The 55,642-nt window shown below is 73.2% G+C and carries 55 protein-coding genes and 1 pseudogene (2 of these 56 cut by a window edge); 22 read left to right on the forward strand and 34 right to left on the reverse strand.

Features of this window, described 5'->3' with window-relative positions; translation table 11 throughout:
- Positions 1-114, reverse strand: the 5' portion of a protein-coding gene (locus ACYQ0U_RS12950) for a hypothetical protein (RefSeq protein WP_459973467.1). Its footprint begins 69 nt before the window's first position; 114 of the gene's 183 nt are visible here — the first part of the coding sequence; the start codon lies at positions 112-114; its stop codon lies off the left edge, out of view.
- A gap of 108 nt (positions 115-222) precedes the next feature.
- Between ACYQ0U_RS12950 and ACYQ0U_RS12955 the strand changes: the two genes are divergently transcribed.
- A complete protein-coding gene (locus tag ACYQ0U_RS12955; RefSeq protein ID WP_459973469.1) occupies positions 223-1,149 on the forward strand; it encodes a LysR family transcriptional regulator in 927 nt (308 codons plus the stop codon).
- A gap of 6 nt (positions 1,150-1,155) precedes the next feature.
- Here the strand turns inward: ACYQ0U_RS12955 and ACYQ0U_RS12960 are convergent, their stop codons facing one another.
- From ACYQ0U_RS12960 to topA, 5 genes are read right to left on the reverse strand one after another with little or no spacing between them, the layout of a single operon-like run.
- Positions 1,156-2,703, reverse strand: a complete 1,548-nt coding sequence (locus ACYQ0U_RS12960; protein WP_459973471.1) for an alpha/beta hydrolase — start codon at positions 2,701-2,703, stop codon at positions 1,156-1,158.
- Positions 2,700-3,863, reverse strand: coding sequence for a DNA polymerase III subunit delta' (locus ACYQ0U_RS12965; protein ID WP_459973473.1), 1,164 nt, complete (start codon positions 3,861-3,863; stop codon positions 2,700-2,702). Before ACYQ0U_RS12965 ends, ACYQ0U_RS12960 begins: the two co-directional genes overlap by 4 nt.
- Entirely contained in the window at positions 3,860-4,495 is a 636-nt protein-coding gene (gene tmk / locus ACYQ0U_RS12970) for a dTMP kinase (RefSeq protein WP_459973475.1), read from the reverse strand. The genes ACYQ0U_RS12965 and tmk overlap by 4 nt, the downstream gene beginning before the upstream one ends.
- 23 nt (positions 4,496-4,518) lie before the next feature.
- On the reverse strand, positions 4,519-4,683 hold the full coding sequence (locus ACYQ0U_RS12975) for a hypothetical protein (RefSeq protein ID WP_459973477.1): 165 nt from the start codon (positions 4,681-4,683) through the stop codon (positions 4,519-4,521).
- Between the two features lie 36 nt (positions 4,684-4,719).
- The gene (gene topA / locus ACYQ0U_RS12980) at positions 4,720-7,410 is read right to left on the reverse strand and encodes a type I DNA topoisomerase (protein ID WP_459973479.1); all 2,691 of its coding nucleotides are present in this window, start codon (positions 7,408-7,410) and stop codon (positions 4,720-4,722) included.
- 165 nt (positions 7,411-7,575) lie between these two features.
- Between topA and ACYQ0U_RS12985 the strand changes: the two genes are divergently transcribed.
- The 3 genes from ACYQ0U_RS12985 to ACYQ0U_RS12995 all read left to right on the forward strand — a co-directional run bounded on the left by ACYQ0U_RS12985 (position 7,576) and on the right by ACYQ0U_RS12995 (position 9,555).
- Positions 7,576-8,088 (forward strand): SigE family RNA polymerase sigma factor, encoded by a 513-nt coding sequence (locus ACYQ0U_RS12985; RefSeq protein WP_459973481.1) that lies wholly within the window; start codon positions 7,576-7,578, stop codon positions 8,086-8,088.
- Entirely contained in the window at positions 8,085-8,756 is a 672-nt protein-coding gene (locus ACYQ0U_RS12990; RefSeq protein ID WP_459973483.1) for a hypothetical protein, read from the forward strand. The genes ACYQ0U_RS12985 and ACYQ0U_RS12990 overlap by 4 nt, the downstream gene beginning before the upstream one ends.
- 67 nt (positions 8,757-8,823) lie before the next feature.
- Positions 8,824-9,555: a hypothetical protein gene (locus ACYQ0U_RS12995; protein WP_459973485.1), complete on the forward strand. Its 732-nt coding sequence runs from the start codon at positions 8,824-8,826 to the stop codon at positions 9,553-9,555.
- 3 nt (positions 9,556-9,558) lie between these two features.
- Here ACYQ0U_RS12995 and ACYQ0U_RS13000 read toward each other — a convergent pair whose 3' ends face one another.
- Positions 9,559-11,025: a DUF7059 domain-containing protein gene (locus ACYQ0U_RS13000; RefSeq protein WP_459973487.1), complete on the reverse strand. Its 1,467-nt coding sequence runs from the start codon at positions 11,023-11,025 to the stop codon at positions 9,559-9,561.
- 719 nt (positions 11,026-11,744) lie between these two features.
- Here ACYQ0U_RS13000 and ACYQ0U_RS13005 point away from each other — a divergent pair.
- Positions 11,745-12,410 (forward strand): hypothetical protein, encoded by a 666-nt coding sequence (locus ACYQ0U_RS13005; protein ID WP_459973490.1) that lies wholly within the window; start codon positions 11,745-11,747, stop codon positions 12,408-12,410.
- Between the two features lie 81 nt (positions 12,411-12,491).
- On the opposite strand, the gene ACYQ0U_RS13010 is transcribed toward ACYQ0U_RS13005, so the two are convergent.
- Positions 12,492-14,873, reverse strand: a complete 2,382-nt coding sequence (locus ACYQ0U_RS13010) for a sodium-translocating pyrophosphatase (RefSeq protein WP_459973492.1) — start codon at positions 14,871-14,873, stop codon at positions 12,492-12,494.
- A 175-nt stretch (positions 14,874-15,048) separates the two neighbouring features.
- Entirely contained in the window at positions 15,049-15,387 is a 339-nt protein-coding gene (locus ACYQ0U_RS13015) for an STAS domain-containing protein (RefSeq protein WP_459973494.1), read from the reverse strand.
- Between the two features lie 236 nt (positions 15,388-15,623).
- Here ACYQ0U_RS13015 and ACYQ0U_RS13020 point away from each other — a divergent pair, with 236 nt between their 5' ends.
- Both ACYQ0U_RS13020 and ACYQ0U_RS13025 read left to right on the forward strand, forming a co-directional pair.
- Positions 15,624-17,918, forward strand: a complete 2,295-nt coding sequence (locus tag ACYQ0U_RS13020; RefSeq protein WP_459973599.1) for a DEAD/DEAH box helicase — start codon at positions 15,624-15,626, stop codon at positions 17,916-17,918.
- Positions 17,919-17,927: 9 nt separating this feature from the next.
- Positions 17,928-18,233, forward strand: a complete 306-nt coding sequence (locus tag ACYQ0U_RS13025) for a hypothetical protein (RefSeq protein ID WP_459973496.1) — start codon at positions 17,928-17,930, stop codon at positions 18,231-18,233.
- 4 nt (positions 18,234-18,237) lie between these two features.
- Here the strand turns inward: ACYQ0U_RS13025 and ACYQ0U_RS13030 are convergent, their stop codons facing one another.
- From ACYQ0U_RS13030 to ssd, 7 genes are all read right to left on the reverse strand, one after another.
- Complete coding sequence (locus ACYQ0U_RS13030; protein WP_459973498.1) at positions 18,238-18,579, reverse strand: Rv3654c family TadE-like protein; 342 nt, start codon at positions 18,577-18,579, stop codon at positions 18,238-18,240.
- Entirely contained in the window at positions 18,576-18,935 is a 360-nt protein-coding gene (locus ACYQ0U_RS13035; RefSeq protein WP_459973500.1) for a TadE family type IV pilus minor pilin, read from the reverse strand. Before ACYQ0U_RS13035 ends, ACYQ0U_RS13030 begins: the two co-directional genes overlap by 4 nt.
- Positions 18,932-19,135 (reverse strand): DUF4244 domain-containing protein, encoded by a 204-nt coding sequence (locus ACYQ0U_RS13040; RefSeq protein WP_459973502.1) that lies wholly within the window; start codon positions 19,133-19,135, stop codon positions 18,932-18,934. The genes ACYQ0U_RS13035 and ACYQ0U_RS13040 overlap by 4 nt, the downstream gene beginning before the upstream one ends.
- A 135-nt stretch (positions 19,136-19,270) precedes the next feature.
- Positions 19,271-19,984: a type II secretion system F family protein gene (locus ACYQ0U_RS13045; RefSeq protein WP_459973504.1), complete on the reverse strand. Its 714-nt coding sequence runs from the start codon at positions 19,982-19,984 to the stop codon at positions 19,271-19,273.
- Positions 19,981-20,730 carry a type II secretion system F family protein gene (locus tag ACYQ0U_RS13050; protein WP_459973506.1) on the reverse strand — a complete coding sequence of 250 codons (750 nt, stop codon included), beginning with the start codon at positions 20,728-20,730 and terminating at the stop codon, positions 19,981-19,983. Before ACYQ0U_RS13050 ends, ACYQ0U_RS13045 begins: the two co-directional genes overlap by 4 nt.
- Positions 20,727-21,869, reverse strand: coding sequence for a TadA family conjugal transfer-associated ATPase (locus tag ACYQ0U_RS13055; RefSeq protein ID WP_459973508.1), 1,143 nt, complete (start codon positions 21,867-21,869; stop codon positions 20,727-20,729). The genes ACYQ0U_RS13050 and ACYQ0U_RS13055 overlap by 4 nt, the downstream gene beginning before the upstream one ends.
- Entirely contained in the window at positions 21,866-22,930 is a 1,065-nt protein-coding gene (gene ssd, locus ACYQ0U_RS13060; RefSeq protein WP_459973510.1) for a septum site-determining protein Ssd, read from the reverse strand. The genes ACYQ0U_RS13055 and ssd overlap by 4 nt, the downstream gene beginning before the upstream one ends.
- A gap of 131 nt (positions 22,931-23,061) precedes the next feature.
- Between ssd and ACYQ0U_RS13065 the strand changes: the two genes are divergently transcribed.
- From ACYQ0U_RS13065 to ACYQ0U_RS13080, 4 genes are all read left to right on the forward strand, one after another.
- Complete coding sequence (locus ACYQ0U_RS13065) at positions 23,062-23,862, forward strand: HAD family hydrolase (protein ID WP_459973512.1); 801 nt, start codon at positions 23,062-23,064, stop codon at positions 23,860-23,862.
- A 79-nt stretch (positions 23,863-23,941) separates the two neighbouring features.
- Complete coding sequence (locus ACYQ0U_RS13070; protein ID WP_459973515.1) at positions 23,942-24,406, forward strand: hypothetical protein; 465 nt, start codon at positions 23,942-23,944, stop codon at positions 24,404-24,406.
- Between the two features lie 738 nt (positions 24,407-25,144).
- Complete coding sequence (locus ACYQ0U_RS13075) at positions 25,145-25,627, forward strand: PGAP1-like alpha/beta domain-containing protein (RefSeq protein WP_459973517.1); 483 nt, start codon at positions 25,145-25,147, stop codon at positions 25,625-25,627.
- Complete coding sequence (locus tag ACYQ0U_RS13080) at positions 25,624-25,956, forward strand: hypothetical protein (RefSeq protein WP_459973520.1); 333 nt, start codon at positions 25,624-25,626, stop codon at positions 25,954-25,956. Before ACYQ0U_RS13075 ends, ACYQ0U_RS13080 begins: the two co-directional genes overlap by 4 nt.
- Before the next feature lie 247 nt (positions 25,957-26,203).
- On the opposite strand, the gene ACYQ0U_RS13085 is transcribed toward ACYQ0U_RS13080, so the two are convergent.
- Positions 26,204-26,887: a Fic family protein gene (locus ACYQ0U_RS13085; RefSeq protein WP_459973522.1), complete on the reverse strand. Its 684-nt coding sequence runs from the start codon at positions 26,885-26,887 to the stop codon at positions 26,204-26,206.
- 77 nt (positions 26,888-26,964) lie between these two features.
- Between ACYQ0U_RS13085 and ACYQ0U_RS13090 the strand changes: the two genes are divergently transcribed.
- Positions 26,965-27,777: a class I SAM-dependent methyltransferase gene (locus ACYQ0U_RS13090; RefSeq protein WP_459973524.1), complete on the forward strand. Its 813-nt coding sequence runs from the start codon at positions 26,965-26,967 to the stop codon at positions 27,775-27,777.
- On the opposite strand, the pseudogene ACYQ0U_RS13095 reads toward ACYQ0U_RS13090, so the two are convergent.
- Positions 27,774-28,226, reverse strand: a pseudogene (locus ACYQ0U_RS13095) (SGNH/GDSL hydrolase family protein); the annotation flags it as partial. The gene ACYQ0U_RS13090 and the pseudogene ACYQ0U_RS13095 overlap by 4 nt on opposite strands.
- A 179-nt stretch (positions 28,227-28,405) precedes the next feature.
- Here ACYQ0U_RS13095 and ACYQ0U_RS13100 point away from each other — a divergent pair.
- Genes ACYQ0U_RS13100 through ACYQ0U_RS13115 form a run of 4 tightly spaced genes read left to right on the forward strand, consistent with a single transcriptional unit; the run spans position 28,406 to position 32,122 of the window.
- A complete protein-coding gene (locus ACYQ0U_RS13100; protein WP_459973526.1) occupies positions 28,406-29,521 on the forward strand; it encodes a sensor histidine kinase in 1,116 nt (371 codons plus the stop codon).
- A complete protein-coding gene (locus ACYQ0U_RS13105; RefSeq protein ID WP_459973528.1) occupies positions 29,518-30,240 on the forward strand; it encodes a LytR/AlgR family response regulator transcription factor in 723 nt (240 codons plus the stop codon). The genes ACYQ0U_RS13100 and ACYQ0U_RS13105 overlap by 4 nt, the downstream gene beginning before the upstream one ends.
- A complete protein-coding gene (locus tag ACYQ0U_RS13110; RefSeq protein ID WP_459973530.1) occupies positions 30,237-30,608 on the forward strand; it encodes a DUF485 domain-containing protein in 372 nt (123 codons plus the stop codon). The genes ACYQ0U_RS13105 and ACYQ0U_RS13110 overlap by 4 nt, the downstream gene beginning before the upstream one ends.
- Positions 30,605-32,122, forward strand: coding sequence for a sodium/solute symporter (locus ACYQ0U_RS13115; protein WP_459973532.1), 1,518 nt, complete (start codon positions 30,605-30,607; stop codon positions 32,120-32,122). Before ACYQ0U_RS13110 ends, ACYQ0U_RS13115 begins: the two co-directional genes overlap by 4 nt.
- Here ACYQ0U_RS13115 and ACYQ0U_RS13120 read toward each other — a convergent pair.
- From ACYQ0U_RS13120 to ACYQ0U_RS13145, 6 genes are all read right to left on the reverse strand, one after another.
- Positions 32,102-33,274, reverse strand: a complete 1,173-nt coding sequence (locus tag ACYQ0U_RS13120; protein ID WP_459973534.1) for a uroporphyrinogen-III synthase — start codon at positions 33,272-33,274, stop codon at positions 32,102-32,104. The genes ACYQ0U_RS13115 and ACYQ0U_RS13120 overlap by 21 nt on opposite strands.
- Positions 33,274-33,600, reverse strand: coding sequence for a nitrite reductase small subunit NirD (gene nirD, locus ACYQ0U_RS13125; protein ID WP_459973536.1), 327 nt, complete (start codon positions 33,598-33,600; stop codon positions 33,274-33,276). The genes ACYQ0U_RS13120 and nirD overlap by 1 nt, the downstream gene beginning before the upstream one ends.
- Complete coding sequence (gene nirB / locus ACYQ0U_RS13130) at positions 33,597-36,104, reverse strand: nitrite reductase large subunit NirB (RefSeq protein WP_459973538.1); 2,508 nt, start codon at positions 36,102-36,104, stop codon at positions 33,597-33,599. The genes nirD and nirB overlap by 4 nt, the downstream gene beginning before the upstream one ends.
- Entirely contained in the window at positions 36,101-37,462 is a 1,362-nt protein-coding gene (locus ACYQ0U_RS13135) for an FAD-dependent oxidoreductase (RefSeq protein WP_459973540.1), read from the reverse strand. Before ACYQ0U_RS13135 ends, nirB begins: the two co-directional genes overlap by 4 nt.
- Positions 37,463-37,619: 157 nt before the next feature.
- A complete protein-coding gene (locus ACYQ0U_RS13140; protein ID WP_459973542.1) occupies positions 37,620-39,713 on the reverse strand; it encodes a molybdopterin oxidoreductase family protein in 2,094 nt (697 codons plus the stop codon).
- Positions 39,714-41,171 carry an MFS transporter gene (locus tag ACYQ0U_RS13145; RefSeq protein ID WP_459973545.1) on the reverse strand — a complete coding sequence of 486 codons (1,458 nt, stop codon included), beginning with the start codon at positions 41,169-41,171 and terminating at the stop codon, positions 39,714-39,716.
- A gap of 358 nt (positions 41,172-41,529) precedes the next feature.
- Between ACYQ0U_RS13145 and ACYQ0U_RS13150 the strand changes: the two genes are divergently transcribed.
- From ACYQ0U_RS13150 to ACYQ0U_RS13170, 5 genes are all read left to right on the forward strand, one after another.
- Positions 41,530-41,892, forward strand: a complete 363-nt coding sequence (locus ACYQ0U_RS13150) for a DUF485 domain-containing protein (RefSeq protein ID WP_459973547.1) — start codon at positions 41,530-41,532, stop codon at positions 41,890-41,892.
- Position 41,893: 1 nt separating this feature from the next.
- Entirely contained in the window at positions 41,894-43,528 is a 1,635-nt protein-coding gene (locus ACYQ0U_RS13155; RefSeq protein ID WP_459973549.1) for a solute symporter family protein, read from the forward strand.
- Between the two features lie 78 nt (positions 43,529-43,606).
- Positions 43,607-45,601, forward strand: a complete 1,995-nt coding sequence (gene acs, locus ACYQ0U_RS13160; RefSeq protein WP_459973551.1) for an acetate--CoA ligase — start codon at positions 43,607-43,609, stop codon at positions 45,599-45,601.
- A gap of 130 nt (positions 45,602-45,731) precedes the next feature.
- Positions 45,732-47,036 carry a Na+/H+ antiporter NhaA gene (gene nhaA, locus ACYQ0U_RS13165; protein ID WP_459973553.1) on the forward strand — a complete coding sequence of 435 codons (1,305 nt, stop codon included), beginning with the start codon at positions 45,732-45,734 and terminating at the stop codon, positions 47,034-47,036.
- Between the two features lie 18 nt (positions 47,037-47,054).
- Positions 47,055-47,459, forward strand: coding sequence for a phage holin family protein (locus ACYQ0U_RS13170; protein ID WP_459973555.1), 405 nt, complete (start codon positions 47,055-47,057; stop codon positions 47,457-47,459).
- Positions 47,460-47,478: 19 nt separating this feature from the next.
- On the opposite strand, the gene ACYQ0U_RS13175 is transcribed toward ACYQ0U_RS13170, so the two are convergent.
- From ACYQ0U_RS13175 to nth, 4 genes are read right to left on the reverse strand one after another with little or no spacing between them, the layout of a single operon-like run.
- Positions 47,479-48,654 carry a MarP family serine protease gene (locus ACYQ0U_RS13175; RefSeq protein WP_459973557.1) on the reverse strand — a complete coding sequence of 392 codons (1,176 nt, stop codon included), beginning with the start codon at positions 48,652-48,654 and terminating at the stop codon, positions 47,479-47,481.
- Positions 48,651-49,367, reverse strand: a complete 717-nt coding sequence (locus ACYQ0U_RS13180) for an NUDIX hydrolase (protein ID WP_459973559.1) — start codon at positions 49,365-49,367, stop codon at positions 48,651-48,653. The genes ACYQ0U_RS13175 and ACYQ0U_RS13180 overlap by 4 nt, the downstream gene beginning before the upstream one ends.
- Positions 49,364-49,963 (reverse strand): TlpA family protein disulfide reductase, encoded by a 600-nt coding sequence (locus tag ACYQ0U_RS13185; protein ID WP_459973561.1) that lies wholly within the window; start codon positions 49,961-49,963, stop codon positions 49,364-49,366. Before ACYQ0U_RS13185 ends, ACYQ0U_RS13180 begins: the two co-directional genes overlap by 4 nt.
- Positions 49,960-50,733 (reverse strand): endonuclease III, encoded by a 774-nt coding sequence (gene nth, locus ACYQ0U_RS13190; protein ID WP_459973563.1) that lies wholly within the window; start codon positions 50,731-50,733, stop codon positions 49,960-49,962. The genes ACYQ0U_RS13185 and nth overlap by 4 nt, the downstream gene beginning before the upstream one ends.
- Positions 50,734-50,822: 89 nt before the next feature.
- On the opposite strand from nth, the gene ACYQ0U_RS13195 reads away from it, so the two are divergent.
- Positions 50,823-51,500, forward strand: coding sequence for a Crp/Fnr family transcriptional regulator (locus ACYQ0U_RS13195; protein ID WP_459973565.1), 678 nt, complete (start codon positions 50,823-50,825; stop codon positions 51,498-51,500).
- Positions 51,501-51,557: 57 nt separating this feature from the next.
- On the opposite strand, the gene ACYQ0U_RS13200 is transcribed toward ACYQ0U_RS13195, so the two are convergent.
- The 6 genes from ACYQ0U_RS13200 to ACYQ0U_RS13225 all read right to left on the reverse strand — a co-directional run.
- Positions 51,558-52,451 carry a type IV toxin-antitoxin system AbiEi family antitoxin gene (locus ACYQ0U_RS13200; RefSeq protein ID WP_459973567.1) on the reverse strand — a complete coding sequence of 298 codons (894 nt, stop codon included), beginning with the start codon at positions 52,449-52,451 and terminating at the stop codon, positions 51,558-51,560.
- Positions 52,452-52,597: 146 nt separating this feature from the next.
- Complete coding sequence (locus ACYQ0U_RS13205; RefSeq protein ID WP_459973569.1) at positions 52,598-53,407, reverse strand: MBL fold metallo-hydrolase; 810 nt, start codon at positions 53,405-53,407, stop codon at positions 52,598-52,600.
- Positions 53,404-54,273: an NUDIX hydrolase gene (locus tag ACYQ0U_RS13210; protein ID WP_459973571.1), complete on the reverse strand. Its 870-nt coding sequence runs from the start codon at positions 54,271-54,273 to the stop codon at positions 53,404-53,406. The genes ACYQ0U_RS13205 and ACYQ0U_RS13210 overlap by 4 nt, the downstream gene beginning before the upstream one ends.
- Entirely contained in the window at positions 54,270-54,749 is a 480-nt protein-coding gene (locus tag ACYQ0U_RS13215; protein ID WP_459973573.1) for a RidA family protein, read from the reverse strand. Before ACYQ0U_RS13215 ends, ACYQ0U_RS13210 begins: the two co-directional genes overlap by 4 nt.
- A complete protein-coding gene (gene sp36 / locus ACYQ0U_RS13220) occupies positions 54,746-54,901 on the reverse strand; it encodes a Sp36 family protein (protein ID WP_459973575.1) in 156 nt (51 codons plus the stop codon). Before sp36 ends, ACYQ0U_RS13215 begins: the two co-directional genes overlap by 4 nt.
- A gap of 64 nt (positions 54,902-54,965) precedes the next feature.
- Positions 54,966-55,642, reverse strand: partial view of an Nramp family divalent metal transporter gene (locus ACYQ0U_RS13225; protein WP_459973600.1) — the 3' portion only. It continues 85 nt past the right edge of the window; the window shows 677 of its 762 coding nt (coding positions 86-762); its start codon lies beyond the right edge, outside the window — the gene reads right to left on this strand; it ends in the stop codon at positions 54,966-54,968.

Raw genomic sequence — 55,642 nt, forward strand, 5'->3', positions numbered from 1 at the left:
GCACCAGCAGGTGAAGGCGACGATGATGCCGTGGTCGGTGTTGACCATCCCGGTGACCTGGCTCGGGAAGATCAACTGGCGCTTGGCACACGCGGTGCAGTGGTGGTCGAACATGTCGGATCCTCCTTCGGGGGACGGGCGTACGGGCTGGTGATTCCATGGTCGAGGATCAAGAGACATAGGGGTAGCCTTGCTTTCCTTGAGAATCCCAAGGATGTACCTATGCTCTCGCTGCACCAGCTCACCTGCTTCCTCGCTACCTACGAGCACGGCTCGCTGACGGCGGCCGCCGCCGAGCTCGGCTACGCCCAGCCGTCGGTGTCCGAGCAGATCAAGGCCCTGGAGAAGACGCTCGGCGTCCAGCTGTTCCGGCGGGTGGGCCGCGGCGTCGTTCCGACCACCGTCGCGGACTCGCTCCGCCCGCACGCCGAGCGAGTGCTCGCTGCGGTCGACGACGCGCGTGAGGCCGTTCGACGCGTGAAGTCGTTCGAGACCGGCACGATCCGCTTCGGGATGTTCGGCATCGCCCGGTTGTACGCCGGCAGCGGGCTCATCGCCGACGTGCTGGCACGCTACCCCGGCGTGCGGGTCGAGCTGATCGGCCAGAACTCGACCGAGGTGTTCGAGGACCTGCGCCGCGGCCGCCTGGAGGCCGCGATGCTGGCGGTGTCGACCGTGACGAGCGAGGGCATGACGGTCACGCCGATCGCGCGCGAGGAGCTCGTCTACGTCAGCACCGACCCCGAGCGCGTGGCCAGCCCGGTCACCGCGAACCGGCTGTCCCAGGCCTCGCTGGTGATGCCCGAGACGACGTACCGCGCCGTCGACTCGACGCGGCTCACCCTGCGCCAAATGCTGCACGAGACCGGCCGCAACCCGCAGACGCGGATCGAGGTCGAGGACATCGAGACCGCGGTCGAGCTGGTCGGGATGGGCTTCGGCGACACCGTGATCCCGAAGGGCGCGGCCGTGCAGCTCCTGCCGCGTCTCGCCCCGCAGGCCCGATGGGTGTCGCTGCGACCGCGGCAGTACGACATGTTCGCGGTCGTGCACCGGGCCGACGCACTGCTCTCCCCCGCCGCGCAGCTGATGATCGAGCTGGCGACCAGGCGGATGCAGCAGATCGCGGAGCCGATCAAGCGGCCCTAGCGGCACTCAGCAGCTGAGCCCGTCCTCGGGGACCGTGCCGTCGATCAGGTAGTCCTCGATCGCGTCGTCCACGCACGCGTTCCCGTTGTTGTAGCCGGTGTGGCCGTCGCCGTCACGGCTGACGAGCACGCCCGACTCGAGCTGATCGGCGAGGTTCACCGCCCACTGGTACGGCGTCGCCGGGTCGCGCGTGGTGCCGACGACGACGATCGGCGCGGCGCCGGCGGCGTCGACGTGGCGGTCGCGCTCGGTCGCCTCGACCTGCATGCCCCCGCACGCGGTCAGGCCCCAGGCGAAGACGCTGCCGAAGGTCGGCGAGGCCTTCTCGAAGGCGGGGAGCTGCGCCGGGACCTCGGCGGCGCTGATCGCGTAGGGGTCGTCGAGGCAGTTGATCGCGTAGAGCGCCTCGGTGGAGTTGTCGGTGTACCGGTCGCCCTCGCGGGAGTGGTAGAGGTCGGAGAGCAGGAGCAGCGCCGACCCGTCACCGTCGAAGGCGGTCTTCAGCGCCTGGTCGAGGATCGGCCAGTAGTCGCGGTTGTAGAGCGGCAGCACCACGCCGTAGAAGGCGTTGCCGACCCGGAGCTCGCGGCCGGAGCCGGCCGGGAGCGGGTCGGCGTCGACCGCGTCGAGGAAGCCCTTGATCCGGCCGAGGCCCGCGTCGACGGAGTCACCGAGGAAGCACTCGTCCTGGCCGGCGCAGTCCGCGACGTAGGCCCGCAGCGCGGTCTCGAAGCCGCCGGCCTGCTCGAGGCTCAGCCGGCGAGAGCCGATCGAGAGGTCGACGGCGCCGTCGAGGACGAGCCGGCCGACCTTGTCGGGGAACAGGTCGGCGTAGGTCGCGCCGAGCTTGGTGCCGTAGGACGCGCCGAAGTAGGTCATCGCCGACTCCCCGAGCACCGCCCGCAGCACGTCCATGTCCCGCGCGGCCTCGACCGTGGTCACGTGCGCGGCCAGGTCGCCGGAGCGCTCGGCGCAGCCGGCGCCGAAGGCGTCGACCCAGCGCAGGTACTCCGTGGTCTCGGCGGCGGTGTCGGGGTCGGGGTCCTCGGCGACGTACTCGTCGAGCTCAGCGTCGGTCAGGCAGTCGACCGGGTCGCTGGCGCCGGTGCCGCGCGGGTCGAAGCCGACGATGTCGTACGTCGCGAGGAGCGGCTCGCGGAACACCGCATCCGCCTGCGCGGCGTAGTCGGTGCCGGGCGCGCCCGGTCCGCCGGGGTTGACGACGAGCGAGCCGATCCGGCGGTCCGGGTCGGCCGCCGGGACCTTGAGCAGCGCCAGGTCGAGGGTGTCGCCGTCCGCGTCGCGGTAGTCGAGCGGGACCGTCAGCGTCGCGCAGAGGAACTCGCCGCGGCACGACTCCCAGCCGAGCTGCTGGGAGTAGTACGGCGCCAGCGCCGGTCGCGGCGCGTCCGTGGCACCAGGCTGGGGCGTGGTGGTCGGGGCCGCCGGGGCCGGGTCGTCCCTGGCCAGGCTGTCCAGGGCGGCCACCCCCACGATCGCGCCGCCGCCGAGGGCGAGCGCCACGATCAGCACCAGTGCGACGATGCGGTTCACCGGACCCGGCTCTCCTTGGCCTCCGGGGCCATCAGCGCGACCATCATCGACTCCAGCGCGAGGGCGGGCTGGACGTTGAACTCCAGCATCTGCTCGCGCGCCTCGAAGATCGCGGAGATGCGGCGCAGGTTGGTCTCCGGCGGCGAGACCCGGGCGAGCAGCTCGACGTCGGCACGGATCTCCTCGTTGACCAGCCGGCCCGGCGCACGCTGCGCGACCGCGATCGCGTCGCGGTAGACCGACACCAGGTCCATCAGCCCACGGTCGACCACGTCGAGCTGGCGGCGCTTGGCCCGGGTCTTCTGCTCCTTCTCCAGGTCGCGCAGCGCCGGGGCGTACTCGCGCGGCCGGCGACCGCGCTCGACCACGCCGTAGGCCGCGTCCAGCTCGGCCTTCTCCTTCGCGTCGAGCTCGGAGGTGATCGCGTCGGCCTCGCCCTTGGTGACGTCGACGAGGTGCTTGGCGGCGTTCATGCACCGGCCCAGCGAGGTCAGCTGCGCCGGCATCGCGACCACCTCGCGCCGGCGGTTGCGGGTCTCCTCGTCGCGCGCCAGCGCGCGGGCCCGGCCGATGTGGCCCTGGCTGGCCCGGGCGGCGTACGACGCCAGCGCCGGGTCGACGCCCTGGCTCCGCACGAGGAACGCGGCGACGTCGTCGGCGGTCGGGGTGGTCAGCGTGATCAGCCGGCAGCGCGAGCGGATCGTCGGCAGCACGTCCTCGACGGTGGGCGTGCACAGCATCCAGATGGTGCGGGGCGACGGCTCCTCGATGGCCTTGAGCAGCGCGTTGAAGGCGGGCTCGGTGACCCGGTCCGCGTCCTCGACCACGAGGACCTGCCACTTGCGCCCGACCGGCGCCATCGCCGAGCGGCGGACCAGCTCGCGCACCTGGGCGACGCCGATCGAGAGCCCCTCCGTGCGCAGCACGGTCACGTCGGCGTGGGAGCCGGCGAGCACGGTGCGGCAGGCCTCGCAGCTGCCGCAGCCGGGCGGGTCCTGCTCGCACTGGAGGGCGGCCGCGAAGGCCATCGCGGCGTTGGACCGGCCGGACCCGGGCGGGCCGGTGAAGAGGTAGGCGTGGCTGCGGCCGTGGCCGGCCGCTGCGGTGCGGAGCGCCTCGATGACGGGCTGCTGGCCGACCAGTCCGTCCCACACGGTCACCGGCGGACCGCCTGGGCCAGCAGCGGCCTGACGGCGGTCTGCACCTGCGCGCTGATCTCGTCGACGTCGGCGCGGGCGTCGAGCACGAGGTAGTGGCCGGGGTCGGCCTCGGCCATCCGCAGGAACCCCGCGCGGACGCGCTGGTGGAACTCCAGGGACTCCCCCTCGATCCGGTCCCGCTCCTCGAAACGGCCCAGGCCGTGCTCGGGCTCGAGGTCGAGCACGACGGTCAGGTGCGGGCGCAGGTCGTGGGTGGCCCAGCGCGCGACCCGCTCGACCTCGTCCAGGACGAGCGCGCGGCCGGCACCCTGGTAGGCCAGCATCGAGTCGACGTACCGGTCGGTGATCACGACCTCGCCGCGGTCGAGCGCGGGCTGGACGACGGTGTCGACGTGCTCGGACTTGTCGGCGGCGTAGAGCAGCGCCTCGGTGCGGTCGGAGATCTCGCCGGTCTCGGGGCTGAGCACGATGGTGCGGAGCTGGCGCCCGACCTCGGTGTCGCCGGGCTCGAAGGTGAGCACGGCGGCGTACCCCTGCTCCTCGAGCCAGGCCGCCAGCCGCTTCGACTGCGTCGACTTGCCGGAGCCCTCGCCGCCCTCGAAGCAGACGAAGACGCCGGTCCGGGTGTGCACGGCTACACCCTAGGGCGTGGCTCCTACAGGCCGAGGAACAGCGTGACGACCTGGCCGTTCTGGGGATCGATCTCGTCGGTGTCGTCCCCCTCGAGGAGGCCGATCAGAACGAAGATCCCGAGCACGACGACGATGATGCCGAGCACCACGAGGGCGACGGCGCGGTAACGCTTGGTCTCAACGGGCATGCTCCCGCCGTACCCACAACGGGCCGGCGGGAGACGTCAGGACTTCTTGGCGGCCTTCTTCGTCGTCTTCTTGGCGGTCTTCTTCGCGGTCTTCTTGGCCGCCGCCTTCTTCGTGGTCTTCTTCGCGGCCTTCTTGGCCGGGCCCTTCGCGCGGCGCTCGGCCAGCAGCTCGGCGGCCCGCTCGAGGGTGATCGCCTCGACGGAGTCGTCCTTGCGGAGCGTGGCGTTGTACTCACCGTCGGTGACGTACTCGCCGAAGCGGCCGGCCTTCACGACGATCGGCTGCTTGGAGACCGGGTCCTCGCCGAGCTCCTTGAGGGGGGCCGTCGCGGCAGCACGGCCGCGCTGCTTGGGCTGGGCGTAGATCCGCAGCGCCTCGTCCAGGCCGATGGTGAGCAGCTGGTCCTCGGAGGTGAGCGAGCGGGAGTCGGTGCCCTTCTTCAGGTACGGCCCATAGCGGCCGTTCTGGGCGGTGATCTCGTCGCCGGACTCCGGGTCGACGCCGACCACGCGGGGCAGCGACAGCAGCTTGAGCGCGTCGTCGAGCGTGATCGTGTCGAGCGACATCGACTTGAACAGCGAGCCGGTGCGGGCCTTCTCGCCCTTCTTCGCGTCCTCGGGCAGGACCTCGGTGACGTAGGGGCCGAAGCGACCGTTCTTCGCCACGATCTCCAGGCCGGACTCGGGGTGCCGGCCCAGCTGGATCTCCTCGCCGGCCGGGTTGGCCAGCAGCTCCTTGGCCTTCTCGAGCGTGAGCTCGTCGGGCGGGAGGTCGTCGGGGACGTTCGCGCGGACGGCGAACGGCGTGCCGTCCTCGCCCGGGCCCTCGAGGTAGGGGCCGTAACGGCCGACGCGCAGCTGGATGCCGGAGTCGGGCCCGGCGACCGGGAACGTCGCCAGCTCCCGGGCGTCGATGTCGCCGAGCCCGTCGACCAGCGGCTTGAGGCCGGTCACGCTGTCGGAGCCGAAGTAGAACTCGGCCAGCTCCGAGGCCCGGTCCTTGCGCCCGCCCGCGATCTCGTCGAGCACGTCCTCCATGCCGGCGGTGAACTCGTAGGAGATCTGCCGCGGGAAGTGCTCCTCCAGCAGCCGGGTCACCGAGAACGCCAGCCACGCCGGCACCAGCGCGGTGCCCTTCTTGTAGACGTAGCCGCGGTTGAGGATCGTGCCGATGATCGAGGCGTAGGTCGAGGGGCGGCCGATCTCGCGGTCCTCGAGCTCCTTGATCAGCGTGGCCTCGGTGTAGCGGGCCGGCGGCTTGGTCTCGTGGCCGCTCGCGCTCAGCGACGCGGCGGTGACCGCGTCGCCCTCATGGAGGTCGGGCAGCGGGACCTGGTCATCATCGCTGCGCTTGCCGGCATCGGTGCCCTCGACGTACGCCTTGAGGAAGCCGTGGAAGGTGATGACCCGGCCGGACGCGGCGAACACGACGTCGCGGCCGTCCGCGGCGGCGCCACCGATCCGCACCGAGACCGACTGGCCGACGGCGTCCTTCATCTGCGAGGCCACGGTGCGCATCCAGATCAGCTCGTAGAGCCGGAACTGGTCGCCGGTCAGGCCGGTCTGCGCCGGCGTCCGGAAGCTGTCGCCCGCGGGGCGGATGGCCTCGTGCGCCTCCTGCGCGTTCTTGACCTTGCTGGCGTAGGTGCGCGGGGCGTCGGGGATGTACTCCGGGCCGTACAGCTCCCGCACCTGCGACCGCGCGGCCTCCACCGCACCACCGGAGAGGGTGGTGGAGTCGGTACGCATGTAGGTGATGAAGCCGTTCTCGTAGAGCCGCTGCGCAACCGACATCGTCACCGAGGCGCTCATGCCGAGCTTGCGGCTGGCCTCCTGCTGGAGCGTGGTGGTGCGGAACGGCGCATACGGCGAGCGGCGGTACGGCTTCGCCTCGACCGACCGGACGTCGTACGTCGTGTCGCTCAGCGCCGCGACCAGCGCCTCGGCCGCGGTGCGGTCGAGGTGGACCCGCTCGCCCTTCTTGGACTTGATCAGGCCGTCCGGGCCGAAGTCGGAGCCACCGGCGACACGGCTCCCGTCGATCGAGTGCAGCTTGGCCGGGAACATCCGGGGCTCCTTGGACGCGCCGGCGTCGAAGGTGCCCTCCAGGTCCCAGTAGGACGCGACCCGGAAGGCCATCCGCTCACGCTCCCGGTCGACGACCAGCCGGGTCGCCACCGACTGCACGCGACCGGCGGACAGGCCGGACATGACCTTCTTCCAGAGGACCGGGCTGACCTCGTAGCCGTAGAGGCGGTCGAGGATGCGCCGGGTCTCCTGGGCCTCGACGAGGTCCATGGCCAGCTCGCGCGGGTTCTCGGCGGCGGCCAGGATCGCGGGCTTGGTGATCTCGTGGAAGACCATCCGCTTGACCGGGATGCCCTTCGGCTTGAGCTCGTCGAGCAGGTGCCAGGCGATCGCCTCGCCCTCGCGGTCCTCATCGGTGGCGAGGTAGAGCTCGTCGGCGTCCTTGAGCAGCGTCTTCAGCTTGGAGATGTGCGACTTCTTGTCGCGCGGCACCACGTAGTAGGGCTCGAAGCCGTTGTCGACGTCGACCGCCAGGCGGCCCCACGGCTTGTCCTTGATCTTGGCCGGGGTGTCCGCGGCGCTGTTCGGGAGGTCACGGATGTGGCCGATGGAGGACTCGACGACGTACCCCTGACCGAGGTACCCGCCGATCGTGCGAGCCTTCGCCGGGGACTCGACGATCACCAACTTGTGGGCCACTGCGACTTCTTTCTTCCTGCTTCCGCACCCGTCTGGGGTGCTCCGGCCGAACACGGTAGCGCGAACGCGGCGAAACACATTCCCGCCGGCCCTCAACGTTCGGGGACCTGCCGTCGTCAGGAGAGAGTAGGTGAGAGGAACGACGACCGGCTCGGAGGCCGAGGCATGGACGGATCGACGGAGGGCGAGTTCCCGGACTTCGTGGCGGCGCAGACGCGCCCGCTGCTCGGCCTGGCCCACGCCCTGACGGCCAACCCGCACGACGCGTGGGACCTGACGCAGGAGACGCTCGCCCGCCTCGGCGAGCGGTGGGGGCGGACCCGCCTCGACGAGCCGGCGGCGTACGCCCGCACCGTGATGGTGCGCCTCAACATCGACCGGGTCCGGCGCCTGCGGCGCGAGCTCCCGCTGGGCGGGACGCCCGACGAGGGGGCGCCCGTCGAGGTCGTCGGCGAGCTCGACGGCTGGCTGGTCGAGGCGCTCGCGACCCTCTCACCCCGGCAGCGCAGCGCGCTGGCGCTGCGCTACGTCGAGGACCTCGACGTGCGCGGGATCGCCGAGCGGATGGGCTGCTCGGAGGGAACGGTGAAGAGCCAGCTGTCCCGCGGGACCGAGCGGCTCCGGCAGCACGCACGCGAGCACGGGGTGCTCCGCACGACGACGGAGGGGTTGGCATGACCGAGCAGCAGATCAAGGACGGCTTCGACCAGCTCGCGGGGGCGCTCTCGCCGCCGCCGGACGCCCTGGACCGGGTCGGCCGACGGGTGCGGGTACGCCGCCGGCGCCGGCGGGCCGGGGTGGCGGCCGGCGTCGCACTGGCCGTCGTGGCGACCGCCGGGACCGCGGTCGCCCTCAGCGGCGGCGACGAGGGCGGCGACCTGATCGCGACGGACCCGGCAGGCCCGCCGCAGAGCACCCTGACGCTCACCCGGGCGGACGGCTCGACGTACGCCTTCGACGACGTGACCGTCACCTGCGAGGCGCCCGGCGGCGCGTCGACGGGGCCGGGTCAGCGGATCTACCTGTCGAGCCCGCGGCACATCGAGGGCGAGCGGGTCACGCAGCCGTGGCTGTACGTCGAGGCGATCCTCGACGACGTCGCCGCCGGCAAGGAGTTCAGATTCCCGAACAACTGGCCGGGATCCTCGGAGGAGTACCCGGTGATCGTGTTCGTCGCCGACACCGACGGCAACGAGGCGGCCTCCAGCGCCGGCGGGGAGCAGGGGACGGTGCGGGTGCTCGAGGCGTCGTGCGACCCGAGGCCCGTGCTGCGGCTCGAGATGGACATGTCGCTGGGCAGCGAGGTCGGCCAAGAGCCGCTCGGCGTCGCAGGCGAGCTGCGCTGACGCGACCCGCCTCCGGCCCTGTGGATGACGCCCGCCGACCGGGCACCGGTCGTGCGAGCCTGCCCGTATGTTCCACGACCAACTGCCACTCACCCCGCTCGTCACCCACCTGGTCTTCGTCGACGGACGCCTGGTGGACACCTGGCAGGAGCCCGCGATCGGCACCGAGTGGGCCCGCCACGCGCGTCCCTCGCCACCGCCACCCGCGCCACCTCCCCCACCTCCGCACGAGCGAGCCGCGACGTGGCTGGCGGCGGTCTGCGGCGGCCGCGAGGCCGTCGAGTCCCTCGACGGCGACCCGTTGACCGATGACGCGATCGATCTGCCGGTTGAGTACGAGCTCACCTCCTGGCGTCAGCGGATGGAGTCGACGGCGGAGATCCTCGACTCGGTCGCGGGACGGCTCTTCGACGCCGAGACCTCGTTCGCGTTCCGGCACGCCCTGCTCGCGCTCTGGGCCGACGACACCGAGAACGTCACGCGCCCCGTCTCGCCCGCGCACCTGGCCGGCGGCATCTGTTGGGCAGTCGGCCGGGCGAACGGCCTGTTCCATCCGGTGGGTCCGCGCCGCGTCGGCGCGACCCAGGTCGCCTTCGGGCTGCGCACGCCCCTGTCGGGTCCCGGCAACGCCGTCGCCGCCGCACTGCGCGGGTTCCGCCCGCAGGCCGACCCGTGGGGTCGCCCGACCGGCGCACCGGACCTCCTGGCGCTCGGGCGCCCGGACCTCCTGCTCGGCGCCACCCGCGAACGCCTGCTGCGGCTGCGCACCCGTGTCCGCGAGGCCGAGGCGGCGGCCTGACGGTCAGGAAGCCGTGAGGAAGCCCTCGGCCACCAGCTCGCGCACGACCGGGAGGTAGGTCGCGCGGGTCTGCCCCGCGTCGAGGTCGAGCAGCGTGCTGACCGCGTCGAGGATCTGGCCGACGCTGAGGCCGCCGTCGCACGCGCCGACCAGCGCCGCGGTGACGGTGTCGGCCTGGCGGGCCCGCCGGAACCCGCGCTGCTGGCGCAGCAGCACGGTGTCCGGGTCCTCGGCGCCGGGCGCGCCGAGGGTCTCCTGGCGCACATCGGGCCGCGTCACCAGGTGGGAGTCCAGGTCGACGGCGGTGTCGACGGCGGCCCCCCACTCGTGGATCGCCGGGGCGATGGGCTGCTCGACGTCGTACGGCCACTCGAGCAGCTCGCGGGCCGAGCCCCCGCTGCGGCGCAGGTTGATCCAACCGAAGCCGACCGCCTCGATGCCCTGGTCCTCGAACCACGACAGCCAGGTGTCGTAGCGGACCAGGTAGTCGCTCGACCCGTGCAGCCCGGCGTCCTTGAGCCAGAGCTCGACGTACGCCGCCGGGTCGACGACCTCGCGCTGCACGACGAGCGCGTCGCAGCCCTCCGGCACCCAGGTCTCGATCCGCTCGCCCCACGGGACGCCCTCGGCGATGACCCAGTTGGCGAGGACCTGGCACCAGCCGCCCTCGGTGAGGTGCTGGGGCGCGCGCCGCACGATGTCCTCCACGACCCGGTCGCCGGGCAGGCCCGAGTCGCGGTAGACGAGGCGCTCGTCGGTCGCCGGCGAGATCACGAACGGCGGGTTGGTCGCGATCAGGTCGAACCGCTCGCCCGCGACCGGCTCGAAGAACGAGCCCTCGCGGACGTCGATCGCGGCGGGTACGTCGTTGAGCTCGGCGTTGAACGCGGCCAGCCGCAGGGCTCGGCGGTTCACGTCGGTCGCGACCACCTCGCGGCTGTGCCGGGACAGGTGCAGCGCCTGCACGCCGCACCCGGTGCCGAGGTCGAGGGAGCGGCCGACGTCCTCGCGCAGGGTGAGCTGGGCCAGCGACGTCGACGCCGCGCTGATGCCGAGGACGTGGTCGGGTCCGACCCGGCTGCTGCCGCCGTCGAGGCCGGGCGTCAGGTCGCTGACCACCCAGAGGTGCTGGTCGTCGGCGGCGTAGGGCCGCACGTCGAGGCGGGCCGCCACCTCGCCGACGCTCTGCTCGAGGAAACCCTCGGCGGCGAGCCGGTCGACCAGTCCCGGGAGCGCGCGCTGGGCGGCCGCGGCCTCGACCGGCGCCTGGAGCAGGAACAGCCGGATCAGCGTCTCGAGCGGCCAGCCGCCCGACGTACGGCGCAGGCCCGGCGTCGTCTCGTTGCGCCCCAGCGCCGCGTGCGCGACCGGGCCGAGGACCTCGGCGACCGAGTCGTAGGTGTACCCGGCCATGACCAGGGCGGCGCGGAGCCGGTGGGCCAGGTCCGGCATGGTCGGGGGCGTTGTCACGAAGAGACCTTAGAACGGGCGGGGGCGGTCTGGTCCAGACAGCGGTGTCGGGACGTCCGCGACGGGCATGACTGACCCGGTTGTACCCAGAAACCGCACGTCGAGACCGGGCGTCGCGATCTCCACGGCCCGCTCGGGCCTCCCCATGGGAGGGCTCCTTGCCTCGCTCCTCGCGCGCCCTGGGCGCGTTTCTCGCCACCGTCGTCGCCGCCGGCGGACTCACTCTCGCGGCACCACCGGCGCACGCCGCACCGGCTCACCACTGGGTGGCCGAAGCCGATCCCCTCGACCCCCTCGACCTCCTCGACTTCCTCGCGGCGCCGCCGCAGCTCGGCGGCGACCCGCTCGGGGGCGTCCTGACCGTCACCGGACCGGTGTGGGACGCGCTTCCGGTCCCGAACGCGCTCAGGCACCGACGTCACCTGGCTGTGCGACGGGACGCCGATCCCGGGCGCCTCCGGCTGGACCTTCCTGCCGTCCGAGGCCCAGGCGGGATGCCTGGTCGTCGCCCACACCGTGACGACCGTCGCCGGTCTGGCCATCGCCCCCGTCACGCTCCTCACCAACGCACTCCAGCTGCCGCCGATCACGGGCGAGACCGCCGTGACCGCGGCCGGAGCCCCCACCGCGACCGCCGGGTCCAGCGGCCCCAAGGTCGGCACGACGCTGAGGACGAGCGCACCGGAGTGGAACCAGGAGGGCGTTGCCACGAGCTACCAGTGGCTGCGCGCGGGGCAACCGATCTCGGGCGCCACGGGGACGACCTACCTCCTCGCCACCGCCGACCTCGACCAGCCGGTCTCCGTCCGCGCGACCGGTCGCAAGGACTCACCGACGGCACCGCCACCAGCAACGCCCTCACGGCGACCGTCGGTGACGCGCCGGCCCCGACGAGGCAGCCGACCATCAGCGGGCCCGGCACCGTCGGCGAGCCGCTGACCGTCCGCCCGGGCACGTGGAGCAGTGGCCCCACGCCGACCTTCGCCTACCAGTGGCGACGCGACGACCGCGCCCTCGAGGGGGCGACCGCCTCGACGTACGTCCCGACGGTGGAGGACGTCGGGCACGTCCTCACCGTCACGGTCACGGCGCGGCGTCCCGGGTACCGCCCCGGGACGTTCCGCACCGCCGGGGTGAGCGTCCCGAAGCTCGCCTCGCGGCTGACGGCCTCGCTGGCGAAGAAGGCGATCATCCAGGGCCAGCACGCGGCGATGACGCTCGTGCTCGCCGTCGCCGACCGGGCCCGCCCGACCGGGAGGCTGACGGTCCGCGACGGCGCCCGGACGATCAGGACCGTCCGGCTCACGGCGTCGTACGCCGGATCGGACCTCGTCACCGGCGCGACCTCGAAGGTCGTGAAGCTGACCGTCCGCAGGAAGAAGTAGCTCACGAACGACGGCGGCCCGCCCGAGTCGGCGGTTTCAAGGGGTCCTCGGGCGGGCCGTCGTGCGTGGTGCGGACCGGCGTTACTGGCGCGGGTGCGGGTGCGGGTACTGCTGGGGCACCTCGATCTGCTCGGTCGGGTCGAGCGGTGCGGGCTCGGCCGGAGGGGGCGGCGGGGGCGGCGGCACGGCCTGGCCCGAGTCACCCTCGATCGCGACCGTGCGGCGCTTCGACACGTACACGGCCGCGACGATGCCGGCCGTGGCGACCAGGGCGATGACGATCCGCAGCGGGTCGTTCTCGTTCTCGCCGACCGACAGCTTCACGACCGCCGCCACGATCAGCAGCGACACCAGGTTCATCACCTTGAGCAGCGGGTTGATCGACGGGCCCGCGGTGTCCTTGAACGGGTCGCCGACGGTGTCGCCGATGACCGTGGCCGCGTGGGCCTCGGAGCCCTTGCCGCCGTGGTGGCCGTCCTCGACGAGCTTCTTCGCGTTGTCCCAGGCGCCTCCGGAGTTCGCGAGGAACACCGCCATCAGCGTTCCGGTGACGATCGCGCCCACCAGGAAGCCCGCCAGCGGGCCGACACCGAGGCCGAACCCGACCGCGATGGGCGCCAGCACGGCCAGGAGGCCCGGCGTGGCCAGCTCGCGGAGCGAGTCGCGGGTGACGATGTCGACCACGCGGCCGTACTCCGGGCGGCCCGTGCCCTCCATGATCCCGGGGATCTCGCGGAACTGGCGGCGCACCTCGAACACGACCGCACCGGCGGCGCGGCCGACGGCGTTGATGGCCAGGCCCGAGAACAGGAACACCACCGCGGCACCGAGCAGGGCGCCGACGAGCAGCTTGGCGTCGTACACGATGAAGTCGCCGAGCAGGTCCAGGCCGTCGCCGCCGGCCGCCTCGACCGCCTGGAAAGCAGACTGGGTGTAGGAGGCGAAGAGCGCGCTCGCGGCCAGCACGGCGGTCGCGATCGCGATGCCCTTGGTGATCGCCTTGGTGGTGTTGCCGACCGCGTCCAGCTCGGTCAGGATCTGCGCGCCCTCCGCGTTCACGTCACCGGACATCTCCGCAATGCCCTGCGCGTTGTCGGAGACCGGGCCGAAGGTGTCCATCGCCACGATGACGCCCACCGTCGTGAGCAGTCCGCAGCCCGCCAGGGCGACGGCGAACAGCGCCAGCGCCGTGGTCCCGCCGGCCAGCAACGCGGCGCCGAAGACGGCCGCACCGATGACGACGGCGGTGTAGACCGCCGACTCCAGGCCGACCGCCAGGCCGGAGAGGACGACTGTGGCCGCGCCCGTCAGCGAGGTGCGGCCCACGTCCCTGACCGGCCGGAACTCGGTGCCGGTGAAGTAGCCGGTCAGCGCCAGGATGGCAGCGGCAAGCACGATGCCGATGAGGACAGCGCCGGCCGCGAAGACGCCCGGGCCGATGTCGGCGGAAGCACCCGGCGAGGCGTTGCTCAGGTCGTTCCAGTCGGTGGGCAGGTAGACGAGCGCGAGCACGATGCTCGCGACCGCACCGACGGCCGCCGAGATGTAGAAGGCGCGGTTGATGGTGACCAGCCCGCTCTCGCCCTCACGCGGCTTGCACAGGTAGACACCCGCGACGGCGGTCAGGGCGCCGATGGCCGGGACGAGCAGCGGGAAGACCAGGCCCTGGTCGCCGAAGGCCTGCGAGCCGAGGATCAGCGCGGCGACCAGCGTCACGGCGTACGACTCGAACAGGTCGGCCGCCATGCCGGCGCAGTCGCCGACGTTGTCGCCGACGTTGTCCGCGATGGTCGCCGCGTTGCGCGGGTCGTCCTCGGGGATGTTCTGCTCGACCTTGCCGACCAGGTCCGCGCCCACGTCGGCGGCCTTGGTGAAGATGCCGCCGCCGACGCGCATGAACATCGCGAGCAGCGCGGCGCCGAAGCCGAAGCCCTCGAGGACGTGCGGCGCGTGCTCCTGGAACAGGAGCACGACCAGGCTGGCGCCCAGCAGGCCGAGGCCCACCGTGAGCATGCCGACCGTGGCGCCGGTGCGGAAGCCGATGTTCATGGCCGGGTTGCGGCCCTGGGTCTGGGCGGCGGCGGCCACCCGGAGGTTCGCCTTCACCGCCAGCCCCATGCCGAGGTAGCCGACGGCGGCTGAGAAGCCGGCGCCGACGAGGAAGAACACCGACCGGAAGATCCGGACGGTCGCGTCGTCGGCGGGCAGGGCCAGCAGCAGGAAGAACGCGACGGCGGCGAAGATCGCCAACGTGCGGAACTGCCGCTGCAGGAAGGCGTTCGCGCCCTCCTGTACCGCCTGGGCGATGTTCTTCATGTTGTCGGTGCCCTCACCGGCGGCAAGAACCTCCTGGCGGAACATCGCCGCCATCGCGAGCGCGCCCAGCGCGATCAGTGCGACGACGATGACCAGGACGAGGTTGCCCCCGGAGACTTCCACGACTGCGGGAGCGATCCCCGTCATGCGGTTCCTCCTGGGAGAGTGATGCAGATCTCACGGACGCGCCGGAGTCTACGCAGGGAACCGGCCCCGAACGCACGGAGATGTGACCCGGGCCACACGGCGCGTCGTGCGCCGAGCGTGCCGGAACGCACGAGAACCCGTCGTCATCGACGACGGGTCCCGCGGGCGAGGTCGCTCAGTTGCCGGCGAGCGCGGCGTCGGCGGAGTCGTGGATCACGAACACCTTCGCCAGCCCGGTGATCCGGAAGATCTTGAGCAGCCGGTCCTGGTTGCAGACCAGCTGGAGCGAGCCGTCGTGGGCGCGGACCTTCTTCAGGCCGCCCACGAGCACGCCGAGTCCGGTGGAGTCGAGGAACTCGACCTCCTCCATGTCGATCACGATGTCGTAGACGCCGCCCGCGACGAGCTCGGTGATCTTGTCGCGGAGCTTGGGCGCCGTGTAGACGTCGATCTCGCCCCCGACGGCAACGATGGTCTTGCCACCGGCCTCGCGCGTCGTCAGAGTCAGGTCCACGTATGTCTCCCGGTGCCGCTGGTCAGGTCGCCGGAGGCGTCGCGGCGTGGAACCCCGACATCCGGCCTGCACAATGAAACCACGCCCGCCCCATCCCGTGCACAAAGTCCCGCCCACCGGGTCCCCCGAGCCGGCTCCCACGATGTCGGATTGTCGGTGCCGGGAGCGATGATGAGGGGGTGACGTCGACCGTGAACTCTCCCCTGAGCTCGCCGCTGAGCGCGCGCCCCTCGGGCGTGTCCGGTGTGGTCGACCGCCTGGCCGGCGTCCCCGGGCGCGAGGACCGGCTGCGCCACCTCGAGGTGCTGCCCGCGCGCGAGGCCCGGCACGCCGACTGGCCCGCCTGGGCGCCCGCCGACGTGGTCGGCGCCTTCGTCGCGCGCGGGGTCGACCGACCGTGGGTGCACCAGGCCGTCGCGGCCGAGGCCGCCCACGAGGGTCGCCACGTCGTGATGGCGACCGGCACCGCCTCGGGCAAGAGCCTCGGCTACCAGCTGCCGGCGCTGTCCGCGATCCGCTCCGGGCGCGGCGCGCGCGGCCAGCGCGGCGCCGCCGTGCTCTACCTGGCGCCGACCAAGGCGCTCGCCCAGGACCAGCTCGCCGGCATCACCGCGCTCGGCCTCGACGTCCGGGCCACCACCCACGACGGCGACAGCCCGCGCGAGCAGCGCGACTGGGCCCGCGACCACGGGGAGTACGTCCTCACCAACCCCGACATGCTGCACCGCTCGCTGCTGCCGGGGCACGGCCGCTGGTCGGCGTTCCTGGGGTCGCTCCAGTACGTCGTCGTCGACGAGTGCCACCACTACCGCGGCGTGTTCGGCGCGCACGTGTCGCACGTGCTGCGCCGGCTGCGACGGGTCTGCGCGTCGTACGGCGCCCAACCCACGTTCGTGCTCGCCTCGGCCACCGTCGCCGAGCCGGAGGTGTTCGCCGAGCGGCTCACCGGGCTCGAGGCGCTCGCGGTCACCGGTGACGCCTCCCCGCGCGGGGAGGTGTCGCTCGCGCTGTGGGAGCCGCCGCTCACCTCCTTCACCGGCGAGAACGGCGCGCCCGTGCGCCGGGCCGCGTCCTCGGAGACCGCCGACCTGCTGGCCGACCTGGTCGCCGAGGACGTCCGGACGCTCGCGTTCATCCGCTCCCGGCGCGGTGCCGAGCAGGTGGCGATGACCGCGGCCGAGCTGCTCGCCGACGTCGACGCGTCGCTGCCGGGCCGGGTGGCCTCCTACCGCGGCGGCTACCTGCCCGAGGAGCGCCGGGCCATCGAGGAGGCGCTCCGCGGCGGCGAGCTGACCGGGCTGGCCGCCACCAACGCCCTCGAGCTCGGCATCGACATCAGCGGGCTCGACGCGGTGCTCATGGCCGGCTTCCCCGGCACGCGCGCCGCGCTCTGGCAGCAGGTCGGCCGGGCGGGCCGCGGCGGCCAGGACGCCCTCGGCGTGCTCGTCGCGCGCGACGACCCGCTGGACACCTACCTCGTCGGTCACCCGGACGCGCTGCTCGGCGCCCCCGTCGAGGCGACGGTCTTCGACCCGTCCAACCCCTACGTCCTCGGCCCGCACCTGTGCGCCGCCGCGCACGAGATCCCGCTGACCGAGGCCGACCTGCCGCTCTTCGGGCCGACCGCCCCCGAGGTCGTGGACGCGCTGACCGACGGCGGGCTGCTGCGCCGGCGTCCTCGCGGCTGGTTCTGGACCGACCGGCGCCGGGCGAGCGACCTGGCCGACATCCGCTCGGCCGGCGGGTCCCCGGTGCAGCTCGTCGAGGCCGGGACCGGGCGGATGGTCGGCACCGTCGACGCCTCGAGCGCACACTCGACCGCCCACCCCGGGGCGGTCTACGTGCACCGCGGCGAGACCTGGCTGGTGCACTCGCTCGACCTCGAGGACCACGCGGCGGTCATCGAGCGGGCCGACCCGGACTACTCCACGACCGCTCGCGAGGTCACCGACATCGCGATCGTGCGCGAGCGCCAGCACGCCGCCTGGGGCGACTGCCGGCTGTCCTTCGGCGAGGTCGACGTGCGGCACCAGGTGGTCTCGTTCCTCAAGCGCCGCCAGCCGGGCGGCGAGGTGCTCGGCGAGGAGCCGCTGGACCTGCCGGAGCGCACCCTGCGCACCGCCGCCGTCTGGTGGACCGTCCCCGAGGCCGCACTCTCCGAGAGCGGCCTGCTGGCCCGCGACCTCCCCGGCGCCGCGCACGCCGCCGAGCACTGCTCGATCGGCCTGCTGCCGCTCTTCGCGACCTGCGACCGCTGGGACATCGGCGGCGTGTCCACCGCACTGCATCCCGACACCGGCCAGCTGACCGTGTTCGTCTACGACGGCCATCCCGGCGGCGCGGGCTTCGCCGAGCGCGGCTTCCACGCGGCCCGGCCCTGGCTCACCGCCACCCGGGAGACGATCCTGTCCTGCGAGTGCGACGACGGCTGCCCGTCGTGCATCCAGTCGCCCAAGTGCGGCAACCAGAACAACCCGCTCGACAAGGCCGGCGCGGCCGCGCTCCTCGACGTGCTGCTCGGGGAGGTCTAGGTTCGCCGCATGGTGGTCCTCGGTCTCATCCTCATCGCTCTCGGCGCGGTGGCGATCCTCGCCGCGCTCTTCACGGTCGAGGGGAGCAACGTCGAGCTGCTCGGCACCGACATCAGCGCGCTGACCCTGTTCTTCGTCGGCCTCGGCGCCGGCCTCGCGATCCTCTGGGGCTTCGGCTTCACCAAGTGGGGCACCAAGCGCAGCCTCCGGCAGCGCCGCGAGAGCAAGCAGCTCGAGGAGCTCCACGAGAAGCTCGAGAAGCACGAGGCGGCCGAGCGTCGCGACCCCGACCGCACGACCGACGGGCCCTACTGACTGGTCAGGCCGGCCCGGCGCGCGCCTCGGCGGTGAGGTCGGCCGCCTGTCCCAGCCAGCGCGGACCCGGGACCGTGACCTGCACGGTCGCCTCATGGTCCCAAACCGTGCACGCGTCGAGCCGCGCCCCGTTGGCGGACGCCACCTCCACGCCCTGCCCGCACGGGTCGCCGCCCCCGCCGATGGCCCCGGCCACCGCGAGCGCCGCCAGGTCGGCGGCCGCCTGGGCGGTCCGGTGGGCGTGCACCATCGCCGCGACCACACCCAGGGCCGCGCCGAGCAGCAGGAGCACCGCCAGGCACGAGATCGCGAACAGCGTCACCGCTCCCCGCTCGTCGCGGCTCACGGCGACTCCTCCGACGCCGCGACCGCCTCGGCGGAGACGGTGACCGCGGGCAGCCGCTCGAAGATCCCGCCCGGTCCCGGCACCCGGGCCACGACGACGGCGAGCACCTGGTCGCCGTCGTCGTGGACGGTGACCCGGCCGCCGGGCGGCGCGACGCGCTGCCCCCGGGCCGTGGCTGCCGCGACGCTGTCACCGCGCGCGACCGCCCGGGCCGTCTCCCGGGCCGCGTCGACGACGCGGACCTGGGCCGCTCCGACCGCGAGCAGCCAGACCAGCCCGACGGTGACCGCCACGAGCAGCGGCAGCACCAACGCGAGCTCGGCGGTGGCGGCGCCGCGCTCGGAGCGGACCCTCATCCGATGCCCAGCAGCCCGAGCACGTGGTCGAACAGGGTCTTCAGGAGCTGGTCGCCGAAGCCCCCGGTGAGCAGCTTGTAGAGCAGTCCGGCCAGGCCGGCTCCGGCGGCCGTGCCGACGGCGTACTCCGCGGTGGTGATGCCGCGCTGGTCGCCGCGGCGACGCTGCGAGGAGGTCAACTGGGTCATCAACTGGGTCATGTGGGTCTCCGATCCCGGCCACCCGATGCGGCCGACGGGACGAGCCTCGGCGATCACGGGACGGTGCGCTCGGGCTCGGCGGCCGCCTGGGGAGCCGGATGTCGGGGCCCCCTCCTGTGGACGCCGCGCGGGCCGTCAGCCGAGGTCGAGGGCGGTCAGCAGGGCCACGACGAGCGGGACGATGCCGATGAGCACGAAGGCCGGTAGGAGACAGAGCCCGAGCGGCAACGCCGCCTTCACACCGACCGCGCGGGCGCGGTCCTCGGTCTCCGCGCGACCGGCCCGGGCGAGGTCGTCGGCCAGGCGCTCGACCGCGGGGACGACGGGGGCACCGCTCGCCTGCGCGCGGGCGAGCGCCCGGCCGAGCCGGCCGAGCTCGGGGTCCTCGGCGAGCCCCGACCACACCTGGACCGGGTCGAGTCCCAGACCGAGCCGTGCCGCCACCCCCGCGAGCCGGTCGGCCGCCGCGCCGGGCAGGGCGGACGCCACCACGGCGACGCCGTCCGCGGGCGCGGCGCCGGTGCGCAGCGTGGCGGCGAAGAGCTCGACGAGGTGCGGGAGGTCGCGGCGCACCTCCGCCCGCCGGCGCCGGACGTCGGCGGGCTCGGAGCGCCCGACCACGACCCAGGTGCCGACGGCCGCACCGACCGCGGCCACCGGGGCGAGCGGGCCGCCGAGGAAGAGGAAGGCGCCGAGTCCGGCCAGACCGCTCCACAGCAGCCGGTGCCGGTGCAGCCAGCCCGTGGCCGGCGCCGGAGCGGGCTCGACGCGGACGGGCAGCCGGGCGCGTGGCGGCACGGCGAGGGCGGCCGCCAGGGCGGCGCACGCGACCGGCAGCCAGGGCGTCATGCCTCGACCCCGGCCGCGATCGCCTCGATCCACCACAGCCCGGCGAGCCCGAACGCGAGGCCGCCCGCGAGGCAGGCGAGCCCGGCGGGGTGGCCGAGGAGGAAGCCCCAGGGGTCGCCACCGGCACCCGACCCCATCACCAGCGCGAGCACCGGGAGGCCGGCCACCAGCCGCGCGGTGGCCCGGGCCGAGGCCAGCTCACCCTCGACCAGGCGTCGGGTGGCGGCGTCGGCCCGCAGCGACTCCGCGACGCGGTCGACCGCGGACGCCAGACCCTGACCCGTGCGGTGGGCGACCTGCCACGCGGCCGCGACGACACGCAGGTCGCCGGCTCCCTCGAGCCGCCCGGCGAGCGACCGCAGCGCGGACGGGACGTCCGCGCCGACCCGGAAGGACTCCGCCACCGGCGCCAGCGGCGGCCAGGCCTCGGCCGCACGGGCCAGCGCGTCACCGGGCGGCCGTCCGGCGGCGAGCTCGCCCGCGAGCAGCTCGCAGGTCTCGAGCACGTCCGCGGAGACCCGCGCGGCCGCTCGTCTGCGGCGCCGCCGGCGCCCCAGGGCGACCCCGCCGAGCCCGGCGAGGCCGAGCACCACGACCAGCGCGCCGAACCTCGGCAGGAGCAGCGGCACGACGGCCAGCGGCGCCAGCACCACCAGCGGGGGCGGTCGCGGCGGCACCAGCCGGGTCGGCGGACGGACCAGCAGCAACGCGGCCGCCGCGGCACAGACCACGGCGACCACGGTCATGTCGCGATCCGGTCGGCCAGGACCCGCGCGCCGGGCCCGGGCCGGGCGACGCCGTCGTCGTCGACCTCCAGCGCCGGCACCATCGTGACCAGCCCGTCGGCGCGGCGTTCGGGGACGGCGACCTGGCGCAGTCGGCGCACGCCGTCACGGCCGCGGGCGAGGTGGAGGACGACGTGCACGGCGGAGGCCAGCTGGCTGTGTGCGGCGTCGCGGTCGAGGCCGGCGGCCAGGGCCAGCGCCTCGATGCGGGCCGGGACGTCGACGGCCGAGTTGGCGTGCACCGTGCCGCAGCCGCCCTCGTGGCCGGTGTTGAGCGCGGCCAGCAGGTCGACCACCTCGGCGCCGCGGACCTCGCCGACCACGAGCCGGTCGGGCCGCATGCGCAGGGCCTGCCGGACCAGCGTCCGGACCTCGACCGCGCCGGCACCCTCGAGGTTGGGTGGCCGCCCCTCGAGCGCGACGACATGCGGGTGGTCGGGCCGCAGCTCGCTGGCGTCCTCGACGACCACGACCCGTTCGGCGGGGTCGACGCTGGACAGCAGGGCGGCCAGGAGCGTGGTCTTGCCCGAGCCGGTGCCGCCGCTGACCAGGAACGCCAGCCGGGCCTCGACGATCGCGAGCAGCAGGCGGGCCGTGTCGGGGGTGAGGCTGCCGGCCTCGACCAGCTCGTCGACGGTGAAGGTGCGCGTCCTCGGGACGCGCAGCGAGATCAGCGTGCCGGGCCGGGCGAGCGGGGCGAGCACGGCGTGGAAGCGGGTGCCGTCGGGGAGGCGCAGGTCGACGTACGGCGTGGCGTCGTCGAGTCGCCGGCCACCGAGGGCCGCGAGCCGCTGGGCGAGCCGGCGGACGGACTCCTCGTCGGGGAAGCGGACGGTGGTCCGCTCGAGCCCGGCGCCGCGGTCGAGGTGGACCTCGTCGGCACCGTTGACGAGGACGTCGGTCACGTGGGGCGTGCGCAGGAGCGGCTCGAGGGGGCCGGCACCGACGACGTCGCGGCGGAGCGCCTCGTAGACCTCGAGCACCGCCGCGTCGCCGACCGGGCGGCCGCTCTCGCGCAGGGCCTCGGCGACCCGGTGGGGCGTGAGGTCGCCCGGGCTGCGGGCGAGCCGGTCGCGGACGACCTCGAGGTCGGCGTTCATGCCGCTGCTGTCCTGAGCAGGACGAGCTGATCGAGGATGCCCTCCGCCGCCCGGCCGAGCGTGCCGCGGCGCGAGCGGACCGGGCCGAGCCCGAGGTCGATCGCCTCGGCCAGGCCCCGCTGGTCGCCCATGGTGGCGAGCACCGGCGCCCCGGTCGTCCGCGCGATCGCCTGGGGGTCGATGCCCGGGCCGCGCACCACGAGACGGATCGTGGTGGGGTCGGGGTGCCGCGTGCAGATGCGGACCGCGGACGCTACGCCGGCGACGGTCGGGACGACCACGACCAGCAGTCGGTCGCATCGGGCGGCGATCTCGTCGACGAGCGGGTCGGCCGTGCGCGGCAGGTCGACCACGACGAGGTCGTGGCCGCGGCGCGCGGCCGACAGCACCTCGCGGACGGCGAACGCCTGGAGGGTGCCCGGCCGGCCCGGCTCCCAGCCCAGCGCGCCCAGCCCCTCGTGACGGGGCAGCGCCTCGCGGAGGGCGCGGGCGCTCAGCCGGCCGGTGGTGTCGCAGAGGCCGTCCCAGCGGACGCCGTCGCGGTCCTCCAGCCCGAGCACCCGGTCGACGCCCGGGCCGAGGGGGTCGGCGTCGACCACGACGGCGCGACCATGACGGGCGGCGACCTGGCCGAGCGCGCAGGCGAGCGTCGTCGCGCCCGCCCCGCCGCTGCCGCCGACCACGCCGACGAGCAGGCCCTCGGTGCGCGGCTCCCCCTCGCCGACGTCGGTCAGCAGCTCGGTCAGCCAGCCCTCGGACCGCGGCAGCCGGGCGACGCTCTCGGCCCCGAGCTCGAGGGCCACCCGGAAGAGCTCGTCGGGGACGGCGCCCCAGGCCACGACGTAGACCCGCGGCCGTCGGGCCGGTGCGAGCCGGGCCAGGTCGTCGGCCGCGTCCGCCCCAACGAGCACCACGGGCGCCGCGGACCAGCCGCGCAGCGCGGCACCGCCGTCGGCGGCGACGTCGGGGGTGACGCCGGCCGCGGCGGCGAGCCGGAGCAGCTCGTCGAGCAGGGAGCGGTCGCGGGTGATGAGGAGCGGTGCTGGGGTCGCGCGAGTCATGGAACGATGGTTCCCGCCGCCGCCGGCGAGCGCCTCCGGAGCCGGAATCCCTTGTGGACAAAGGGGTTCGAAACGCTGCCTGTGGACGAGATGTGGGCCGCCGGTGCGGCCCGACCACCTAGAGTTGCGGCATGGCGCACCGCCCGACCGCAGCCTTCTTCGACCTCGACAAGACGGTCATCGCGAAGTCGAGCACGCTCGCGTTCAGCAAGCCGTTCCAGGCCGGCGGGCTGATCTCGCGGCGCGCGGTGCTGCGCTCGGCCTACGCCCAGTTCGTCTACCTCGTCGGCGGTGCGGACCACGACCAGATGGAGAAGATGCGGGAGTTCATGTCGCAGCTGTGCGCCGGCTGGGACGTGGCCACGGTCCGCGAGATCGTCGCCGACACCCTCCACAACATCGTCGACCCGCTGGTGTACGACGAGGCCGTCTCGCTGATCGAGGAGCACCACCTCGCCGGCCGCGACGTCGTCATCGTCTCCGCCTCCGGCGCCGAGGTGGTCGAGCCGATCGCCGAGATGCTCGGCGCCGACCACGTCGTCGCGACCCGGATGGAGATCGCGGACGGCAAGTACACCGGCAGCATCGAGTACTACGCGTATGCCGGCGAGAAGGCCCGCGCGATCGAGGAGCTGGCGGCGGCCCGCGGCTACGACCTCGAGAGCTCCTACGCCTACAGCGACTCCGCCACGGACGTCCCCATGCTCGAGGTCGTCGGCCACGCGCACGCGGTGAACCCGGACAAGGACCTGCGCAAGGTCGCCGCTGAGAAGGGCTGGCCGGTGCTGGTGTTCACCAAGCCGGTCACGCTGCGCTCCCGGGTGCCGCTGCCCCCGACCAAGCCCACGCTCGCCGCGCTGGCCGTCGGTGGGGTGGTCGCGGTGGGCGGCATGCTGTGGGCGAACGCCCGCAAGCGGCGTCTGGGCGCCTGAGCCGGGCGCCTGAGCCGTGGCCCGACAAGACGGAACCTTCCACCTGCCGGAGGCGAGCCCGCCGACCTAGCGTCGCGTCATGGCACCCATGATCGCGGTCCGGCTCGTCAGCAAGCACGGCGACGAGACCCGTCGCGTCGACCTGCAGATCAGCGGCAGCCGCGGGGTGGCGCACGAGGGCGGCGTGGCGACGCCGTTCGAGACCGCGCTGCTCTGGCCGACGGTCCGCGAGCTGCTGCCGCCGATCGAGCACCTGCGCGCCGACCCGCCCGCGCGGCGTACCTCGCCCCCGGAGCGCGAGCCCGGCCCCGGCTGGCCCGACCGGGTCCGAGCGATGGTCGCCCTCGCGGTCGTCACGGCGGCCGACGGGCTGGAGACGGAGTCGCCGGAGATCGCGGTGCGGACGTGGTTCGCGACCGACGAGGACCTCTGGGAGGCCACTCCCAACGGCGTCGCGGCGGCCGTCCCCGGTGACCTCGCCGACCGGCTGGTCTGGGACGTCACCGGTGCCCTCGAGGCGCTCGTGCGCGAGGCCGCGTCATGACCGCCGTGACCCACGGGATGGACACGGTCGCCGGCCGGCAGGCCGGCGAGCAGATCCGTGGCGGGTCCGACGAGATCCGCGAGCTCGCCCAGCGGCTCGACACCGTGCTGACGGGGTTCGACTGGACCGGCGCCGACGCCGACCGGGTCCGGGCCAGCTGGCACGACCTCGAGCGTCCGGCGCTCGACGCGACGGCCCAGCACCTGGCCCGGCTGGCGGTGCTGCTGGCGGCCGAGGCCCAGGCCCAGGACGCCGCGTCGGGAACGGGCGCCACCGTCGGTGCGCCGGTCGCCGCGCCCGCCGCCGCGCCCGCGATCGGCGGCGGCCTCCTCGGCTGGCTCGATCGCCACGTCGGCAACTTCCCGACCGGACTGGTGCGCACCGGTGAGAGCTTCGCCGACTTCGCCGGGAAGCTCGACGACGTCCTCACCGGCGAGCGCGACTGGCCGCTCGCCGCGCTCGCGGCGAGCGCGCTGAGCACCGGCCCGCCGTCACGCCACCACGGGACCTGCCCTCGCTGCTGCAGGGCGTCACCGACGCCTACCTCGTCGGCAAGGACTCGTCCGGCGACCTCCGCATCACCCGCGTCGACAACGGGGGTACGCCGGCGTACGTGGTCTCGATCCCCGGCACCGAGACCTGGAACCCCTCGGCGGGCGCACCGGGCGCGACCTCACCGCCAACCTCGCGCTGGTCGGCGGCAGCCCGACGGCCGCCGCGCAGTCGGTCGAGCTCGCGATGCAGCAGGCGAACATCCCGGCCGGCGCGCCGGTCCTGCTCGTCGGGCACAGCCAGGGCGGCATCATCGCAGCGACCCTGGCGTCCGACCCGGCGTTCGTGGAGAGGTACGGCGTGACCAACGTGCTCACTTACGGCGCCCCGATCGACCACCTGCGGATCGACCTCGGCGTCGGCGTGCTCCAGGTGCAGCACGGCATGGACGTCGTGCCGCGGCTCGACCTGGGGGGCGCCAGCGCCGGTGGCTTCCCCGGCGGTCGCGAGACCGTGGTGACGCTCGACAGCCCGGGCCGCTTCTACGAGCCGGCCGTCAACCACAGCTACGTGGAGTACACGAACTCCGTGCGCGACGAGATGAGCGCCGACACCGAGGCCGGCCGTATCCTCCGGGAGTACCAGGCGACGCTGGCCCCGTTCTTCGTCGGGCCGGGTGGCAGCGCGACCGCCGTCGACATCCCCGTGAGCCGAGGTGACCGCAGGTGAAGCTCCTCCGGAGGGGCCGCCCGTCCGAGGCCGAGGTGACCGCCGCGGTCAGGGCCGCGACCGGCACCGCGCCCGGGGAGATCACCTACAGCCACCTCCAGTACGGCAGCGGCGCCCTCAGCGGCGTGGTCGAGGTGGCGGACGCGGCGGCGTTCGGGCGCGTGCTGCGGGCGGCGTACGCCGGCCTGGTCGACGTGCTCGGCGACGACGCCAACCGCGTGGTCGTCTACCTCACCGGGCGCACCCCCGCGGGCGCCGTCACCCCCGTCGACCTGGGACTGCCGGATCGGCCGAGCGGCCGGGACCTCGCCCGGATTGTCAACACTTGAACGTGGCCGGGAACAGGCGTACACAGGAAGCAGAACTCCAGAGAGCAGCACGTGATCCGGGTACCCACGCGGCGATCCACCCTTCTTGAGGGCGCTGACCGGATCGGGACATTCCCGAGGCAGCAGTTGATGATGCACGCTTGGTAGCTCAGGACTCACGTGTCAGCGGCGGCACCCGGACCAACGACTTTCGAACGCCGGGTGCCGTTCGCATGTCCTCGGAGCCCGGTGGGCCGGGAGTCGGCGTCTACTCGGCGGACCGGCGCAGCGGCGATGCCTCCGCGCCCGCGGCGAACGCCTCGGCGGCGTAGAGCAGCCAGGCGTGCACGCCGGAGGGACCGCCGGCGGCGTACCCGCGCAGGTTGGACTCGTACTGCGCCCGCAGCGCGAGGTGGCCGGCCTCGGGCACGACGAGCGACTTCTCGTCGACCCCGCGGGCGACCAGCACCAGCCGCTCGGCGGCGCGGGCGACGATGCCGTTGTGCGAGGCGAACGGCGCGGCCGTCGCGATCTCGGCGTGCACGACCGCCGCGACCAGCAGCGCCGGGGCGGACGTCGGCGCGGTCAGCAGGTCGCCGACGCCGCGGAGCCGGTCGGCCGCGGCCGAGTCCCGGGGCCGCCCCCGGGACTCCTCCGGCAGCCCGGCCGCGGCGAGCGCGTGGAGGCGGGCCAGCGCCTGGAGCGGCGTGCGCGAGAGAGCGGGGGCGAGCGCGAGCAGCTCGGTCGAGACGCGCACGGCGTCGGCGGCGACCTCGTCACCCGTGCCCTCGCGCACGGACGCGAGCGACGACGCCGATCCCTCCAGCACGGCGCTCGCGTGGGCGCCGCGGAGCAGGCTCTCGGCCGTCGTCTCCGGAGCGGTACGCCGCAGGCCGCGGTCGCGCAGCATGACGTCGATGCCGTCCCGGGCGGCCGCCAGGGCCGACGGCACGCCTTCGAGGGAAGCCAACCGGGACAAGGGATCTGCGCTCACGAGGAACAACCGTAACGACGGGTACGGTGGGACCGATGACCGATCCCTCCCTCTCCTTCGGCTCGGTGGCCGACGCCTACGACCGCGCCCGCCCGTCCTACCCGCGCGAGGCCGCCGCCTGGCTCGTCGGCGAAGAGCCGGTCGCGGTGCTGGAGCTCGGCGCCGGGACGGGCAAGCTCACCGAGGTCCTCGTCGCGCTCGGCCACGACGTGCACGCGACCGACCCCGACGACGCGATGCTGGCGCGGCTGCGCGAGCGGCTGCCCGACGTACCCACCTCGGTGGCGTCGGCGGAGGAGATCCCTGCACCCGACGGGGTCTTCGACGTCGTGGTGGTCGCGCAGGCCTTCCACTGGTTCGACCACCAGCGGGCGCTGCCGGAGATCGCCCGCGTGCTCCGGCCCGGCGGCCGGCTGGCGCTGGTGTGGAACCGGCGCGACGAGCGGATCCCGTGGGTGAAGCGGCTGGGCGCCCTGATCGGCAACCATGACCAGCAGCACAGCGAGGAGCCGCTGGTGCTGTCGAGCCACTTCGGCTTCGTCGAGGACGCGACCTTCCGCCACTGGCAGGTCGTCGACCGCGACTCGATCCAGGAGCTGGCGCTCTCCCGCTCCAACGTCGCCGTGCTCGACGACGAGGCCCGGGTGGCGAAGCTGGCCGAGGTCCTGGCGTTCTACGACGACTTCGGCCGCGGCATGGACGGCATGCAGCTCCCCTACGTCACCTCGTGCTTCCGGGCCACCGTCGTGGGCACGTCCGACCCGGCCCCCGACGACGCGTCGGAGACGTCGACGCCGGTCACCGACGACGGCTCCGACGCGGACGTGCTGCTGATCGACTTCCGCTAGGACGCCTGTCCGAGCGTCTCCGCGGCGTCGACGAGCGCCGGCAGGACGGCGTCGGCGATGACGGCGTACCCCGCGCTCGACGGGTGGAAGCGGTCGGCGGAGAACAGCGAGGGGTCGGCGCCGAAGGCTCGGGACGCCCGCTGGTCCGGGTCGGCCACGTGGCCGCCGGCGGCGAGGACGGCCGCGGTCTGCCGGTCGCGGTAGAGGTCCGAGCTGTCGCGGACGACCTGGCGCAGCAGCACGGGCACATGGGGCACGGCCAGGTCGACGGGCTCGAGGTGCGTCAGGTCGTTCGCCCCGATCACGACCAGGACGAGGCCGGGTCGCCATGCGGTGGCGGCGTCGACCTGGGCCGCCAGCCCCCGGCTGCGCGCACCCGGTACGGCGAAGACCCGCAGGTCCGCGTCGTACCCGTGCGCCGCGAGCGCCTCGGCGACCCGGGGCCCGAGCCGGTCGTGCTCGCGCGCTGCCCCCCTGGCCCCACGCGATCGAGTCGCCCAGCACCGCCAGCCTCATCGGGTGTCCTCCTCGACGGGGTCGGTGGGTCCGGTCGGCCTCGGTACCCGCCGATGAGCCGCGGGATGTCTGCCGGCACCGACCCGCCGCCCGGTCGGGCATGCTGTCCGGCATGACTCGCCCGTGGCGCCGACGCCATCTCGGGACGGAGGCCGACCGCGCCACCTTCCGGACGCTGCACAGCGCCTCGCTCGCCTCCCCCGCCCTGCGCACCGGGCTCAACCGCGACAGCGCCGAGCGCAGCCTGCGCCACCTCCACGACCTGCTCGGTACGCCGGCGCTCGCGCTGACCGACACCGCCGGGTCGCTCGCGTGGCACGGCCCCGGCCAGCACCACGAGGACCAGTGCGGCCGGCTCGCGGTCGCGACCGTCGACCGGGGCAGGACGCGGATGTTCGACCGCGGCGACCTGCCGTGCGACGTACCCGGCTGCGCGATCCGCGCCGCGATCGTCAGCCCGCTGGTGGTCGAGGAGCGCGTGGTCGGGACCCTCCAAGCGTTCTCGCCGCACGCGACCGCGGGCCTGGCCCGCGCGGCCGACGAGGTCGCGCAGTGGGTGAGCGGCCAGCTGGAGCTGGCCGAGCTCGACGCCAGCCGCACCCGGCTGATGGAGGCCGAGGTCCGGGCGCTGCGCGCGCAGATCAGCCCGCACTTCATCTACAACTCCCTCGGCGCGATCGCGAGCTTCGTGCGCACCGACCCCGACCGGGCGCGCGAGCTGCTGCTGGAGTTCGCGGACTTCACCCGCTACTCCTTCCGCCGGCACGGTGAGTACACGACGCTCGCCGAGGAGCTCCGGTCGGTCGAGCGCTACCTGCTGCTCGAACAGGCCAGGTTCGGGGACCGTCTCCGGGTGACGTTGCGGATCGCCCCGGAGGTGCTGCCGGTCGCCGTCCCGTTCCTGTGCATCCAGCCGCTGGTGGAGAACGCCGTGCGGCACGGCCTCGAGGACGCCGAGGGCGGGGGCCACATCCGGATCGTCGCGCGCGACCAGGGCCAGCAGTGCGTGATCGAGGTCGAGGACGACGGCGCAGGCGAGGACCCCGACGTGGTGCGCCGCGCGCTCGCCGGCGACACCACCCTGGACTCGACCGGGCTCGGGAACGTCGACGGCCGGCTGCGCAACGCGTTCGGCGACGACTACGGGCTGGTCGTGGAGACCAACCGCGGCGCCGGCACCAAGGTCGTCGTGCGGGTGCCGAAGTTCGCCCGGGGGGTGCACGCATGACCGCCCTGCGCGCGCTGGTCATCGACGACGAGCGGCCGGCGCTGGACGAGATCCGCTTCCTGCTCGAGCAGGACGACCGGATCGGCGCGGTGCTCACCAGCGACTCCGCCACCGACGGCCTGCGGCTGCTGCACGAGTCGCCGGTCGACGTGGTGTTCCTGGACATCCAGATGCCCGGCCTCACCGGCCTCGAGCTCGCCCAGGTCCTCGGCCGCTTCCGCACCCCGCCGCAGGTCGTGTTCGTGACCGCGCACGAGCAGCACGCCGTCGAGGCGTTCGACGTGCACGCGGTCGACTACGTCCTCAAGCCGGTGCGCGCGGAGCGCCTCGCGGAGGCGGTACGCCGGGTGGTCGGGGCCGAGCCGCGCGCCGACCAGGACACCCAGGTGGCCGTCGAGCGCGGCGGGGTGACCCGCTTCGTCAACCGCTCCGACATCACCCACGTGGAGGCGCAGGGCGACTACGCGCGCCTGCACACCGCCGGCGACTCCCACCTCGTCCGCACGCCGCTGGCGGTGCTCGAGGACGACTGGGCCGACGCCGGCTTCGTGCGCATCCACCGCTCGCTGCTGGTCTCGCTCGCCCACGTCCGCGAGGTGCGGATGGACAGCGGCCGCTGCACGGTGGTGGTGGGCAGCCCGCCGGTCGAGCTCGGTGTCAGCCGCCGGCACACCCGCGAGCTGCGGGAGATGCTGCTGCGGGAGCGGACCGGCCGATGACCAGCACCCCGCCCGAGCGCGTCCGGGTGACCGGCCCGCCCCGACGCGGCACGCCGGTCACCCGCACCTCCGACATCGACGACGAGACCCGGCTCGGCGGCGTCTACCTCGGCTCGCTGCTGCGCGAGCAGCTGCGACTGGCGATCGGCATCCTCGTCGTGCTGGCGCTGCTCATCGGCTCGCTGCCGCTCGCCTTCCACGTCTGGCCGGGCCTGGGCGGCATCGACCTGCTCGGCGTACCTCTCGCGTGGTGGCTGCTCGGCCTGCTCGTCTACCCGACGCTGCTCGGGCTCGGCTGGGCCTACGTGCGCCGGGCCGAGCGCAACGAGCGCGACTTCGCCGAGCTGGTCAGCGAGGTGGAGAGGTGAACGCCGCTCCCGGCATCGTCGCCGTCACCCTGGTCACGCTCGCGACCCTGCTGATCGGCACGTGGGGCCTGCGCTTCTCGCGGACGACGAGCGACTTCTTCGTCGCGTCCAGGTCGGTGCGCCCGCGGCTGAACGCCAGCGCCATCGGCGGCGAGTACCTCTCGGCCGCGTCGTTCCTCGGCGTCGCCGGGCTCGTGCTGACCTTCGGCGCGGACATGCTCTGGTACCCGGTCGGCTGGACCGCGGGCTACCTCGTGCTGCTCGTGCTCGTCGCCGCCCCGCTGCGCCGGTCGGGCGCCTACACGCTGCCCGACTTCGCCGAGGCGCGGCTCGGCACGAGGCCGGTCCGCTCGGTCTGCTCGCTGATGGTCGTCGCGGTCGGCTGGCTCTACCTGCTGCCGCAGTTCCAGGGGGCCGGGATCACGCTGCGCTCGACCGTCGGCGCCCCGGCCTGGCTCGGCCCGGTGATCGTCGGCGTGGTCGTGCTCGCCAACGTCACCTCGGGCGGCATGCGCAGCATCACGTTCGTGCAGGCGTTCCAGTACTGGCTCAAGCTGACCGCGCTGCTGATCCCGGCGACGGTGCTGCTCGCCGTGTGGGCCGGCGACGGCGCGCCCCGGGTCGCCGACGGCGGGAGCTGGTCGGTGCCGCTGGCCTCCGGCGGCGGCGAGGGCCTCTACGTCACCTACTCCCTCATCCTGGCCACGTTCCTCGGCACGATGGGCCTGCCCCACGTGGTCGTCCGCTTCTACACGAACCCCGACGGCCGGGCCGCCCGCCGGACCACGCTGGTCGTGCTGGCCCTGCTGGGCGTCTTCTACCTGCTGCCACCGGTGTACGGCGCGCTCGGCCGGGTCTACGCGCCCGAGCTGGCCGAGCCCGGGAAGTCGGACGCGCTGGTGCTGGAGCTGCCCCGGATCATGGTCGACGGGGCGCTCGGCGAGCTGCTGACCGGACTGGTGACCGCCGGCGCGTTCGCGGCGTTCCTCTCCACGTCCTCGGGCCTGTCGATCGCGGTGGCGGGCGTGCTCAGCCAGGACGTCTTCGGCCGCACCTGGTCGCGGCTGGGCGGCGTGGCGGCGTTCCGCCTCGGCGCGGTCTTCGCGGTGACCGTGCCGTGCCTGGTCGCGCTGGCCGCGCCCAACCTCGGGGTCGCGCGGGCGGTCGGGCTGGCCTTCGCGATGGCCGCGGCGACGTTCTGCCCCCTGCTCCTGCTGGGGATCTGGTGGCGCCGGCTCACCGACGTGGGCGCGATCGCCGGGCTGCTGGTCGGCGGCCTGGGCTCGTGCGTCGCGATCGGCTGGACGCTCGCGACCTCGCGGCCCGACGGCTGGGCGGACACGCTCATGGGCCAGCCGGCCGCGTGGACCGTGCCGCTCTCGCTCGCGACGATGGTCGTCGTCTCGCTGCTCACCGCGTCCCGGGTGCCGCGAGGTGCGGGGCGGTTCCTGGTGCGCCTCCACACCCCCGAGACGCTCGAGCTGGACCGTGGCTCAACGCCGAGTCGGCGCTGATTCACCATGAAACAGCGCCGACTCGGCGAGAGACGGTGAGCTGACCGCGAGCCGGTAGCCCCGCTTCACGACCGTCTGCACGGCGCGGGTGCCGAGGGCGGCGCGCAGCCGGGCGACCGCCATCTCGACGGCGTGCTCGCTGCCCGCCGTACCGGACGGCAGCATGGCGAGCAGGGCCCGGCGGGGCACGACGTTGCCGGGATTGGCGACCAGCGCGTGGAGGACGGCGGTGGGGGCGGGCGACAGCTTCACCTCGACGCCGTCGAGCAGCACGTCCTCGCCGTGCAGGAGGAGCTGGCGGCCGTCGGCGAGCTCGATCGCCAGGCCGGAGCGCCGGGACGGCAGCTCGGCCTCGAGCTGCTTCACCATCGCTCCCAGGCGGGACCGCTCGGGGTAGATCGTGGGCACCCCCCACATCTCGAACGCCGCGGCGGTGACCGGGCCGACGCAGGCCGCGACGACGTCCGCCTGGAACGCCGACACGACCTCGTCGCGCCGGCCGGTCGACCCGGCGGCCTCCATCAGCGCGGCCACGGCCGGGGCGGAGGTGAAGGTCACCGCGTCGAGCTGGCCGTCGGCGATCTGGTCCACCAGCTTGAACATCGGCTCGGGGTCGTCGGCCGACGCGACCCGGTAGACGGTGACCGTCGTGACGTCCGCGCCCTGCCGGCGCAGGGCGTGGGCGACCATCGACAGCGACTGGCCGTGCTCCTGCACGACGATGCGCACGCCCTCGAGCGACCGGCCCCGCAGGTGCTCCAGCACGTCCTCGAAGCACTCCGACTCCGGCGCCCACATCTCCCGCAGCCCGCGCCGCCGCAGGGCGCCGACGCTCTTCGGGCCACGGGCCAGGATCTCCGCGGACCCCAGCGTCTCGAGCAGCGGCTCCAGCAAGCCCCACCGCTCGGCGGCGTCCAGCCAGGCCCTCATCCCGATGCCGGTCGTCGCGAGGAACATGTCGACCGGCGCGGCCAGCACGTCCTCGGTCGCGGCCCGGAGCTCGGCGTCGTCCACGTGGTTCGGGTCGAGCGACAGGGCCGGCGCCCACTCGACGGTCGCCCCCCGGCGTACCAGGAGCGCGATCTGCTCGTCTACCTTCCGCGCGGCCGTCACGCCGATGCGGAAGCCGCTCAACGGAAGCGATTCAGTCACTAGGTCTCCATCGGTGGACCGACCAGCACGACGCCGTCCTCGACGCGCACGTCGTACGCCGGGACCCGGACCGCCGCGTCGTCGAGGCACTGCCCGGTGCGCAGGTCGAAGGCCTGCTTGTGCATCGGCGACGCGACGAACGGGATCTCGCCGCGCGTCCCGACGATCCCCCGCGCCAGCACCGATGCGTTGCTCCAAGGGTCCTCGTTGGAGATCGCATAGACGTTTCCGTCGTGTGTCCGGAAGATTGCGACCGCGACGCCGCCGACGAGGGCCGCGACGCCGCCCTCGACCTCGATCTGGTCGAGGCGGCACACGGGGGTCACCGGGGGGCTCCCACGGGAATCGTCGCACCCAGGTCCACGGGGGTGTCGGGCGCGATCTGGCCACGCTCCTCGCGGAAGCTGATGCTCGGGTCGGGTACGCCGGGGGCGTTGACGAACGACACGAAGCGCTGGAGCTTCTCGGGGTCGTCGATGGTGGCCTTCCACTCGTCGAAGTAGGAGTCGACGTGCCGCGCCATCGCCGCCTCCAGCTCGGAGCCGAGGCCGAGCGCGTCGTCCACCACGACCTCGCGGACGCGGTCGAGCCCGCCGTCGAGCGAGTCGATCCACGGCGCCGTGCGCTGGAGTCGGTCGGCGGTGCGGATGTAGTACATGAGGAACCGGTCGAGGTAGCGCACCAGCGTCTCGGTGTCGAGGTCGCCGGCGAGCAGCCGGGCGTGGGCCGGGGTGGCGCCGCCGTTGCCGCCGACGTAGAGGTTCCAGCCCTTCTCGGTGGCGATCACGCCGAAGTCCTTGCCGCGCGCCTCGGCGCACTCGCGGGCACAGCCGCTCACGCCGCCCTTGAGCTTGTGCGGCGACCGCAGGCCCCGGTAGCGCAGCTCGAGGTCGATCGCGAGCCCGACCGAGTCCTGCACGCCGTACCGGCACCAGGTCGAGCCGACGCAGGACTTCACCGTCCTCAGCGACTTCCCGTAGGCGTGGCCGGACTCGAAGCCGGCGTCGACGAGCCGCCGCCAGATCGCGGGCAGCTGCTCGACCCGGGCGCCGAACAGGTCGATGCGCTGACCCCCGGTGATCTTCGTGTAGAGCCCGAAGTCGCGGGCGACCTCCCCGATCACGATCAGCTTCTCCGGGGTGATCTCGCCGCCGGGGATGCGCGGGACGACCGAGTAGGTGCCGTTGCGCTGGATGTTGGCGAGGTAGGCGTCGTTGGTGTCCTGGAGGGTGCGGTTGCCGCGCTCGAGGACGTGCCCGCCCAGCTGGCTGGCGAGGATCGACGCGATCGCGGGCTTGCAGAGGTCGCACCCGCGGCCGGTGCCGTGCCCCTCGACGACCTGGTCGAAGGACGTGTAGCCGTGCACCGCCACGACGTCGAAGAGCTCCTGGCGGGTCATCGCGAAGTGCTCGCAGAGCGACCGGTCGACGACCTTGCCCTGGGTGGCGTAGTAGTCCTCGATGATCCTCTTCGTCTGCGCCTTGCAGGAGCCGCAGGTGCTCCCAGCGCGGGTGGACTCGCCGGCCTCGGCGGCGGCGACGATGTCGCCCTTGGTGACGTCGTTGCACGAGCAGACCTGGGCCTCGTCGGGCAGCCCGATCTCGGCGGCGCCGCGGCCGGTGGGGAGGATCAGGTCCTCGGGGTTCTCCGGCAGCGTGATGCCGGAGGCGACCATCGGCCGGAGCACGCCGTACGCCGACGCGTCGCCGACCAGCACGCCGCCGAGCAGCTGGGTGCCGTCCTCGGAGATCACCAGCTTCTTGTAGACGCCGGCGACCGCGTCGGAGTAGACGAGCTCGAGCGCGCCCTCGGTCGTCGCGTGCGCGTCACCGAAGCTGGCGACGTCGACACCGAGCAGCTTGAGCTTGGTGGACATGTCGGCGCCCTCGAACGTGCCCGGGCCCCCGAGCAGCGCGTCGACGACGACCTCGGCCATCGCGTAGCCGGGCGCGACCAGCCCGTACATCCGTCCCGCGGGCGCCGCGCACTCGCCGATCGCCCACACGTGGTCGTCGGAGGAGCGGCACCGCTCGTCGACGAGTACGCCGCCGCGCTCGGCCACCTCCAGGCCGGCTGCCCGGGCGAGCCCGTCGCGGGGGCGGATGCCGGCGGAGAACACGACGACGTCGGCGTCGACCGGGTCCCGGTCCTTCAGCGCCAGGCCGGTCGCGCGCTCCTCGCCCAGCACCCGCTCGGTCATCGCGCCGGTGTGCACCGTGAGGCCGAGCTGCTCGATGTGCCGGCGGAGGGTCGCGCCGCCCGCGTCGTCGACCTGGACCGCCATCAGCCGCGGCGCCATCTCGACCACGTGGGTGTCGAGGCCCAGCTGGCGCAGGGCGTTCGCGGCCTCGAGGCCGAGCAGCCCGCCGCCGATCACCACGCCGGTGCGACCACCCACGGCCGCGGCCCGGATCGCCTCGAGGTCCTCGATGGTCCGGTACACGAAGCAGCCCGGGAGCTCGTGGCCCGGCACCGGCGGCACGAACGGTGCCGCGCCGGTGGCCAGCACCAGCTCGTCGTACGCGAGGACGTCGCCGTCGCCGAGCAGCACCGTGCGGGTCTCGTGGTCGAAGCCCTCGACGGCGGTGCCGAGGCGCACCGTGACCCGCGGGTCGTCGTACTCGCTCTCGGGCAGCAGCGAGAGCGCCTCCGCGCCGACCTCGAAGAACGAGGTGAGCGCGACGCGGTCGTACGCCGGACGCGGCTCCTCGCCCACGACCACGACGTCGTGGGTCTCGGTGAGGCCGCGCTCGATCGCGGCCTGCACGAAGCGGTGGCCGACCATGCCGTGTCCGACGACGACCAGCTTCTTCCGGAGGTGGGTGTTCATGCGAGGACTCCTTCGGTGACGAGGTCGCGGACGGCGGAGAGGCAGCCGCCGCAGCCGGTGGTGGCGCGGGTGGTGTCCCGGGCGTCCTCGAGGGACGCGCAGGCGCGGATCCGGCCGGCGCTGACGCCCGCGCAGGCGCAGACCTCGGCGTCGTCGGGGAGGGCGACGGGGGCGACCGGTCGCTCGTTCATCAGCAGGTCGCCGGGCTCGTGCGGCCCGAGGACCGTGCCGCGGTCGTAGTGCTGGGTGATGAGCCCGATGCGGGACAGGTCGCCGACGAGGGTGGCGCCGACGATGACGCCGTCACGGACGACGAGCTTGCGGTGGCTGCCGGTGACCGGGTTCGACACCTCGACGACCTGGCCGTCGACGCGCTCGGGGTCACCCAGCACGGCGACGTCGAGGCCGGTGGCGCGGAGCCGGGCGACGGTGCGGGCGCCGTCGTAGCGGACGGCCTCGCCGGTGAGGTGCCGGGCGAGGAGGCCGGCCTGCTCCCAGGCGGGCGGGACGAAGCCGGTCGCCTGCCTCCCGTGCTGGGCGCAGTCGCCGATGGCGTGGATGGCCGGGTCGTTGGTGCGCAGCAGGTGGTCGACCACGACGCCGCGGCGGACGTCCAGGCCCGCTCGCCTCGCGAGAGCGGTCGACGGGCGGCCGCCGGCGGTGAGCACGACGAGGTCGGTGTCGAGGGTGTAGCCGTTGTCGAGGACGAGTCCGGTGGTGGTCAGCCGGGTGGCCCGGGCGCCGGTGTAGACGGCGGTGCCGAGCCGCAACAGGTCGCGGGCCAGGATCGCGCCGGCCTTGGCGTCGACCTGGCTGCGGAGCAGGTGGTCGCCGCCCTCGACCACCTCGGTCGCGAGGCCGCGGACGGCCAGCGCGCGGGCGACCTGGAGGCCGAGCAGACCGCCGCCGACCACCACCGCCCGGGTCGCGTGCCGGACCGCGGCGTCGAGACGGAGGCAGTCGTCCAGGCTGCGGAAGGCGTGCACCCGCTCGTCCAGCCGGCCGTCCACCCGCACCAGCCCGCGGATGGGCGGCAGCGTGGGGATGCTGCCGGTGGCGAGCACCAGGGCGTCGTACGGCACGCGGGAGCGGTCGGCGAGCTCGACCTCGCGGTCCTCGCGGTGGATCTCGACGACGCGGGTGCCGAGCCGCACGTCGACGCTCGCCCGCTCCTGGGGCATCGGGAGCGTCAGGCTGGCCGGGCTGTGCGTGCCCTCGAGCACGGCGGAGAGCAGGATCCGGTTGTACGGCGCGTGCGGCTCGTCCCCGAGCAGCGTCACGATGTGTCCGGGGTGGCCCGCGAGCCCGTCGGCCAGGCGCGCGGCGGCCATGCCCGCGCCGACGATCACGGTCCTCATGCGCGCCGCCCCGGGCTGGCGGTGGGTTGGCCACCGTTCGCCGTGCCGAAACGGTGGCTCACGCACCGCCCGCCCCGGGCGCCCCGGACCAGCGGTGCGTCAGCCACCTTCTGCCGCAGCGAAACGGTGGCTGACGCACCGCCCGCCGCCCGGCGCGTCATGCGCGCACCGCCGCGGCAACGGAGGCAAGACCGGGGCGCGCGGGATGCGGGACTGGTCTCGTGGTCGTCGAGGCCCGCACGGTCACCCGGCAGGCACATGCCTTGAACTCCGGCATCCGGCTCGACGGGTCGAGCGCGTCGTTGGTGAGCCGGTTGGCGCCGACCCAGTGGAACGGCACGAAGACCGTGTCGGGGCGGATCGTGTCGACCACGCGCGCCGGCGCCTTGAGCTCGCCGCGGCGCGTGGTGACGACGACCGGCTGCCCGTCGTACGCCCCGATCCTCGTCGCCAGCATCGGGTGCAGCTCGACGAACGGGCCGTCGTCGGGGAGCTCGGCGACCCGGCGGGTCTGGGCGCCGGACTGGTACTGCGCGAGCACCCGGCCCGTCGTCAGGTGCAGGGGGTACGCCGGGTCGACGGGCTCGGCCGGGCCGCGGTGCTCCACCGCGACGAACCGGGCGCGGCCGTCGGCGTGCGCGAAGCGCTCCTCGAACATCCGGGGCGAGCCCCAGAAGACGCCGTGCTCCTCGCGGATCCGGTCGTAGGTGATGCCGGAGTAGTCGGCCCGCCCGCCGGCGGAGGCCCGGCCGAGCTCGGCGAAGACCTCCTCGGGGTCGGTCGCGAAGTCGTGCCCCAGGCGCGCGGCGATCCCGGCGATCACCTCGAGGTCGCTGCGGACACCGTGCGGTGGCTCGACGGCCTGCTGGCGCAGGACGACCCGGCCCTCGAGGTTGGTCATGGTGCCGGTCTCCTCGGCCCACTGCGTGACCGGCAGGACGACGTCGGCCAGCGCCGCGGTCTCGCTCATCACGATGTCGGCGACGACCAGCAGGTCGAGATCCTGGAGGCGCCCGGTGACGTGGGTGGCGTTGGGCGCGGAGACCACGATGTTGGAGCCGAAGACCAGCAGCGCCTTCGGGCCGTCGTCGGTGCCGAGGGCGTCGAGGAGCTCGTACGCCGACCGGCCCTTGCCGGGGATCGTGTCGGCGTCGACGCCCCAGACCCGCGCGACGTGGGCGCGCGCCTGCGGGTCGTCGATCATCCGGTAGCCCGGGAGCTGGTCGGCCTTCTGCCCGTGCTCGCGCCCGCCCTGGCCGTTGCCCTGCCCGGTGAGGCAGCCGTAGCCGGCGTACCGCTTGCCGGGCATGCCGAGCGCCAGCGCCACGTCGATCCAGGCGAGCACGGTGTCGGTGCCCTGCGCGTGCTGCTCGGCGCCGCGGGCGGTGAGCACCATGACCTTCTCCGCGCTCCCGATCAGCCCGGCCAGCGCGCGGAGCTCGCCCGCGGACACCCCGGTCACCCGCTCGACCCGCTCGGGCCACCAGGCGGCGACCGACCGCTGGACGTCGGGCCAGCCGTGGGTGCGCGCGGCGACGTACGCCTCGTCGACGGCGCCGGTGGCGTCGAGCAGGTGCAGGAGGCCGAGCGCGAGCGGAAGGTCGGTGCCGGGCACCGGCTGGAGGAACGTGTCCGCGCGGTCGGCGGTGGCGGTGCGGCGCGGGTCGATGACGACGACGTGGCCGCCGTTCTGGCGCAGCCGGTCGAGGTGCCGGGCCGCCGGCGGCATGGTCTCGGCGAGGTTCGAGCCGACCAGGACCAGCACGTCGGTGTGCTCGAGGTCGGCGAGCGGGAACGGCAGCCCGCGGTCGACGCCGAAGGCGGTGTTGGACGCCGACGCGGCCGAGGACATGCACCAGCGGCCGTTGTAGTCGACCTGGCTGGTGCCGAGCGCGACCCGGGCGAGCTTGCCGAGGTGGTAGGCCTTCTCGTTGGTCAGGCCGCCGCCGCCGAAGACGCCGACGGCGTCCTCGCCGTGCTGCTGCTGGAGGTCCCGGAGCCGCGCGGCGACGTGGTCGAGCGCCTCGTCCCACCCGGCCGCCCGCAGCTCACCGCTCGCACGGTCGCGCAGCAGCGGCGTGGTGAGCCGCTCGCGGTGGCCGCGGAGCCCGGTCGCCGTCCAGCCCTTGCGGCACAGCGCCCCCTGATTGACGGGGAACTCCGGCCACGGCTGCACCTCCAGGCGCCGACCGACCCGGGCCAGGGTCATGCCGCACTGGAGCGAGCAGTAGGGGCAGTGCGTCGTGGTCATTCAGACCCCGGCGACCGCGAGCTCGCGCGCCTTGACGGGCTGGCGGAGGTACACGGTGAAGGTGACCAGCGCACAGAGCACGTAGAAGCTCGTGAACACCATGAACGCGCCCTTGGTCGCGGCCAGCGGGTCGTCGACCCACGGGGAGCTGAACGCGATCGGGATCAGGAAGCCGCCCATCGCGCCGACCGCACCGATCACGCCGAGCGCGGCGGAGGACTGCTTGGTGGCCGTGGCGAGGGCGGCCGCGCGCTCCGGCGTACCCGCCTCGGTCGTGGCCTCCGCCTCGCGCCGCCAGATGGCGGGGATCATCTTGTACGTCGATCCGTTGCCGATGCCGGTGGCCGCGAAGATCAGCAGGAAGAAGCCGAGGAACCACGGGAACCAGGACTGGTTGGCGGTCGCGATGGCCGGATCGGCCGTGGGGTTCGGGGTCAGCTGGGTGAGCGTCCAGAGGACGGCGAGCGTGAAGACCACCATCGCGGAGAACGCGCCGAGCGTGACCCGCGCACCGCCGTACCGGTCGGCGAGCCAGCCGCCGAACGGGCGGGTCAGCGAGCCGATCGCCGCGCCGAGGAAGGCGAAGTAGGCGAAGTAGATGCCGGTGCCGAGCGGCGCGGGCTCGGGCACCCAGAAGTTGAGCTTGATCAGCAGCGGCATCGCGGCCGAGTAGCCGATGAACGAGCCGAAGGTCCCGATGTAGAGGAACGCCATGATCCACGTGTGCCGCTTGCGCACGACCGCGAGCTGCTCGCGCGGCTTGCCGGTCGCGGAGGTGAGGTTGTCCATCCAGAGGTACGCCGCGACCGTGGCCAGGACCGCGAGGCCGGCGTAGACGAAGCCCGCCGTCTCCAGGTGGATGCCGCCGCCGGAGGCCTGCACGAGGCCGAAGATCCCGGCGCCGCCGACGATGACGGGCAGCAGCAGCTGGATGATCGCGACGCCGGCGTTCCCGCCCGCGGCGTTGAGGCCCAGCGCCGTGCCCTTCTGCCGCGCCGGGTAGAAGAAGTTGATGTTGGCCATCGAGCTGGCGAAGTTGCCGCCGCCGAAGCCCGCGGTCGCGGCGATCAGGCAGAAGACCCAGTACGGCGTGCCGGGGTCCTGCACCGCGACCGCGAAGAGCAGCGTCGGGATCAGCAGCAGCGCGGCGCTGATCATCGTCCAGTTGCGGCCGCCGAACCTCGGCACGGCGAACGTGTACGGCAGCCGTAGCAGCGACCCGACCAGGTTCGGCAGGGCCACCAGCAGGAACAGCTGCTGCGGCGTGAACGCGAACCCCATCTGGAGCAGGAACGCCGAGCTGACGCTCCAGATCAGCCACACCGAGAACCCGAGGTGCTCGGCGAAGATCGACCAGATCAGGTTGCGCCGCGCGACCTGCTTCCCGCCGTTCTCCCAGAACTCCGGGTCCTCGGGACGCCAGTCGTCGATCCACCGTCCCTGCTGCGTGCTCGTCATGGATCCAATCTCGGCAGCGCACGTAACACCTGCACCCGGCCGGCGTACCGGCGAGGTCAACTTCCCCTCACGGCCTCACACCCCTCACGACCTCACGCCCCTGAAACCCTCACCCCCTCCCGCCGAGTCGGCGCTGTCTCAGCCTCCGCCCGCCGAGTCGGCGCTGATTCACCATGAATCTGCGCCGACTCGGCGTCTAGCGGACGGTGCCTGGCCGGTGTGACCGCTCGTCGCGCGAGACCGACCGCTCAGCGACGGCGTGGACCCGTTCGGCGCGGAGGAGGCATCGAACCCTCGGCAGCCGGGCACCGGGTCCCTACGGTGACGGCCATCACATCTGCCCGAGACGAGGTGTCCAGTGACGAATGTCCAACGCGAGCCGCATGACCAGGCGGCTCGGCACGACCCCGCCTACGACCGGCTGCACGAGGAGCCGGAGTTCACGCGTCTGCGCCAGGCCTACCGCTCGTTCGTGTTCCCCGCGACGGTCGCGTTCCTGACGTGGTACCTGCTCTACGTCGTGTTGAGCATGTGGGCGCACGACCTCATGAGCAAGGAGATCGTCGACAACATCAACGTCGCGCTGGTCTTCGGCCTGCTCCAGTTCGTGACGACGTTCCTGCTCGCGTGGCTCTACAGCCGGTACTCGACCAGCAGGCTGGATCCGCTCGCCCGCAAGCTCGACGAGCAGTACCTCGACCTGACCCGGAAGGAGCGCTGACGTGGACAGCGACCAGGCACTCACCACCACCCTGTTCCTCCTCGTCGTCCTCCTGACCGTCGGGATCACCTTCTGGGCGAGCCGGCAGACCAAGGGCGCCGCGGACTTCTACGCCGGCGGTCGCGGCTTCTCCGGCGTCCAGAACGGCCTCGCGATCGGCGGCGACTACATGTCGGCGGCGTCGTTCCTCGGCATCTCGGGCGCCATCGCGCTCAGCGGGTACGACGGCTTCCTCTACTCGATCGGGTTCCTGGTCGCATGGCTCGTGGCCCTGCTGCTCGTCGCGGAGATGCTGCGCAACTCGGGCCGCTACACGATGGCCGACCAGCTCGCGTTCCGCATGCGCCAGCGCCCGGTGCGTACGGCGGCCGCCACCTCGACCGTCGTCGTCTCGATCTTCTACCTGCTCGCCCAGATGGTCGGCGCGGGCGCTCTCGTGGCGCTGCTGCTCGGCGTCGAGGGAGACGCGGCCAAGAACGTCACGATCTTCATCGTCGGCGCGCTGATGATCTTCTACGTCACCGTCGGCGGCATGAAGGGCACCACCTGGGTGCAGATCGTCAAGGCGGTCCTGCTCATGGGCGGCTCGGCGCTGATCGTCGTGCTGGTGCTCGCGAAGTTCGGCTTCAACCTCTCCGACCTGCTCGGCACCGCCGCCTCCAACAGCGGCAAGGGCCAGGCGTTCCTGGAGCCCGGGCTGAAGTACGGCGTGTCCACGACGAGCAAGATCGACTTCCTCAGCCTGGGCATCGCGCTGGTGCTGGGCACCGCGGGCCTGCCGCACATCCTGATCCGCTTCTACACGGTGCCGACCTCGCGCGACGCCCGGAAGTCGGTGCTGTGGGCGATCGGCCTGATCGGCACGTTCTACCTCTTCACGCTGGTCCTCGGCTTCGGTGCCGCGGCCCTGCTCTCCTCCGACAAGTACGCCGAGGTCGCGGCCACCGGCGGCAACCTGGCCTCGCCGCTCCTGGCCGAGGCGGTCGGCGGCGGCGAGGGTTCGACCGGCGGCGCGGTGCTGCTCGCGCTGATCTCGGCGGTCGCGTTCGCGACGATCCTCGCCGTGGTCGCAGGCCTCACCCTCGCCTCGTCGGTGAGCGTGGCGCACGACCTCTACAACAGCGTGGGCAAGCGCGGCACGGCCACCGAGGCGCAGGAGCTCCGGGTCACCCGGATCGCGGCCTGCGTGATCGGCCTGATCGCGATCCTGCTGGCGATCCCGGCACAGCGCCTCAACATCGCCTTCCTCGTCGCCCTCGCCTTCGCGATCGCGGCGTCGGCCAACCTGCCGTCGATCCTCTACAACATGTTCTGGAAGCGCTTCAACACCCGCGGCGCGGTCTGGAGCATCTACGGCGGCCTGATCTCGTCGGTCGGCCTGGTGATCTTCTCGCCGATCATGTCCGGCAAGGGCGTCGACCCGGTCAGCGGCAAGAACCTCTCGCTGCTGCCGACGAGCATCGACATCTCGTGGTTTCCGCTGGAGAACCCCGGCATCGTGTCGATCCCGCTGGCCTTCTTCCTCGGCTGGCTCGGGACCGTGACGTCGAAGGAGCCGGCGGCCGAGGAGCGCTACACCGAGCTGGAGGTCCGTGCCCTCACCGGCGCGGGCGCCGAGCAGGCCGTCCAGCACTGACCCCCATCCCCTCGGTACCCGCCACGTCCTACTGTGGCGGGTACCACTACTTCCGCACCCGAACACGCAGGAGCAACTGTGAGCACTGAGTCGTCTGAGAGTGGAACGCTGTCCAACCTCCTCAAGGAGGACCGCCGGTTCGAGCCGCCGGCCGAGATCGCGGAGAACGCCAACCTCAAGGCCGAGGCCTACGACCGGGCCCGCGAGGACCGTGAGGCGTTCTGGGCCGAGCAGGCCGAGCGCCTGGACTGGGACACGAGGTGGGACCGGGTCCTCGACTGGGACGACCCGCCGTTCGCCAAGTGGTACGTCGGGGGCAGGCTCAACGCGGCGTACAACTGCGTGGACCGGCACGTCGAGGCCGGCCGCGGCGACAAGGTCGCGCTGCACTGGGTGGGCGAGCCCGAGGACGACACCCGCGACATCACCTATGCCGAGCTCAAGGACGAGGTCTCGAAGGCAGCGAACGCGCTGACCGAGCTCGGCGTGCGGACCGGCGACCGGGTCGCGATCTACCTGCCGATGATCCCCGAGGCGGTCGTGGCGATGCTGGCGTGCGCGCGCATCGGCGCCCCGCACACCGTGGTGTTCGGCGGCTTCTCGGCCGACGCGCTCGCGTCGCGGCTCGAGGACTGCCAGGCCAAGGTCGTCGTCACCTCCGACGGCGGCTACCGCCGCGGGTCCGCGTCGGCGCTGAAGCCGGCAGTGGACGAGGCCCGCACGAAGACCGCCAGCAGCGGGCACGTGGTGGAGAAGGTGCTGGTCGTCCGGCGTACCGGCCAGGATGTCGAGTGGGACGACGCCGTCGACGTGTGGTGGCACGACGCGGTCGACGGGGCATCGGCCGATCACACGCCGGAGGCGTTCGACAGCGAGCACCCGCTGTATGTCATGTACACCTCGGGCACCACCGGCAAGCCGAAGGGCATCCTGCACACGACGGGCGGCTACCTGGTCGGCACGTCGTACACGCACTGGGCGGTCTTCGACCTCAAGCCCGAGACCGACGTCTACTGGTGCTCGGCCGACATCGGCTGGGTCACCGGCCACTCCTACATGGTCTACGGGCCGCTCGCGAACGGCGCCACGCAGGTGATGTACGAGGGCACGCCCGACAGCCCCGAGCGCGGCCGCTGGTGGAAGATCATCCAGGACTACGGGGTGACGATCTTCTACACCGCCCCCACCGCGATCCGTTCGTTCATGAAGCAGGGCCGGGAGATCCCCGACCGCTTCGACCTGTCGTCCTTGCGGATCCTCGGGTCGGTCGGCGAGCCGATCAACCCCGAGGCGTACGTCTGGTACCGCCACGTCATCGGCGGCGACCGCACCCCGGTCGTGGACACGTGGTGGCAGACCGAGACCGGCGCGATCATGATCAGCCCGCTGCCGGGCGTCACCGCCGGCAAGCCGGGCTCGGCGATGACGCCGATCCCGGGCGTCGCCGCCGAGGTCGTGGACGAGGAGGGCAAGGCGGTCCCGAACGGCTCCGGCGGCTACCTCGTGCTCACCGAGCCGTGGCCCTCGATGCTCCGCACGATCTGGGGCGACGACGAGCGGTTCAAGGACACCTACTGGTCCCGCTTCGCCAAGGAGGGCTTCTACTTCGCCGGTGACGGCGCCAAGAAGGACGAGGACGGCGACTTCTGGGTCCTCGGCCGGGTCGACGACGTCATGAACGTCTCGGGCCACCGGCTCTCGACCACCGAGATCGAGTCCGCCCTCGTCTCCCACCCCAAGGTCGCCGAGGCCGCGGTCGTCGGCGCCAAGGACGAGGACACCGGCCAGGCGGTCTGCGCGTTCGTCATCCTGCGCGAGGAGGCCGGCGACGGCGGCGAGGACATCGTGCAGGAGCTGCGCCAGCACGTCCGCAAGGAGATCGGCCCGATCGCGACGCCGCGGCAGATCATGGTCGTGCCCGAGCTCCCCAAGACCCGCTCCGGCAAGATCATGCGCCGCCTCCTGCGCGACGTCGCCGAGCACCGTGAGGTCGGCGACGTCACCACCCTCGCCGACAGCTCCGTCATGGACCTCATCAGCAAGGGCGTCGACTCGGGCAAGGGCGAGGACTGAGGTTGCTTCACGTCCCGGGGCGTCCCCAGCGGGGGCGCCCCGGGAGCTGCGCCGAGACCCGCTTGTAGGGTGGACCACGGTGCGCCGGGAAGTCTGGTCGGCAGTCTGACGTCGACCCCCGAGGAGCACCATGGCGCAGCGTCGTCCGCCCGGCCGCCTGTTCGCCCGCGGCTCTCTGCGCGAGACCTCGCGGATCGCCGACATCCTGCGCGCCGAGACCACCGGTGGCCTGCTCCTGATCGTCGCGGCCGCCGTCGCCCTCGTCTGGGCCAACAGCCCCTGGGCGGATGCCTACTTCGACCTGCGTGACCTCACCATCGGCTGGGACGGGTGGTTCCACCTCGACCTCACGCTCGGTGCCTGGGCGGCCGACGGACTGCTGGCGATCTTCTTCTTCGTGGTCGGCCTCGAGCTCAAGCGCGAGTTCGTGGCCGGCGACCTGCGGGACCCCCGGCGTGCTGCCCTCCCGGTGGTCGCGGCGATGGGTGGCATGGTCGTCCCGGCCGTGGCGTACGTCCTGTGGAACCTCGGCGCGGACGGCGACCTCGACGGCTGGGCGATCCCCACGGCCACCGACATCGCGTTCGCGGTCGCCATCCTGGCCGTCATCAGCACGCACCTCCCGGCCGGGCTGCGGACCTTCCTGCTGACGCTCGCGGTGGTCGACGACCTGCTGGCCATCACGGTGATCGCGGTCTTCTACACCGAGGAGCTGCAGCCTGCGTACCTCCTCGCGGCCCTGGTGCCGATCGGGTTGTTCGCGGCGCTCGTGCAGCGCCGGATCCACTATGGCTTGCTGCTCCTCCCGTTGGCGGTCGCGGCGTGGGTCCTCGTACACGAGTCCGGGGTGCATGCGACCGTCGCCGGCGTCCTGCTCGGCTTCGCCGTGCCGGTCCTGCGCTCGGACGGTCACACCGGCCGCGGCCTCGCGGAGCATCTTGAGCACCTGGTCCGGCCGATCTCGGCCGGAGTCGCCGTGCCGGTCTTCGCGTTCTTCGCCGCGGGTGTCGCGATCGGCGGCCTGGAGGGGCTGAAGGGGGCGCTCACCGATCCCATCGCACTCGGCGTGCTCACGGGACTCGTGCTCGGCAAGCCCATCGGCATCGCCGGATCGACCTGGTTGCTGGCTCGCCTGACCCGCGCTGAGCTCGACGACCAGCTGAGCTGGCTCGACGTGATCGGGATGGCGATGCTGGCCGGCATCGGGTTCACGGTGTCGCTGCTGATCGGTGAGCTCGCCTTCGGCAACGGGACCGCGGCCGACGACCACGTGAAGGTCGCGGTGCTCACCGGCTCGCTCGTGGCCGCTCTGGTGGCCACGGGCCTGCTCCGGGCCCGCAACCGGGTCTACCGGCGGCTGTGTGAGATCGAGGAACGTGACAGCGACCTCGACGGGATACCAGACGTGTACCAGAGAGACGACCACACGGACTGAATCGGTAGGGTGACGCGCATGGCTAGCAACGAGGTCCAGAACCAGGATCCGACCATCGGCCGTCTGGTCCACGACGCCACGCGGGACATCTCCTCGTTGGTCCAGAAGGAGATCCAGCTCGCCAAGTCCGAGCTGAAGGTCAGCGTGAAGGCCGGCGGCACCGGCATCGGCCTCTTCGCCGGCGCCGCGTTCGTCGCCGTGCTGGCGATCATCATGCTCTCGGTCTCGATCGCCTACTTCATCCACTGGAACGGCGACGGCCTCGCGCTGCACTGGGCGTTCCTGATCGTCTTCGGCCTCTACCTGCTGATCGCGGGCCTGCTCGGCTTCGTCGGCGTGCGCCAGGTCAAGAAGGTCCGTGCCCCGGAGCGCGCCATCGGCCAGGGCAAGGAGATCCCGAGGGCCCTCAAGGGCCAGGCCTAGCCGGCGTAGCGCCGCCGACTCACCCCGCGCATCCGCCCGTCGACACCTCGACCGAGCTGCCGCGGCCCGCGTCGGCCGCCGCCTTCACCTGGTCGGCGGTGAGCGCGTAGCCGGTGTCGTGGTCGGTGACCGACGCCGCGAAGACCACGCCGGCGACGGCGCCGTCGGAGGTGACGATCGGGCCGCCGGAGTTGCCGGGCAGGATCCGGCCGCGCAGCGAGAACACCTCGCGGATGACCGCCCCGCTGCCGTAGATGTTCGGCGAGCGGAGCCGCTGCTCGGCACGCACGCGTGCCGGCTCGACGTGGTACGGGCCGTCCTGGGGGTAGCCCAGGATGGCCACGCCGTCCTGGGCCTGGACCGTGGGGTCGAAGGCCAGCGGGGCGATGTCGCCGCTGTCGAAGGCGAGCACGGCGACGTCGATGTCGGGGTTGTAGTAGACGGTCTCGGCGTCGACGCTCTCGTCGCCCACGACCACCTCGGGGTCGTCGATGCCCGCGACGACGTGCGCGTTGGTCATCAGCCGGTTGTCGGCGTACACGAAGCCCGAGCCCTCGACGCCGCGGTCGCACTCGTTCGTGCCGCGGATCTTGAGGACGGCAGGCTCCGCACGCTCGACGTCGGGATCGGCCAGCAGCCGCTGCGGCCCGGGGCCGACCTCGACGATGCGCTCGGGGGCGAACGGCTCGAGGTAGCGCGGGAAGAAGCTGGTGCCGACGACGTCGTTGAACGCCCGGAGCGCGTTGCCGGCCGAGGCGGGCAGCACCTCGTCGACCTCGGCGAGGACGGTCGACTCGCGCACGAGCGGGGTGATGCCGCCGATGCGCGAGCCGGAGATCGCGACGCCGAGCGCCCACGCGACGAGCAGCACGGCGAACGCGCTGAGCAGCGCGCCGCCGACCGCGTCGAGGGCGCGGGCCGGCTGCCAGGTGATCTGGTCGCGGATCCGGCTGCCGGCGAACTGGAAGGTCGCCTGCCCGAGTGAGGCCGCGAGGATCACGATGAACAGCGCGCCCAGCGACACCATCAGCGACGGGTTCGCGTCGCCGAGCGCGACCGGGGCGAGCCAGACGCCGAAGAGCCCGCCGAGCAGCAGGCCGCCGGTCGCGAAGGCGCCGGTGATGAAGCCCTGCCAGTACCCCGAGAGCGCGTACGCGAGCACGAGGACGACCAGGAGCCAGTCGAGCAGGTTCATGCGTCGTCGTCCTCGATGTCGAGCAGCCGGGTGCGTCGGGGGTCAGCCTGCAGCATGTAGGCGGGAAGGTCGCGGATCCGCGTCTCGTCCCACGGACGCGTCCACCCGAGGAAGTCGAAGAGGCGGGCGATGATCCCGCCGGTGAACCCCCACAGGATGACGTCCTTGTCGGGCCCGATCAGGAAGCCGGGGCTGCGGTAGTCGATCCGCGGGTGGCGCACCATCACGCGGTGCTCGGGGTCGAGGAGCTCCTCGATCGGGACGTGGTGGATGGCGTGCACCTCGGCCGGGCTGACCACCCGCACCTCCGCCGGCTCACGCCACCAGCCGAGGATCGGCGTGACCGCGAAGTTGCTCGGCGGCAGCCAGAGCTCGGGCAGCCGCCCGAACACCTCGACGCCGGCCGGCTCGACCCCGATCTCCTCCTCCGCCTCGCGCAGCGCGGCCTCGACGTCGGTCTCCCCGGGGTCGATCGATCCGCCGGGGAACGAGACCTGGCCGGGGTGCGACCGCATGTCGTGCGCGCGCTCGGTGAGCAGCAGCTCGCCGCCCTGGGCGCCCTCGCCGAACAGCATCAGCACCGCGCCCCGGCGCGCGGCGCCACCCGGTGGCGGGGTGAACCTCGTCAGGTCGTCGGCCGAGATCGCGGCCGCGCCGGCCCGGACGGGCTCGAGCCAGCCGGGCAGCGCCCCGCCCGGCAGCTCCCCGCTCACAGGTCGGTCCCGAGGTGCTCGTTGGCGAGCTCGACGAGCTCGGCGGTGTCCTCCACGCCACCGGGGACGACCTCCACGTCGCCATCGGCGTCGAGGAAGATCAGCCACGGCACGCCGCGGATGACGGGGAGCGGGTCCTCGGCGTTCAGGTCACCGCCGGGGTCGGCGACCAGCGGGTAGGTGACGCCGAGCCGGCCGGCCAGCTCGATGGCCGCGTCGGGCTGCACGTCCTGGTAGTCGACGCCCAGGACGCCGACCCGGTCGCCGTACCGCTCGTAGAAGTCCTGGAGCGCCGGCATCTCCTTCTTGCACGGGCCGCACCACGACGCCCAGAGGTTGACGACGAGCGGGCCCTGGAGGCCGGCCAGGTCGACGTCGGGGCCGCCGCCCAGGCAGGGCAGCGTGAGGTCGGGCAGGCCGCCGTCGGTCGCGTCGCCGGGGACGCACTCCTCGACCGCGGTCTCGCTCTTGAGCGCGCGCAGCTGGGCGGTGTCGACGTCGACCGTCGACTCCCCCGGCGATGCGGCGGGGTCGTCGGTGCAGCCGGACAGGAGCAGCAGGGCCGCGACGAGCGCGGCCGGGACGACACGCCTCATGCCCTGCCCTCGGTCTTCACCAGCTTCGCCGCCGCGACCGGGTCGGTCGGGCCCTCGCCGTACGACGGACACCACCTCGCCACCGGGCAGGCGCCGCACGCGGGGTTGCGCGCGTGGCAGATCCGGCGGCCGTGCCAGATCAGGTGGTGGCTGAGCATGGTCCAGTCCTTCTTCGGGAAGAGCTCGCCGATGGCGTGCTCGACCTTGACCGGGTCGGTCTCCTCGGTCCAGCCGAACCGGCGCGCCAGCCGCCCGAAGTGGGTGTCGACGGTGATGCCCGGGATGTCGAAGGCGTTGCCGAGCACCACGTTGGCGGTCTTGCGGCCCACACCGGGCAGCTTGACGAGATCCTCGAGGCGCGGCGGGACCTGGCCGCCGTGGTGCTCGACCAGCGCGGCGCTGAGCTTGAGCAGCGACTCGGTCTTGGCGCGGAAGAACCCCAGCGGGCCGACGATGCCCTCGAGCGTGGCGCGGTCGGCCGCGGCCATCGCGCGCGCGTCGGGGTAGGCGGCGAAGAGCGTCGGGCGGACGGCGTTCACGCGCCTGTCGGTGGTCTGCGCGGACAGCACCGTGACGACGAGCAGCTGGAAGGGGTCGTCGAAGTCGAGCTCGCACCGCGCGTCGGGGTAGGTCTCGCCGAGCACCCGGTCGATCTTCCGGGCTCGCCGGACCAGGCCGGTGCGGGTCTCGGCGTCGACGGGGGTGGCGGACACGGCCCCAAGCGTACGGCGGGACGCGGACACCGCCGATTCGAGCCGATCGCGTCCCATCCCGGAGCGGCTGGTTCCTGTGAACTAGCCCACTGGTTAGGATTCGGCAACGTACCCGTGTGCTGCGGGTCGCTCGGCTAGGAGGATTCGTGGACAACGACGTACTGCGTCAGGCCCCGCTGTTCAGCGCGCTCGACGACGAGGCGGCGACGGCGCTACGGGCCTCCATGGCCGAGACGAAGCTGCGCCGCGGCGACGTCCTCTTCCACGAGGGCGACTCGGGCGACAAGCTCTACATCGTGCTCGACGGCAAGGTGAAGCTCGGCCGCACCTCGTCCGACGGCCGGGAGAACCTCCTCGCGATCCTCGGCCCCGGCCAGATGTTCGGCGAGCTGTCGCTCTTCGACCCGGGCCCGCGCTCGGCGACCGTGACCGCGGTGACCGACGCGTCCTTCGCCTCCCTCTCCCACGAGGACCTCCTGCGCTGGCTCGAGGGCCGCCCGGTCGTCGCCCGCGGCCTCCTCACCCAGCTCGCCGGCCGGTTGCGCAAGGCGAACGACGTCGTCGCCGACCTGGTGTTCTCCGACGTCCCCGGTCGCGTCGCCAAGGCGCTGCTCGACCTCGCCGACCGCTTCGGCCGCACCGCCGACGACGGCGTCCACGTCCACCACGACCTCACCCAGGAGGAGCTCGCCCAGCTGGTCGGCGCCTCCCGGGAGACCGTGAACAAGGCCCTCGCCGACTTCGCCTCGCGCGGCTGGCTGCGCCTCGAGCCCCGCTCGGTCGTGATCATGGACGTCGAGCGCCTGTCCCGCCGCGCCCGCTGACCGTCGAGTTGGGCCCCGCTCCCCGTTGAGTTGGGCCGTACTCACCCCCGAAGTGGCTCAAACTCCCGCCAGGGCATCCCGCACGCGACGGATCCAGACGTCGACGCGCTCCGGGGCGAGGTCGGACTTGGTCAGCACGATGACCGTCCAGCCGAGCTCGCGCAGGCGCTCCCGGCGCCGGCGGTCCCGCTCGCGCTGCTCCGGTGTCGTGTGGAACTCCTCGCCGTCGTACTCCACCGCCACCCGGGCGTGGGGATAGGCCAGGTCGAGCCGGTACGTCGGGACGCCGTCGACGTCCACCCAGTGCTGGAGCACCGGGAGCGGGAGTCCGTGGTCGACGATCTCCAGCCGCACCCACGACTCCGCGCGCGACTCGGACCGAGGGTCGCCGAGCGCGACGATCGTGCGCAGCCGGCGCACACCGCGACGACGGAAGTAGCGCGGCAGCATCCGCATCATGTCCTCGACCGTGAAGCCGTAGCTCCGCATCAGCGCGTCCATGGCCGCGAGCCCCTGGCGACGGCTGAGCTTGCAGCCGAGGTCCATCGCGGTCCGGATCGGCGTGGTGACGCGGACCCCGTCGACATCGCACCAGTCGCCGGGCCGCAGGTCGCGCGTGCCACCGGCGCACTCCGGCCGGTCGGTCGGGTCGTGCCCACGCAGGACGTAGGACTCGATCGGCGCGATGACGTCGAGCTCGCGGTAGTCGTGGACCTCGCAGCCGAGGACCCATGCGGCCGTGCGGTCGCAGAGCACCGAGTGGGGTGAGATCACCAGGCGCGCAGCGCGGACCCGCAGGAGCGGGGTGTCGGGCAGGGCGGCGTCGACATAGACGCCACGGAGCACGCGTCGCAGGAGGCGCTGCTGGACCGCGTCGTCGAGCCGGCGGCGGCTGATGCCGGCCGCGCGGGCCTCCTGGCAGGTGAACGGGGACGGCGGGAAGTCAGGCATGAGGGGGACGATCCCGGCCGAGGGCTCAGCTGTCGCTGCGTCGTACCTCGACGGTGGACAGCACGGCCCGTGCCCGCACCTGTGGATGGACTCCGGCCCCACTCACCCGGGACGCACGCCCAACTCGAGGGGGAATGGGGCCCAACTCAACGGTGGGCGAGGTAGAGCAGCTGGGCGCGGACGGAGAGCTCGGCGGCGCCCCAGAGGGACTCGTCGACGTCGGCGTAGACGACCTCGACCACGCGGCGGGGCAGCGACTCGTCCTCGGCCAGGTCGGGCGACAGCGGCACCGCCAGCTCGCGCAGAGCGCGCTCGACCTGGGCCAGACGGTCGCGGCGGTGGGCGAGATAGAAGTCGAGGACACCGAGGGCGTCGTCGAGGACCGGGCCGTGCCCGGGCCACAGCGCGGCGACCTCGCCCGAGGCCGCCACATCTCTCATCCGCGCGATGGAGGAGAAGTACGGGCCGAGCTGGCCGTCGGGGTGGCCGACGACGGTGGTGCCGCGGCCGAGGACCATGTCGCCGGTGAGCAGCGCGTTCTCCGCGGGCAGCACGAACGAGACGGAGTCGGCGGTGTGGCCCGGAGTGGTGAGCACCCGGAGCGACAGCCCGTCCACGGAGATGTCCTCGCCGTCCACCAGCGGATCGGCGTCGACACACAGCGCCGGCGAGAGCGCCCGCACCGCGCACCCCTTGCGGCGGGCGAACTCGACCGCCACCTCCGCGTGGTCGAAGTGGTGGTGAGTGAGCAGCACCAGCCCGACGTCGCCGAGCTCGGCGGTCAGCCGGTCGAGGTGGCCGTCCTCGACCGGCCCGGGGTCGACGACGACCGACGCCGAGGCGCCGGGCTCCTGGAGCACCCACGTGTTGGTCCCGTCGAGCGTCATCGGGCCGGGGTTGGGCGCGAGCAGGCACCGCGCCCGGGTCCCGAACGACCCGCCCGACCAGGACGTCACGCGCTCCTCCGGGCGGCCACGAGCGGCCGCAGCCGGTCGGGCATCGACAGCGTCCAGCCGTCGCCGAGCGGCTCGATCGTGGGCGTGAACATCTCCACCGACCGCGCGGCCGCGACCGCGAGCACCTCCTGCGGCGAGGAGAGCGAGCCGACCTCCATCGAGGTCAGGTACGTCGGAGGCATCAGGGCCAGCTCGCCGGCGTCCGCCTGCTCGACGGCGACCCGCGCCGGGATCCACGCGACCGACGACGACTCGGTCGAGACGTCGCGGGACACCTGGCCGAGCGGCAGCGAGGCCACGAAGAACCAGGTGGAGTACCGCTTCGGCTCGAAGACCGGGGTGAGCCAGGCGTCCCAGACGCCGAGCAGGTCCGAGCGCAGCACCAGGCCGCGCCGGTTCAGGAACTCCGTGAGGGAGAGCTCGCGCGACTCGAGCGCGACCCGGTCGGCCTCCCAGTCGTCGGCCGTGGTGTCCGCGACAGTGGAGGTGTCCGACATGCCGGCGAGCAGCACCCCCGACTCCTCGAACGTCTCCCGCACCGCGGCGCACACGAGCGCCCGCGCGGTCTCCTCGTCACACCCCAGCCGCGCGGCCCACGCGGACGGCGACGGCCCCGCCCACCCGACGGTCGCGTCGAAGTCGCGCGGGTCGACTCCCCCGCCCGGGTAGACGGCCATGCCGCTGGCGAAGTCCATCGAGACCTGGCGTCGCAGGTAGTAGATCTCCGGGCCCGAGGGCGAGGGCCGCATCAGGATCACCGTCGCCGCGTGGCGCGGCTCGACCGGCGCCCGTCGGCCGTCCGCGAACTCGCGCGCGACCTCGACGATCGGGTCCGGCAGCGGGACCGGCGGCGGCGGGACCCTCATGAGGCGAAGCGGACGACGATCTCGACCTCGACCGGCGAGTCCAGCGGGAGCACGGGTACGCCGACGGCGGACCGCGCATGCACGCCGGCGTCGCCGAACGCGGTGCCGAGCAGCTCCGAGGCGCCGTTCGCGATGCCCGGCTGCCCCGTGAAGTCGGGGGTCGACGCGACGAACGCGACCACCTTCACGACCTGCACGACGCGGTCGAGGTCGCCCACCTGCGACTTCACCGCGGCGATCGCGTTGAGCGCGCACTGACGGGCGCACTCGACGGCGTCCTCCGTGCTGACCTCGCCGCCCACCTTGCCGGTGAGCATGAGCTCGCCGTTCCTCATCGGCAGCTGGCCGGAGGTGAACACCAGGTCGCCGGAGACGACGGCGGGCACGTAGACCGCCACCGGCTTCGCGACCTCGGGCACCGCCAGACCGAGGGCCTGCAGGCGCTCCTCGACGGCGCTCGTCCTCGGGGTGGTCACTCGACCGGCCGCTTGAAGTAGCCGACCAGGTTCTCCGGGCTCATGCCGGGCGCGATCTGCACCAGCTCCCACCCGTCCGAGCCGAAGTTGTCGAGGATCTGCTTGGCCGCGTGCGTGAGGATCGGCGCGGTCAGGTACTCCCACTTGGTCATGCCACGCACCCTACTCGCGGCGGACCGGACCTCCACCCGCGGCCGGGCCGGCACCCGAACGGGGTCACCAGAGGCCGAGGTACGGCGCCAGCTGGTTGCGCACCTCGTTGACCGCGACCGCCAGGAAGAGCCCGGCACAGAGGGCGAGCAGGCTGTTGGAGAGCCAGCCGTTGCACCACTCGCCGGGCACGCCGTCGTGGCGCCGGTTGAGCAGGACGAGGAGCGTGATCGCGAGGAAGGGCATGAACAGCGCCCCGAGAACGCCGTAGGCCAGGATCAGCGCCACCGGCTTGTCGAGGAGCAGCAGGAGCATCGGCGGGAAGGTGAGCCACAGCAGGTAGGCGCGGAAGAGCCTCCCGCCGGTGCGGGTCTCCTCGGCGCCGGATGGCAGCCCGCGCAGGTTGCCGACGAAGTCCGCGAACATCAGGCTGACGCCGTTCCACACCCCGATCAGCGAGGACATCGAGGCGGCGAAGAACCCGACGAGGAACACCACGTGGTAGAGCTCGCCGTAGCGGTCCTTCAGCACGCCGGAGACGTCGACCAGGCCCTGGTCGCCCGCCGCCAACGCGATGTTCGCCGAGTAGAGCAGCTCGGCGCCGAGGATCAGCGTCGCGACGACGAAGAGCCCGGTGACGCCGTACGCGACGCTGTTGTCGATCCGCATCACCTTCATGAACCGCGGCGTCGACCCGCCCTTCTCGCGCAGCCAGTAGCCGTACGCCGCCAGGGTGATCGTGC

The sequence above is a fragment of the Nocardioides pyridinolyticus genome (assembly GCF_054653575.1).

Bases quoted from the DNA above. Each gene is read 5' to 3' on its own strand.
- ssd (WP_459973510.1), bottom strand. From the start codon at position 22,930: ATGACTCGCGCGACCCCAGCACCGCTCCTCATCACCCGCGACCGCTCC.
- ACYQ0U_RS13065 (WP_459973512.1), top strand. From the start codon at position 23,062: ATGGCGCACCGCCCGACCGCAGCCTTCTTCGACCTCGACAAGACGGTC.
- ACYQ0U_RS13140 (WP_459973542.1), bottom strand. From the start codon at position 39,713: ATGACCACGACGCACTGCCCCTACTGCTCGCTCCAGTGCGGCATGACC.
- ACYQ0U_RS13090 (WP_459973524.1), top strand. From the start codon at position 26,965: ATGACCGATCCCTCCCTCTCCTTCGGCTCGGTGGCCGACGCCTACGAC.
- ACYQ0U_RS12990 (WP_459973483.1), top strand. From the start codon at position 8,085: ATGACCGAGCAGCAGATCAAGGACGGCTTCGACCAGCTCGCGGGGGCG.
- ACYQ0U_RS13045 (WP_459973504.1), bottom strand. From the start codon at position 19,984: ATGACGCCCTGGCTGCCGGTCGCGTGCGCCGCCCTGGCGGCCGCCCTC.
- ACYQ0U_RS13025 (WP_459973496.1), top strand. From the start codon at position 17,928: ATGGTGGTCCTCGGTCTCATCCTCATCGCTCTCGGCGCGGTGGCGATC.
- nhaA (WP_459973553.1), top strand. From the start codon at position 45,732: ATGGCGCAGCGTCGTCCGCCCGGCCGCCTGTTCGCCCGCGGCTCTCTG.
- ACYQ0U_RS13050 (WP_459973506.1), bottom strand. From the start codon at position 20,730: ATGACCGTGGTCGCCGTGGTCTGTGCCGCGGCGGCCGCGTTGCTGCTG.
- ACYQ0U_RS13075 (WP_459973517.1), top strand. From the start codon at position 25,145: ATGCAGCAGGCGAACATCCCGGCCGGCGCGCCGGTCCTGCTCGTCGGG.
- ACYQ0U_RS13145 (WP_459973545.1), bottom strand. From the start codon at position 41,171: ATGACGAGCACGCAGCAGGGACGGTGGATCGACGACTGGCGTCCCGAG.
- ACYQ0U_RS13010 (WP_459973492.1), bottom strand. From the start codon at position 14,873: ATGACGGGGATCGCTCCCGCAGTCGTGGAAGTCTCCGGGGGCAACCTC.
- ACYQ0U_RS12995 (WP_459973485.1), top strand. From the start codon at position 8,824: ATGTTCCACGACCAACTGCCACTCACCCCGCTCGTCACCCACCTGGTC.
- ACYQ0U_RS13175 (WP_459973557.1), bottom strand. From the start codon at position 48,654: ATGAACCTGCTCGACTGGCTCCTGGTCGTCCTCGTGCTCGCGTACGCG.
- ACYQ0U_RS13110 (WP_459973530.1), top strand. From the start codon at position 30,237: ATGACCAGCACCCCGCCCGAGCGCGTCCGGGTGACCGGCCCGCCCCGA.
- ACYQ0U_RS13055 (WP_459973508.1), bottom strand. From the start codon at position 21,869: ATGAACGCCGACCTCGAGGTCGTCCGCGACCGGCTCGCCCGCAGCCCG.
- ACYQ0U_RS12975 (WP_459973477.1), bottom strand. From the start codon at position 4,683: ATGCCCGTTGAGACCAAGCGTTACCGCGCCGTCGCCCTCGTGGTGCTC.
- ACYQ0U_RS13135 (WP_459973540.1), bottom strand. From the start codon at position 37,462: ATGAGGACCGTGATCGTCGGCGCGGGCATGGCCGCCGCGCGCCTGGCC.
- ACYQ0U_RS13100 (WP_459973526.1), top strand. From the start codon at position 28,406: ATGACTCGCCCGTGGCGCCGACGCCATCTCGGGACGGAGGCCGACCGC.
- nth (WP_459973563.1), bottom strand. From the start codon at position 50,733: ATGGGACGCGATCGGCTCGAATCGGCGGTGTCCGCGTCCCGCCGTACG.
- ACYQ0U_RS13170 (WP_459973555.1), top strand. From the start codon at position 47,055: ATGGCTAGCAACGAGGTCCAGAACCAGGATCCGACCATCGGCCGTCTG.
- nirB (WP_459973538.1), bottom strand. From the start codon at position 36,104: ATGAACACCCACCTCCGGAAGAAGCTGGTCGTCGTCGGACACGGCATG.
- sp36 (WP_459973575.1), bottom strand. From the start codon at position 54,901: ATGACCAAGTGGGAGTACCTGACCGCGCCGATCCTCACGCACGCGGCC.
- ACYQ0U_RS13105 (WP_459973528.1), top strand. From the start codon at position 29,518: ATGACCGCCCTGCGCGCGCTGGTCATCGACGACGAGCGGCCGGCGCTG.
- ACYQ0U_RS13200 (WP_459973567.1), bottom strand. From the start codon at position 52,451: ATGCCTGACTTCCCGCCGTCCCCGTTCACCTGCCAGGAGGCCCGCGCG.
- ACYQ0U_RS13185 (WP_459973561.1), bottom strand. From the start codon at position 49,963: ATGAGGCGTGTCGTCCCGGCCGCGCTCGTCGCGGCCCTGCTGCTCCTG.
- ACYQ0U_RS12985 (WP_459973481.1), top strand. From the start codon at position 7,576: ATGGACGGATCGACGGAGGGCGAGTTCCCGGACTTCGTGGCGGCGCAG.
- ACYQ0U_RS13040 (WP_459973502.1), bottom strand. From the start codon at position 19,135: ATGACCCAGTTGATGACCCAGTTGACCTCCTCGCAGCGTCGCCGCGGC.
- ACYQ0U_RS12955 (WP_459973469.1), top strand. From the start codon at position 223: ATGCTCTCGCTGCACCAGCTCACCTGCTTCCTCGCTACCTACGAGCAC.
- ACYQ0U_RS13070 (WP_459973515.1), top strand. From the start codon at position 23,942: ATGGCACCCATGATCGCGGTCCGGCTCGTCAGCAAGCACGGCGACGAG.
- ACYQ0U_RS13035 (WP_459973500.1), bottom strand. From the start codon at position 18,935: ATGAGGGTCCGCTCCGAGCGCGGCGCCGCCACCGCCGAGCTCGCGTTG.
- ACYQ0U_RS13210 (WP_459973571.1), bottom strand. From the start codon at position 54,273: ATGAGGGTCCCGCCGCCGCCGGTCCCGCTGCCGGACCCGATCGTCGAG.